This is a genomic window from Microbulbifer sp., assembly GCF_051659245.1.
In the GTDB taxonomy this organism is placed as follows: Bacteria; Pseudomonadota; Gammaproteobacteria; order Pseudomonadales; family Cellvibrionaceae; genus Microbulbifer.
On the sequence record NZ_JBOFOC010000171.1, the window covers coordinates 1 to 55,728 of the forward strand.

The following is a 55,728-nucleotide window of genomic DNA, read 5'->3' on the forward strand; positions in this document are numbered from 1 at the left end:
CTGTGGGCCCTCTCGATTGGTGAAGAGGGGGGGCTCCCTTCGGGCGGGCCGCTAAGCAGCCATCTGCGGCGTTGCACTTGCTTGACGTAGAATGACTACGCCGGCGCAAGTGCGCCTTGCATCTGGCCGCTTAGCGGCCCGCTGGTGTCACTATTTAGTACCATACAGGACACTAGACACAATTGAATCCATCGAGGAACCGGGATGTCCAATAACAATAAAAGACGTGGTTTGATTGCAGCCGCCCTCACCGCCGGTGCCCTGCTGCTGCCATCAATCGTGCCGGCTGTCGAGGACGCGGATAAACCACGGATCCTGGTCTTCTCCAAAACCGAAGGCTGGCGCCACGACTCCATCATCGACGGCAAGCGGGCCATGCTGGAACTCGGGCTGCGGGAGGGCTTCGCCGTGGATATTTCAGAGAATGCCAGTCTCTTCAACAGCGAGACACTGGACAGCTACGACGCGGTGGTCTTTCTGAGTACCACCGGCAAACTCTTCAACACCCGGCAGCGCGGCGCCTTCGAACGCTATATCCGCTCCGGCGGTGGCTTTGTCGGCATTCACTCCGCTGCGGATACGGAGTACGGCTGGCCCTGGTACAACAAACTGGTGGGTGCTTACTTTGCCAGCCATCCGCAACAGCAGGAGGCGGAAAAAGTGGTCGTCGACTTCGAGCACCCGGCTACCAGTTTTTTACAGGCGGAACTGGACGGCAACCGCTGGCGGCGCTTCGACGAGTGGTACAACTTCAGATCCATCAACCCGGATATCCGGGTGCTGATGAACCTGGACGAATCCACCTACGAGGGCGGGGAGAACGGCGAGCAGCACCCGATTGCCTGGTACCACGAGTACGATGGCGGCCGCGCTTTCTACACCGCCGGCGGACACACGAAAGAGAGCTATCGGGATCCGCTGTTTATGCGGCATATTCTGGGCGGGATTCAGTACGCGATAGGAGAAATGGGCGGGCAAGGTCCCATCCAAGACTGAACCGTAGCAGTGAGCGCCTTCCCGGGACCGCGGAGCGGTTGACCTCGGAGCGCTGAAAGTTCCAGCTCCGCAAGCGGGCCGCAGCAGCCTGCGGCCGCTCCTGAAGGGACACGGCTTCATGCCGTGCCCCGGCAGAACTCGCCCACATCAGCCCGGTTGTCCGTAACTGAAATAAAACTGCTCCGCCGTGCGCCCACTGTGATTGGCCCTCAACATCGCAAACTGCTTGGCGGCGCGGTGCAGCTCCTCGCGATCGCCCCGGTAATCGGAAAAATAGCGATCGACAATTTCCAGGTAGGTTTTCCAGTCCGCCGGGTAAAAGCTGAGCCAGAGACCGAAGCGGTCGGCCAGGGACAGCGTCTCCTCGACACTGTCGCCGTGGTGTAGTTCATTGCCCACCACGCGGGTCTGTTCGTTGTCCCGCGTATCCTCCGGCAGCAGGTGGCGGCGGTTGGAGGTGGCGTAGAGCAGGATATTGTCCGGCGGCAGTTCCAGCGAGCCGGCGAGAATCGTCTTCAGGTGCTTGTAGCGCAGGTCCCCCTGCTCGAAGGAAAGGTCGTCGCAGAAAAGAATAAATTTGTAGTCCCGCGCGGAATCCGTATCCAGCAGGTCGACGATTTCCGGCAGGTCGTCCAGGTCCGGCAGATTCACCTCCACACAGCGCAGGCCGGCGGTGCCGAATTCATGGAGCAGCGCCTTGACCAGGCTGGATTTACCGGTGCCACGCGCACCCCACAGCAATGTGTGGTTCGCGGGTTCGCCGCGGAGGAATTTTTCGGTGTTTTCCAGCAGCTGCTGCTTCTGGTGCTCGATGCCCACCAATTGTTCCAGGCGTATGGGGTCCAGGCGGCGCACCGGTTTCAGGCGGGCGTGCTTGGCGCGCCAGATGGCGGCGGGGGTGTTCTTCCAGTCCAGTGTTTGCATGGTTTGTGGGGTGTTTTGTCTCTCACTGTAGGAGCGGCGGGGTCAAAAATCAATGGCACTAAGTTAAGCCTCGAGTTGCTTCTGTTCCTGAGGATTGCGCTGTAGGAGCCTGCTTGCAGGCGAACATTCCCGGTGCCTTGCCGCCACCTCAATTCGCCTGCAAGCAGGCTCCTACAGGGGGATTCCGCTTAACTTAGTACCATTCGGGTCAAAAATTATTTTTTGTTCGGGGACTTTTTACCGTCTTCTTTCACCACCCGCAACATGGGCTCGTCGGAGCGGTAGATCAGGCCGTGAATCTCGGTGGCGGTCTGGCCCTGCAGCAGTTGCTGGAGGAACTGCACTATCTGTGCGGAGATCTCCTGGCCGGGGACCAGTACCGGGATGCCCGGTGGATAGGGCACGATTTCATCGGCGCTGGTGCGGCCGATCAGGTTTTTCGTGGCCGTCACCCCGTTGTCCATCAGCGGCAGTTCCTCGGTGTCGGCGAAGTAGGCATCCGCCGGCAGGCAGGTGAGGCGGGTGAACTCCGGCAGGCGCCGCGGTGTACCGGCCTGGGGGCGTTTGCGGGGGTGGCGCGCCAGCTGCTTGAACGCGTGGATCAGCCGCAGCAGTTTGCTCTCGGTACTGCCCAGGGTCACCAGCACGCTCACGGTGTTGTAGGTGGTCTTTTCTACCTGGATACCGTACTGGTCGAACAGTTTGATCTGCATCTCCTTGCCGGAATAGCCGCTCGCGGAGATATCGATGGTGACCTTGGTGGGGTCCAGGCGGATATTGTCCCCGGCCAGCGGCTCGGGGATCAGGTCCTCGCGGGTGAGCGCGCGGAAGACGCCGGTGGCGTCCACTTCCCGGCGCAGGGTCTCCACCATCTGCAGGCAGCGCTTCAGGCAGGCGTAGCCCTCCATGGCCATCTGTTTGCGCGCCACATCGAGGCTGGCGATCATCGCGTACTGCGGGCTGGTGGAGGCGTGCATATTGAGGTTTTCACGGAAGCGGAACTCGTCGAAATCCGGGTCCTGCACGTGGATCATGCTTGCCTGGGAAAAGGCCGAGAGCATCTTGTGGGTGCTCTGGGTCACGTAGTCGGCGCCGCACTCCAGGGCGGTGGGGCGCAGTTCCGGATGGAAGTAGCCGTGGGCGTACCAGGCCTCGTCCACCAGCACCTTGACGCCGCGCTCGTGGGCGTAGTCGATAATCGGCTTGAGGTCATAACGCAGACCGTCGTAGGTGCAGGAAGTGATCACCAGCAGGCGCGCGTCGCCGTGCTCGTCCACGGCCTGCTCGATATCCTCGCGTTTCACCGGGCCGTAGATGCCGAATTCCGGGTGCAGGACCGATTTGAGATACACCGGCTCGCAGCGGTTCATCACTATCGCGTGGTGTACGGACTTGTGGCAGGCCTGGTCGACGATGATCTTGCCGCCGCCGCCGAGGATCTGCTGGATTACCACCTTGTTGGCGGTGGAGGTGCCGTTGGTGAGGAAGAAAGTGTGGCGCGCGCCGAAGGTTTGCGCCGCCAGGTCCTGGGCCTCCTGGATGACCGAGTGGGGCTCCAGCAGGCTGTCGAGCACCTGCACCGACACCGACAGGTCGGTGTTGAACACATGCTCGCCCATAAAGCGGTAGAAATCCCCCACCCAGGGGCTGTTGCGCAGGCTGTCGCCGCCGGAGTGGCCGGGGGTGTGCCAGGCGTCGCGGGCGGAAAACACGTATTCCTTCAGGGTGTCGGCGAAGGGGGTGGAGGCGCGGCGGGCGATAAACGCCTGCACCAACCGGAACATCTGGTTGAAATTGCCCTCGCGGCGGTCGAAGAGTTCATCGAAACGCTGGCGCACGGAGACGGAAATGGTGCAGCCCTGGGCGTCCGCAGAGGAAGCCTGGGCTACCAGGAAGACGTTCAACTGGGCGCGCAGGGCGTGCAGCCGGTCCACCAGTTCCTCCGCGGCGGCCAACTGGTCGGGGCTGCTGCCGCCGTCCACGATCAGCGCCTGCAGGTTGTCCTCTTCGAGCAACAGTTTTTCCACCGCACCGACCCCGGTGGCCTCGAAATACAGGCCGTAGGGATTTTCGTGCTGCGCGGCGGTGGCGTTGAGGGCATCGACCCAGTCACCGGCGAGCTTCCGGTCAGCGCTCACCAGGGCCACACGGCACTCCAGTGGCTGGCGGCGCTCACTCAGGTTGCCCAGATCAGGCATTGTCAGTTCCAAACCCATAATTCTTATCCATCAGCATAGCCCGGATATTTCCCGGAACTGCTGTCTAATCAATTTAACTCTTTGATTTTATTTGGTTTTTAATATCCAGGTGCGAGCAAACCCATGCGCTCAGGCGCAAAGCCGGGGGGCAAATACTAAAGGAGCCGGACGGGGAATGCCTCAGCCGGATAGTATTTAGCGATATTTGCCAAATGGTAGGGAAAAAACCAAATCCGCTGTCGCCGGAAGCGGTTAAATTAGAACTTTGCGCTTCTCACCCGGCCGTCGAACCGGAGGCAGTCTTCCACGCGTTGCCGCTGTACCGGCGACAGCGCCGACAGCGGGAAGTAGCGCAGTTCCGAGTGCTCGTCGGACAGCGCGATTGCGCCCTCGTCGCTGAAGTGGGCGCGAAAGATAAACACGTGGGAGTTGTAGACCCGGTGGTAATAGATACCACTCAGGTAATCGATGCGCACCGCGCGACCCAGTTCCTCGCGGCACTCGCGCAGCAGCGCCTCGTGGATTGTCTCACCGGGGTCCAGCGCGCCGCCCGGCAGCCCCCAATTCTTGTCCGCGTAAGTGGCGCGCAGTTGGAGCACTTCACCCAGTTCGTTGGTGATTACGGCGTGGGCGCTTAGGCGATAGGTGTCTTCGAAACTCATCTTCGGGCTCGGGACAAAATTGTCGGGAACAATTTTGGACGCCGAAGGCGCCCGCGAAGCGGGTGAGCGCCAGGCCGAAGGCCGAGGCACAAGGATGTGCCGAGCTATCGCGCGAATCACTCCGGATTCATGTAGGGTGCGCCGTGCGCACCGCGGAAGTCAATGGTGCGCGCGGCGCACCCTACAACACCACTCCAGGCGACGGTAGAGAAGAGAAATTGCCGCGTTAGAGACCCGGCGCCCTGTAGGAGCGGGGGGGCGGCCATCCGCCCATGCCCGCGATCTGAGCCCGATCGCGGGCATGGCCCGCTCCTACAGGGAGGTGTAGGCCGGTATCGCTCGCGGGCCGGGATAAATCCGACGACTGTTAAGCCGCGATGCCCGCCAGTTGCGGCGACCACTCCAGGTCCCGCAGGCGAACCTGCCACAGGCGGCCGGTGCTGCTGGGCCAGTCGTAGCCCACCAGCAGGCCGCGACCGTCCACATAGCAGTGAGCATCGCGCTCCGCCTCGTCGCCGTGGTAGACGTAACCGCTCACTTCCGGCCCCAGTTCCTGGGCGCCCTGAGTGGCGGCGTCGCCGGCCATGGGCCTGGCACTCCGGTGGCTGACCCGCGGCGCCAGCAGCTTGCCCCGCTGCGAGGGATCGACAATATCCGGCATGACCACCTCGCAGCCTTCCCGGAATTGCCGCAGTTTCAACAGCAGCGGCCCCATAAAGATCCGCATCAGGGGGAACAGCAAGCGCCCCCGGCCTTCCAGTTGCCCCTGCTGGGGCCCGTTGGGACCTGTCCAGTGCGCCTCTATGGGGTCGCCCATCTCCGGCGCCGCCTTCTCGGCAGAGAGTAATCGGTAGTGAGCCCTCACCTCATCCACCTGGTCGCGCCAGTGGATACGGCACTCGCTCACCAGGCCCGCGCTCAACAGCGCGCGCACCTCGATTCCGAACCCCTCATCACCCACCAGCCGCCGGCTTACCAGCAGGCGCCGGCCCAGCCTGTCGTGTCCCAGTTGCCAACTGTCCTGGACCGGCATCTCGCGTCCATCGCAGCTGTATTGGTAGCGTCCCTGCGCCAACGTTTCGCTCAATTTCATGGCGAACCTCCTTGATTAACTCGCGCAGCAAAAAGTTGCAGTGCGCGGAGACAATCGCTGCACCAAGTATTGCACAGGAGAGGGCTTTACGCCGGGAGCGAGAAGCGGCTGGTTGTCAGTAATCAGTGACCGCTGATCACCAGCCAGGTCGCTAATCACTGTCCCAGGGACGCAGGCCGGCGGCCTCCCATTCCCAGGTCACGGAGGCGAAAGAGCGGCGCTTGCGCGGGCGCGTCTTGGCCCGCTCCGGAGTGCCCACCGATAGTACGCCCACTACGCTGTCCTTCTCCGCCAGACCCAGTTGGCGCCACACCAGCGGATGCTGTTCCACCGTGTGCCAGATGGCCCCGTAGCCCAGGGCGTGAATCGCCAGCAACATCTGCTGGCAGGCGGCAGCGGCGGACATCTGCTGCTCCAGAACCGGTATCCGGTGGCCGGAAACCACTTCGGCGCAGACGAAAATCATCATCGGCGTATCGGCAATTTCCTCGACGAAGGCCCGCAGGTCCGCGTCGCTGATATCGCGGGATGAATAGATTTCCCGCACCACTTCGGAGAGATCCCGCATCCCCTGCCCGCGCACCAAGACAAAACGCCAGGGTTTGAGATTGCCGTGGTCCGGCGCCGACATGGCCGCCTGCAAAATGGTTTCCAGTTCCTCTTCCCCCGGCACCGGATGGCGCAGCAGGCTGCGCACATAGGAACGCCGGGTAAGCAGTGCCTCAATGGCATCCATCGCCGGTCGCCCCCGGCTATCGTCGTTCGATGACATACACTCCCTTAAATTTATTCTTAACGCGTCTCCGGCACACGGCTGCGCGGAATTTCCAGTTGCTGTTCACCCTGTGTGGTCCAGGGCACCAGTTGCCCGCTGTCCAGTTTGTAGACCCGGTCCGCCAGGTGGAAGTAGCGGTCGTCGTGGGTGATGGCGATCACCGTCTTTCCGGCCGCTTTCAGTTCCGGCAGCAGCTCGCGATAAAACACCTCGCGAAACGCCGGGTCCTGGTCCGCCGCCCACTCGTCCAGCAGCAGCACCGGGCGGTCCTCCATATACAGCAGCAGCAGCGCCAGCCGCTTGCGCTGCCCCTGGGACAGGGCGGTGGTGGACAGGCGCCCCGCCTGCACGCGGACCTTGCTTTCCAGCGCCAAACGCTCCAGGTAGTGCTCCACCCGCGCATCCACCCCGCCGTCCAGCTCCCGCCCGTCCAGCACGTCGGCAAACAGGTAGAAGTCGGGGAAGATGGTGGCGAAATAGGCCCGATGGTTCGGAGCGCTGGACTCGTCCAGGGGCACACCGTTGAGGGCCACACTGCCCTCGCCGGGCAGGTAGAGACCGGTGAGCAGCTTGCCCAGGGTGGACTTGCCGCTGCCGTTGCCGCCCACCAGGAAGATGAGTTCGCCGCGCCGGATGCGCAGGTCCAGGGGCCCCAGGTGAAAGCCCGGCTCGCCACCCCCGCCCGGATAGCGGTAGCCGGCCCCCTCCAATGCCAATTCCTGGAAAGGGGGCAGCGGCTCGCTGCTGTCGGAGCCGGAGTAATCTTCCGCCCGCCCCAGTTCAAGGCGGTCGATCGCGCCCAGGGCGACGCGGCCGCGGATCACCGCGGGCACCGCGTCCAGGATGGTGGCGATGGGCGTGCGCAGGAACATGGTCGCCAGCACATAGCCCACCAATACCTCCCGGCTCACCAGACCCAGGGCGGTGCCGGCGAAGAACACCGCCCCCAGCAGTAGGAATACCAGCGCTGTGGTCCAGTTGAGGTTCACCGCCCAGAGCGCCTCGGCGCGGGTGGCGGCGCGCATCGCCTCTTCCGCCGCCGGCTGCAGCCGCTGCAGGTACAGGTGGCGCCGCCGCGGCCGGCTCAGCCCCAGTTCGTTGCGCCCCTCAACGGCGGCCTCGAATTGCTGGAACAGGGTGTCGTCCAGTTGCCGCACCCGGCGCATCAGGCGTTTGACCCGCCCGCCCAGCAGCACATCGCCCCAAATCGCGAAGGCGATCACTACCTGGGTGACCAGGAACAGGGTCAGGTCCAGCCACGCCAGGTAGGCCATGCCCGCGATCAGCAGCAGGCCGTTGTAGACGGCGATGGGCAATTGCTTGAAGGCGGCGGCGACCACGGTGATATCCCGGGTGAGGGCGTTGTAGACCCGGGGCGCGCCCAGGGATTCGAGCCGTTCCAGCGGGGTGCCCAGCACCCGCGCCACCAGTTGCAGGCGCAGCCGGTACACCAGCCCCTGGCCCAGGCGCACCAGCAGCACCTGGGCGCAGACACCGCTGGCAAACACCAGCGCCACCAGGCCCCCGAACAGCCCGAGAGCTGCGCCTGTGTCGGCCATGCCGCTCTCCAGGGTGCGGTTGATCCAGGCGATCAGTCCGATGCCCGCCGCCGCGCTCAGGGCGCTGGCCAGTATTGCGAGCAGGAGTTGCCAGCGCGCGGGGTGCAGTAACGTCGTTATCGATTGCATATTTCCTTGTCCCTTCTGCCGGCGTGTGGCCGGTTCCCGGTGGATGCGCTGCGCTTATCCACCCTACGGCTGTAGCTTGTAGGATGGGCAAAGCGCAGCGTGCCCATCGAGGCCCCAGGCGATGGGCACGTCGCTGCGCTCCTTTGCCCATCCTACGAAACGGTCGACCGGCTTTCCGCCAACCGTTCCAGCAACTGCCGATGCAGCTCCACCGAGGCCGGGATGGAGAAGTGGTCCGACTCCAGGACCCCGCCCCACACCGGCCGGCGGCTGTAGGGCTGCCAGGCCTCCGGATTGCAGGGTCCGCCCCGGCAGGCCCACACCCACAGCGGCACGTCCACCCGGGGCAGCGGCGCAGCATACATCAATTTCTTGAACGCCCAGCGGGCCGCCACCCGCTCGCGAATCCAGTCCGCCGGCACGCCGCCCCCCAGGGCCTCGAGCAGGTCGGGGCGGGACAGCGCCAACTCCGCGCCGACGGCGTAGTCGCAGCCGGCGATCTGCCCGGCCAGCGACCGGCGGCAGCCGTCCGGCAGCGCTATGCCCCGGGTCTCGCAGTAGTGATCCAGGTCCGCCAGCAGTTGCCCCGCCTCGTCGCCGGCCCCCTGCAGGGTGTTGCCGGGGTCGTAGTCGAGCAGCGCCAGCCCCTGCACCCGGAACCCCCTCGCCTGCAGTTTTCCGCTCAGCAGCAGCGCGAGGCGCGCCGCCAGGCTCCAGCCCACCAGCACCAGCGGGGTATCCCGCAGGGACTCCGGTACCGCCGCCATATAGCCCTCCAGCAGCCGCTCCAGGCAGTCGGGATCACTCTCGTCCGGAACCGCGCTGTCCGCCGCCAGACCGTAGAGACTCACCCGACCGCGCAGCGCGTCGATCAGCGGGCGCAGGGGCAGCAGGTGGCCGGAGACGGCGTGCAGCACCACTACCGCCGGGCTCTCCGGCACCTCGCCATAGCATTGCCAACGCCGCGGCTCCGGGTCGCCGACAATAGTCGCGGCCAGCGCGCGCACCGTTTGCGCGTCGAACAGCAGCGTGGTCGGCAGCGCCCGCTGCAGGCGCTCGCGCAGGCGCGCCACTACCTTGATCGCCGCCAGGGAATGGCCGCCGATATCGAAGAAATTGTCGGTGACGCCGATATCCTCCCGGCCCAGCAGTTCCCGCCAGACCGCCAGTATCGTCCGCTCCAGCTCTCCTTCCGGGGGAACCGGGGTGCGGCTGCCGGCCCGCCGCACCAACCCCGCCAGGGCCCCGCGGTCGATCTTGCCGTTGTCCCCCAGGGGCAGTGTGTCCACCGGCAGGATACGGGCCGGAATCATATAGTCCGGCAGCTGCCGCGCCAGGGCGGAGCGCAGCCGTTCGGCGAAACCGTCGTCCGGCGGCGCCGCCAACAGCGCCACCAGTTGCGCGCGGTCGCCCTCCCCGTCCACCAGCGCCGCCGCCCTGTCCGTTCCGGCGGCCGCGCGCAGGGCGCGTTCCACCTCCTCCAGCTCGAAGCGAAAGCCGCGCAGTTTAACCTGATTGTCCCGGCGGCCGAGGATGCGTATGGCGCCATCGGACTCCTGCAGCGCCAGGTCGCCGGTGCGGTACAGACGCCCGGCGCCGAAGGGATTTCCGGTATAGGCCGCGGCGGTGGCCTCGGGGTTGCCGAGGTAGCCGCGGGTGACTCCGGGGCCGCCGACGCAGAGTTCCCCCGCCTGCCCCCGCGGCACCGGCCGCCCGGCGCCGTCCAGCAGGTGAATGCGGTTGCCGCCGATCGCCGAAGTCAGCGCGGTGTCGCCGCCGACGGGGTCCACCTCGGACCAGAGCACCCCCACGGTGGTCTCCGTGGGCCCGTAGTGGTTGAAGATACGGCAGGCGGGAGCGGCGTCCGCCAGCCGTCGCAACAGCGCCGCGCCCACCGGTTCGCCCCCCAGCACCAGCCGCTGGCGCGGCAGCAGAGCGGCGGCGTCCTGCCCCTCGAGCAGCGCCTCCAGGTGCGAGGGCACTATCTTCAGCACGTCCAGGGGCCACTCCGCCTGGTAGGCGGCGAAAGTCCGGCCGTCGGTGGCCGCGGCCCTGTCCAGCAGGTGCAGGCAGCCGCCGCGGACCCAGGCGGGGAAGAGCACCGTATTGCCCAGGTCCGCCACCAGGGACGACACCAGGCCGTAGTGCCCGCCGGCGGGCAGCGCCAGGGCCTGAATCGCCGCCTCGCAGTAGTGATTCAGTTGCGCGTTCTCCACCTGCACCCCTTTGGGCCGGCCGCTGGAACCGGAGGTGTAGAGCACATAGGCGAGATGCTCGGGCAGCCGGCTCGCGGGGCGCAGCATAGCCGACTCCCCTTCGGCGGTGGGCCAGTCCAGTATTTTCCAGGGTCCCGCCGGGCAGTCGTCCTTATCTTCCGCCAGCAACACCGCCGGCTGTGCATCCTCGAGAATCTTCTGCAGGCGCGCGACCGGCTGTTGCGGGTCCAGCGGCAGGTAGGCGGCCCCCGCCTTGAGCGCCGCCAGCATGGCGATCACCGCTTCCGGCCCCCGTGGCAGGCACAGGGCCACAATCCGCTCCGGACCGGCGCCGGCGGCCTGCAGGGCCGCGGCCACCCGGTCGCTGGTCCCGTCCAGTTCGCGGTATGTGTACTCCCGCGAACCGCAGCGCAGCGCAGCCCGCCGCGGATGGCCCGCGGCGGAGGCGCGGAAGCAATCGACAATATCCGCGGCGCGGCCCATCGGCTCGCGGGGCTCCAGCGCCGCGCTGCCCTCGTCGTCGAGCAGGATGTCCAGTTCCATCAGGGGCGCGTCCGGACGCTCCAGCGCCAGTTCCAGCAGCCGCAGCAGGCGCGCCAGCAGCCGGCGCATCTGCCCCTCCCGGTAGAGCCCGCTATCGAACCACAGGGACAACTGCCCGTCCCCGCTGTCGGTGCGGACCGCCTGCAACAGCAACTCGCAACCGCTATCGACAATGTCGGCCTGCAGCGCCCCCCAGTGCGCCTGGCGGCGCCAGCGGAATCCCGCCTGGCGGCTGGGCTGCCACAGGGGCAGCAGATCCGGCAGAGTGGCGTACTCCTGCCAGTCCGCCAGTTCCGCCAGTTGCGCCGACAGCTCCCGGGCCAGGCCGCGCAGTGCAACCCGTTCGGGCAGTTGGCAGGCCAGCGGCAACAGCTGTTCGAAGAGCCCGAGGCTCCCGGCCAGTTCGTCGTAGTCCTCCCGGCAGTCGTGGCAGTGGCCCAGTTGCAGGCCGTCGCGGCCGGTGAGCCGGCCCAGCAGCGCGGTCCAGACCGCGAGCAGCGGCACCGACCCGGCGCAATCCCACTCTCCAGACAGGTCCGCAAGCCGCCGCTGCAATTCGGCGGGAAACGGACACTGCACCAATCCCGGTTCTCCGCCCGGGGAGCCATAGACCTCCGGCAGGCGCCCGCCGGGCAGGCGGTCCAGGCCCTGGTTGCGCCAGAACTGGGCGCCCTCGCCGGTCTCGCTATCCTCCCGCTGCAGCTCGCGTATCCAGGAGACATACTCCCGATACTGCATCGGCGCCTCGCCGGTATCCGCTGCGCCGCGCGCACAGGCGTCCAGCAGTTCATCGCGCAGTCGCAGCAGGCTGGCATCGTCCAGGGAAAGGCCCGGCAGTCCCAGCAGCAGGCGGCTGCCGCCGCGATGGTCGCGGTAGAGCCAGGCCACCAGGTCGGGCCGGTTGTCGGCGGCGGCCGCCTCCGCCCGGCAGCGCCACACCTGGGGTTCCACACCCTCCTCCGCGCCGCCGGCGCGCCAGTCCAGGCGCAGTTCCCCCGGTTCCAGCACCAATTGGCGCAGTCCGCTCCAGCCCTCCGGCTGGCGGTAGCGGGTGCGCAGGGTCTCGTGGCGGGCCACCAGTTGGCACAGGGCAAGCTTCACCGAAACGGCGTCTATTCCCTGCCCCAGGTCGAGCCAGGCCCAGCGCAGGGCCGGCGCCGAATCGGCGAGGGCTTTCTGTTGCGGCGACAGGGGTTCGCCGCCTGTGTCGAGATTCACGATTGCACCTCCTCCTCGATTTCCCGCTCCCGCGCTTCTTCCCCGTCGGGCCGCGGCGCCTCCACCTCGTCGCGGCGGTAGAGGTCGCCCATGGCCACCGCGATGCGCCGCTCTCCCTCGAAGGGGTCCCGGGCGTGGGCCGCGAGCATGTTGTCCAGCATCACCACGTCTCCCCGGCGCCAGTCGAAACGCACCGCGAAGCGCTCGTAGACCTCGCTGATCAGCGCGATCACCTCCGGCTCCAGGGGCTCGCCGTCGCCGTAGCAGACGTGCCGCGGCAGCCGCTGCTCGTCGCCGACGGCGAGCAGTTCCCCGCGCACGTCATCGTCGAGAAAGGCCGGGTGGTAGAGCTGGATCTGGTTGAAGAAGCTCAGTTCGCCGGTGACCGGGTGGCGGATCACTGCCGGCCCCCGCTGGCGGGTGTGCAAACTGCCCCCCTCACCCCATCGAAACTGAATGCCGCCCTCCCGGCAGATGGCCTCCACCGCTTCCCGGCTGTCGGTTTTGAAGAAGTGCTGCCAGCTCACGTCGATGCGTCCGTCGAAATTGCGGATGTACAGCAGCTGCTTGCGCTGCAGCTTGTCGCGCAGCCAGCCGGGCAGCGCCCGGTACAGCTGGCGGCAGTCGACGATCGGGGTGGCGCCGCCCACTGGAGCCGGAAGTTCGCAATAGAACCATTGACGCCGCGGCCAGCGGTGTTGGTGGGCGCTCTCGTTGTGGAACAGGATCATGCGGTCCGCGGGATAGGGAGTGGAGCGGTAGATCCTCTCCCCCACCTCCTTCTTGGGCAGGTCGCCGTACCGGCCATACAGATCCGGGTAGAGCGCCCGGCAGAAGCCCTCGAAATCCACCGGCGTGGGCAGGCGGAAGCCGCGGAACAGCAGGCCGCCGCAATGCCCCAGCCACTGCTCCACCCGCTCCCGGTTGGCGGCGGCCCAGGCGGCCGGGTCCAGGTCCGGGTCGCGGCTCTCCACCAGCAGCGGGAAGGCCTGCCCCTCCCGCAGCGAGCGGCTGCTTACCGGTGCCGGCGGCGCCGCGGGCCGGCGCCGGAGTTTGCCCAGCTTTGACAGTTTGCGCTGCTTCTGCGCGGATGAAGTCATGCTCTCCTCACCTCCGGGGTGCAGATCGAATTCGCTCAGGGGAGTATCCGGCGCGGCCAGGACCTGGCTCAGCAACCCGCACAAGCGGTCGCGCAGGCGCTCGATGGTCTGGCGCCGGAACAGGCTGGGGCGGTAGACCCAGCGCATCTGCAGCGCCTCCTCCGTCTCGCTGGCGAAAAGCGCCATGTCGAATTTGGAGTGGTGCTGGGCGCCGGGCCGCGGGGTCACCTCGATACCCGGCAATTCCCGCCGCTGGCGGGGGGTGTTCTGCATTACCAGCAGCGCCTGCAGCAACGGGTGGGTGTTGCGCTGGCGCGGCAGGCCCACGGCCTCCACCACCCGATCGAAAGGCACCTGCTGGTGGGCGAAGGCGTCCAGGCACACCTGGCGCACTTCCTCCAGGTAACCGGCAAAACCGGCGTCCGGCCGCGGCTTCAACCGCAGCGCTATCAAGTTGACGAAGAAGCCGATCAGGGACTCGGTCTCCGCCGGTTCCCGGTTGGCCACGTCGGTGCCGATCACCAGGTCGCGGCTGCGGGTCTCCCGGTGCAGCACCAGGCCGAGGGCCGCCAGCAGCAGCATAAACAGGGAGACCTGCCGCTCGCGGGCGAAGTCCCGCAGGGCCCGCCACTCGGCGCCACATAGTTGAAAGTCCACCCCGTCGCCGCGGCCGTCGTCCCGCTCCGGCCGCGGGAAGTCGAATGGCAGCGCCAGTTGCGGCGGCATACCGGCGAGGGTCCGGCCCCAGAAGGACAATCCCTCCCCGCACTGCGCCCGGCGCGCCTCCGACTGCTGCCAGGCGGCGTAGTCGGCGTACTGCACCGGTAAGGGCAGCAGTGCCTCGCCGCCGTAGCAGGCGATCACCTCGTCCAGCAGCAGTGCGGTGGACCAGGCGTCCGAGGCGATATGGTGTTGCACGAACTGGCACACGAAATCCCGCTCCCCGCGCCGGTAGAGCCTCACCCGCAACGGCGCCTCCCGCTCCAGGTCGAAGGGGCGGCAGGCCTCCTGCGCCAGCCGGCGCTCCAGCCCGGCCCCGCCCTCCCCGGCGGGCAGCTCGATTTCGGCGAAGTCCACCGGCAGGGCGTCGTGTATGCGCTGCACCGGCTCGCCGTCCGCGGAGTGGTAGGTGGTGCGCAGGATTTCGTGGCGGGCGCTGACCTGTTCCTGTGCGCTGCGCAGCGCGCGGCCGTCAACGGGCCCGCGCAATTCCACCGCGAAGGCCATATTGAAGCTGGTGTCCGCCGGGTCCAGTTGCTGCATAAACCACAGCCGGCGCTGGGCATCGGACAGGGGCATATCCCCGTCCCGCGGTACCGGGGCTATTGCGCCGCTCCCCTGCCCCGCGGAGGCCAATGCCTCCGCCTGGCAGGCCAGTACCGGCCGCTCGAAAAAGGTCTTCAGGGGCAGCTCCAGCCCCCGGGCGCGCAGGCGCGAGCGGACCTGGGCGGCGCTGAGGGAATGGCCGCCCAGGTGGAAGAAGTTGTCGTCCGCGCCCGGTTCAGCCACGCCCAGCACCTCGCGCCAGATCTCCGCGAGCAGTTGCTGGTCCGCGGTAAGCGGCCCCGCGGCGACGCGGCCTGTGATTTCGTCGCCCGTCTCCGGGAGCGCGGCCCGGTCCACCTTGCCATTGCTGTTCAGAGGCAGGGCCTCCAGCGTCCGATAACGGGTGGGCAGCATATACTCGGGCAGATGGGTCGCCAGGTGCGCGCGCAGGGTCCCGGCATCGACGTGGCAACCGTCGCGGTTCACCCAGTAGGCGGCCAGTTCGCCGGACCGCAGCGCCACCGCCGCCTGGCGCACTGCCGGGTGCCGTCGCAGGGCGATCTCTATCTCCCCCAGTTCCACCCGGAAGCCGCGCACCTTGACCTGGCTGTCGGTGCGCCCCAGGTACTCCAGGCGGCCGTCCGGCAGCCAGCGGGCGCGATCGCCGGTGCGGTAGAGGCGGCCGCCGTCGCCGGCGAAGGGGTCCGGCAGGAAGCGCTCCGCGGTCAGCCCCGGGCAGCCGGCATAGCCCCGGGCCAGACCGAGACCGGCGATATACAGTTCGCCCGCCACGCCCGGCGGCACCGGATTGAGCTGGGCGTCCAGCACATGGCAGCGGTTGTTGAGCAGCGGGCGTCCGATGGGCACCGCAGTCTTCTGTTTTTCCGTCACCGGGCAGCAGGTGGACCAGACGGTGGTCTCGGTGGGGCCGTAGACGTTGAACGCCGCCCGCGCCGCCCGGGCCAGGCGTGCGGCCATATCCGCCGGCAGCGCCTCGCCGCCGGCGAGGGCGACCACACCGGAAAGGGCTTCCACGCTCTCTTCCAGCAGCAGGCTCCAGGTGGCCGGCGTGGCCTGCACCAGTTGCACGTTGCTTTCGCGGATCAGCGCCAGCAGCGCCGCCGGATCCCGGCGTTGGTCGTCGCCCGCGATCACCGCGGTGCCGCCGCGGGCCAGGGGCAGGCAGAATTCCAGACCGGCGATATCGAAGGTGATGGTGGTGAGCGCCAGGAAGCGCTCCACCCCCTCCAGCGGCAGCGCCCGCTCCATCGCCAGCAGGAAGTTGGCGAAATTGCCGCGGGATATCTGTACGCCTTTGGGGCGACCGGTGGAGCCGGAGGTGTAGAGGGTGTAGGCCAGTTGATCGGGAGTCGGATCGCGGCCAGCGGCGGATGGCCGCCCCGCCGCTCCTACAGGGTAGGATTGTTCCGCCTCCAGTTCTGACAGGACTACCGTGGGTACCGGCGGGTTAGGATCGCGGCCATGGGCCGCTCCTACAGGAGGCAATTGAGCCTCGAGTTCGGACCAGGTGAGGGTGCGGATGGATGAGAGAGGGGGATTTTCTCCGAGTCCTTCCCAACTCCCCGAGAACCCCACAAACTCATCCGCACACAGCAGCAACGCCGGAGCCGCCTGCTCCAATATGTATCCATTTCGCTCCGCCGGATGCGCCGGGTCGATTGGCAGGTAGGCGGCGCCGGCTTTCTGGATGCCCAGCAGGCAGATTGCCAAACGCTCGTCCCGCGGCAGGCAGAAAGCCACCGGCGCCTCGGGGGCGACGCCCCGGGCCAGCAGCCAGTGGGCCAGTTGATCGGCGCGCTGCGCCAGTTCGCCATAGCTCAGCCGGCGCTCCCCGCTGATCACCGCGGTGCGCTCCGGGTGGCGGCGGGCGGCGGCGTCGAAGCGGGCCACAAAGTCCGCGATTTCACTCTGCGGCGTCGTCTCTCCCGCCGCCGGCTGGGCCGCCGCGGACGGCAGTTCCAGGGCGGCCAGGGGCGACGCGGTGGCCGCGGCGAGGCGGCCGAGGAGTTCGATATAGTCCTCCGCCATCCGCGCCACCGTCTCCTCCCGGAACAGGGCGGTGGGGTATTCAAGCAGCAATGCGGTGCTCCCTTCACCGCCCTCCCCGCGCTGTTCGAAGAGATTGAAGGCCAGGTCGAACTTGGCGCTGACCCGCTCCGGTGCCAGCGGCTCCACCGTGAGCCCGGGCAGTCGGATACGCCGCTCGCCGCGGTGGTCCACCTGGTAGTTGAAGGCCGCCTGAAACAGGGGCGACCGGGAAAGATCCCGCTCCACTTCCAGGGATTCCACCAACTGCTCGAAGGGCAGCCCCTGGTGTTCCAGGTCCTCGCGGTGCCGCTGTCCCACTTCCCGCAGGTAATCGCCCAGGAGCTGGCCGGGGCGCAGCCGGCAGCGGTGCACCAGGGTGTTGAGAAACGGTCCCACTACATCCTGGCTGCGGGGATCGTCCCGCCCCGCCACCGGCACCCCGAGCGTGAAATCCGTCTGGCCGCTGTAGCGCCACAACAGCAGCTGACAGGCCACCAGGCAGACGGTGAAGGGGGACACCCCCAGGCTTCGCGCCAGGGCGTCCACCTCCCGCACCCGCTCCGGCGGCAGAGTTCTTTCCAGCCGCCGGCCCGCGGCCTCCCAGCGCGCCGGCCGGGGCTTGTCCAGGGGCAGGGACAGGTCGAAGCAGGTGCCGTCGAGCCGCGCCCGCCAGTAGTCCAGCGGCGATCCGGTCCCCCGCTCATCCAGGTCTCGGTACTGCCGTACCGCCAGGTCGAGGAATTCCAGTTCCCGCTCGGGGAAAGCGGCCTCCCGCCCTTCGCTGGCGGCGCGGTAGGCCTCGGCGAAGTCCCGCACCAGCAGCCCCATGGACCAGCCGTCCACCGCGATATGGTGCACGTTGACCAGCAACCGGTAGTCGTCTTCGGCCGGCTGGAACAAGTCCACCGCTAGCAGCGGGCCCCGCTCCAGGTCGAAGGGCCGGGCTGCGGCCCGGGCCGCGGCCTCGCGCCAGTCCACCTTCTCCGCGGAGTGGTCGCGGAAGGAGAACTGAGCCTGCTCCGCCACCCGCTGCCACACCTGGCCGCCCTCCTCGAAGAAGCGACAGCGCAGGGACTCGTGGCGCTCCACCAGTTGGCCGAAGGCGCGGCGCAGGGCCTGTGTATCCAGGGCGCCGCGGATCGCCAGCAGTTGGCAGACGTTGTAGGCGGCGCTCTCCGGCTCCAGTTGTTGCAGGAACCAGAGGCGCCGTTGGGCTGGGGGCAGTGGTTGGGGCTGTCTGCGATCGACGCGGGGGATAGACGAGATAGTGGCGGACCCGCTGGCTCCAGTCACTGTCCCGCAAACAGCCTCCGGCGCCGGGCCCTTCGCATCGAGTTCATCGCTCGGCTCAACCGGACGCAGCACCGCAGCCAGCGCCCTCGGTGTCGGGTGTGCCTGCAGCAGCCGCGGGGTCAGTTCTATATCCAGTTCGCGGGCGCGGGCGACCAGTTGCAGACCGAGAATGGAGTCGCCGCCGGCTTTGTAGAAGTCATCGTCGACGCTCAATTCAGGCCGCCTCAATAACTCGCAGAAAAGGTCGCGCAGCTGGCGCAGACACGGGTTGCCGCCCAACTCCACCGCCTCAGCCATCGCCCGCAGGCGGCCATCGGCGGCCACCTGGCGCGGGGTCAGACGCAGCCCGGTGCGGGCCGCCAGGGCGATCAGGCGCAGGCTGAGGATGGAGTCGCCGCCGAGCAGGAAGAAGTCGTCGTCCGGTCCCAGCCGCTCCACCGGCAGCAGTTGGCACCAGATATCCGCCAGTTGCGCCTCGATTCGGCTCAGCGGGCGCTCCTGTCTGTTCTCCCGGGGCTGAGCGGTTTGCGGCAGGGGCAGCGCGCGCCGGTCCAGTTTGCCGTTGGCGTTCAGGGGCAGGCGCTCCAGCGGCATCCAGTGGGCGGGTACCAGATAGTCGGGCAACTGCGCGCGCATGCGCGCCTGCAGCGCTTCCAGATCGAAAACGCCCGTTTTCGACTCCAGGTAGGCCACCAGTTGACGGCCGTGTTCCAGCTCCGGAGCCAGCACCGCGGCGGCAGCCACTTCCGGCTGTTCACCCAGCCAGCGCGCCGCCTCCCCGGGCTCGACCCGGTAGCCGCGGATCTTGACCTGGTCGTCCAGGCGCCCGAGGAATTCCAGCCCGCCGCGCCTGTTGACCCGCACCCGGTCGCCGGTGCGGTAGCCGCGCTCGCCGTCCGCCGCCGGCGGGAAGGCGGCGGCGGTGAGTTCGGGCTGGCGCCAGTAGCCCAGCGCCAGTTGCGGACCCCGGATATGCAATTCACCGGCGGCGCCCCGTGGGACCGGCTTGCCATCGCGGTCCAGCACCAGCAGGCGGCAGCCGGGCAGTGGGATGCCCAGGGGCAGGTAGGGTCCGGCGCACTCTGCAGCCGGGTCGACCGGCTGGCAACAGACTCCCACCGTGGCCTCGGAGGGGCCGTAGTGATTGACGATGCGCAGCTGGGGCGCCAGGGCCCGCAACTGCTTTACCAGCGCCGCCTCCAGGCCCTCGCCGCCGAGCACCAGGGTGTGCCGGGGCAGCAGCCGCCGCGGCTCCGCCACCGCCAGCAGCCCCTTTAAATGGGAGGGCGCTATCTTGAGGCAATCCAGGGGCTCGCGGGCCAGGTAGTCCGCCAGCGCCGGCGGGTCGAAGGCCCAATCCGGGTCCGGCAGCACCAGGGTGCCGCCGCTGTACAAGGCACCGACCACCGAGGTCAGCCCCAGGTCCGCGGCCACCGTGGCCAGGGTGCCCTGGCGGGCGGCCGCGGGCAGTTGCAGCCGCTCGGAGATGGCGGCGGCGTAGTGGGCGAGTCCGCCGTGGCTCGCCAGCACCCCTTTAGGTCGGCCGGTGGAGCCCGAGGTGTAGAGCAGGTAGGCAGGGGCTTCGGCGCGGCTGCGGCTGTCCTCCTCGTCGGGTTCGCCTTTGGGCCAGCGGTCCAGCACCAGCACCGGGCCCCGCAGTTGCAGGTCCGGCGTGGCCTGCACCACCAGAGCGCAGTCGCTGTCCTCCAGCAGTTGTTGCAATCGCCCGGCCGGCTGCGCCGGGTCCAGGAACACCGCCACCGCGCCCAGGCGCCAGCAGGCCAGGGTGGCGGCGATCTGCAGCGGGGTGCGCCGCAGACACAGGGCCACCCGGTCGCCCTCCCCCACGCCTTTGCTTCGCATCCGCCGCGCCAGCGCGGCGGCCGCCCCGGCCAGTTGCCGGTAGCTGTAGCGGCCGTCCGGGGACACCAGGGCGCAGGCGTCCGGCTGCCGCCGGGCCAGTTCCTCCACCCGGCGGTCGAGGGGCTGCGGGGATTCCGCCAGCGCGGGCGCGGCCAGATCGCTGACGGCGTCGGTCCAGCGCAGTTGGGACAGGCGCAGGCCGGGGTTGTCGAGGACCTGTTCGAAGACTTGCTGCAGGTGCGAGAGCATCTGCCCGGCGGTGCTTCGCTCGAACAGTTCGTCGCTGTACTCCAGGTCCAGGCGCAGGCAACCGTCCGCCAGTTCCACCAGACGCAGGGTGAGATCGAAGCGCACGTGCTGCTGCTCCGGCTCCACGATCTCCACTTCCGCGCCGGGCAGCTGGAAACTGCGGCTCTCCGGCAGGCTCAGCTGCACGAACATGGCCCGGAACAGGGGCTCGGTGTCGCCGCCGGCGGCGCGGCCGATCAGGGCGGGCAGTTGTTCGAAGGGGACATCCGGGTGATCGAAGGCGGCCGCGGTGACCTGGCGGGTGCGTTTCAGGGATTCGGCGAAGTCCGGATCGCCATCCAGGTCGTGGCGCAGCACCAGGGTATTGAGCAGCGGGCCGATCAGCGGCGCCAGTTCCGGGCGCTCGCGATTGGCGATGGAAGTGCCCAGGCAGAGTTCGCGGTCGCCGGTGTAGCCGGCCAACAGCCAGGCGAAGGCGGTCTGGCCGTAGATGTACAGGGTGGCGCCGACGTCCTTGGCGGCCCGGCGGATGCGCTCGCTCAGTGCCGGGTCCAGCGGTCGGCTCAGGTTGCCGCCGCTGAAGCGCCGGTCGGCGACTGGGGGGCGCGGCCTGTCCAGGGGCAGGTTGAGGACCTCCGGGGCATCGCTCAGGGCCCCGCGCCAGTGCTCGCACTGGGACCGGTAGTCGTCGCTGTCCATCCACTCCCGCTGCCAGAGGGCGTAGTCCCGGTACTGCACCGGCAACTCCTCCAGCCGGGGCGGCTCGCCGGCCAGCTCCGCCCGGTAGCACTCGGCCACTTCCCGGTTGAGCTGCTGGGCGGACCAGGCGTCGAAGGCGATATGGTGGATAGTGAAGAACAGCCAGTGCTCGCCGTCGCCGGTGTGGAACAGACGGATGCGCAGGGGTGGCTCCCGCTCCAGGTCGAAGCGCTCCGCCAGTTGCCGCCGGTACTCGGCCCGACACCAGGCGGTACTGTCGCCGCCGTCCATCGACGCCGGTTGCGCCGCCAGCGCCGGCGCCCATTCGGGCAACACCTCCTGCCGGGCTTCGCCGTCTCCGCCGGCGATATAGCGGGTGCGCAGTATCTCGTGGCGCCGGATTACCTGCGCGGCGGCCCGCTCCAGGGCGGCCAGATCCAGTTCGCCGCGGAAGCGCAGCACCGAGCAGAGGTTGTAGAGGGCGCGCCCGCTCAGCGCCTCGGCGGCCAGGAAGCGGCGCTGGGCCTGGGACAGCGGGTAGCGCCCCGGCTCCACGGCGGGCTGGGTGGCGATGGGCAGCCGCCAGGCGTCTATGCCCTGGGCGGCCAGGCGGGCGCGGAACTCGCGCCGCTTTTCCGCCGGCAGCGCCGCCAGGCGGCGGGCGATATCCATTGGGTCGGGTCGATTCATCTCTGTCTCTTAACTAATAAGCTGTTTAAGTCTTTTCAGGGTCCGGATATTTCCTGTAGGAGCGGGCCATGCCCGCGATCGGTGTTTGCCTCGCCCTCGATCGCGGGCATGGGCGGATGGCCACCCCCCCGCTCCTACAGGGAGGAATCGGAAACGTTTCATTCCTCGAATTCCGCCAATAGCTGGCTCATCGCATCCAGTTCCTCCCGGGCGCGGCCGCCGGCCGCTTCCACCTGTCGCGCCAGGGCGGCGATGGTGGGGGCTTCGAACAGGGCGCGCAGGTCCGGCCTGACGCCGAATTCCCGCTCCAGCCGGCCGATCAGGCGCATGGCCAGCAGCGAGTGGCCACCCAGTTCGAAAAAGCTGTCCTCGATCCCCACCCGGGGCAGTGCCAGCAGTTCCCGCCAGATTTCCGCCAGCCGCTCCTGCACCGGCGTGGCCGGGGGCACATAGGCGGCGCGGGCCAGGTCCTCTCCCCCGGGGTGCGGCAGCGCGCGGCGGTCAATCTTGTCGTTGCTGTTGAGCGGAAAGCGCTCCACCGGCACCAGGGCGAAGGGCACCATATAGACGGGCAGGCGTTGCTTCAGGTGCTCGCGGATGGCGGCCGTATCCGGCTCCCCGTCCGCCTGTATCCAGGCGATAAGGCGCTGCTGCTCGTCGGCCATCACCACCGCCTCGCGCACGCCGGGCCAGGCCCGCAGTTGGGATTCGATCTCGCCGGGCTCGATGCGGAAACCGCGCACCTTGATCTGGAAATCGCTGCGGCCGATACACACCAGGCTGCCGTCGGCGCGGCGGCGCGCCAGGTCGCCGGTGCGGTACATGCGGCCGCCGGGAACACCCGAGAAAGGGTCCGGGAGGAAAGCGCCGGCGGTCTGCCCGGGGGCGTGCCGATAGCCTCGCGCCACCCCGTCGCCGGCGATATAGAGTTCCCCGGTGGCCCCCGGGGGCACCGGCTGCAGGCAGTCGTCCAGCAGGTAGCAGCGGGTGTTGGCCAGCGCGAAGCCGATGGGCACCACCCCCAATGGCACTAAGTTAAGGACTCGGGCGGTCCTGCTACCGGGGGCTTTTTGCGGGACACGCCGTAAATCCGTCCCTGGAGGCTTGTCCGCGAGGTCCCTCTCGCAGACAGTCCCGCAAAAAGCCCCCGGCATCAGGCCCTTCGCATCAGGGTTATCGCTTAACTTAGCGCCATTCGGCACCGCCCCTTTCTGTTCACCGTCCACCGACTGCGCGGTGGACCAGACGGTGGTCTCCGTGGGGCCGTACATGGCGGTCAGGCTCACGCCCAGTTGGCGCAGGCGGTCGGCCAGTTCGCCGGGCACCGCCTCGCCGCCAATCAGGCCCTGAATCGCCGGCCAGTCGCTGTCCCGGTGCGCCAATAGCAGCTGCCAGCTGGCCGGGGTACCCTGGAAGACCGTGGCCTTTTCCAATTCCCCGAACAGCGCGGCGCCGTCGGCGGCCTGCGCCGGCTCTACCAGGCGCACCCGGGCGCCGCGGATCAGCGGCAGGAACAGTTCCGGCTTGGACATATCGAAGGCGCAGGTGGTGGTGGCCAGCCAGCAGTCCCCCGCATCCAGCGGCAACCGGCGTTCCATGGCGCACAGGAAGTTGGTGAGGTTGGCGCGGGTGATCTGCACGCCCTTGGGGCGGCCGGTGGAGCCGGAGGTGTAGATGGTGTAGGCCAGTTGTTGGGAGTCGGGGTCCGTACCGGGACCCGGGACCATCGGGACCCGGGACCCGGGATCGCGGGCATGGCCCGCTCCTACAAGGGGCTGTTCCGTCTCCAGATCTGACAGGATCGCGGTGGGTACCGGCGGGTTGGGATCGCGGCCAGCGGCCGCTCCTACAGGGGCCCTCTCCCCCAGCCCCTCTCCCAGAGGGAGAGGGGAGTCCGCACACAAAAGCAACGCCGGAGCCGCCTGCTCCAATATGCGCCGATTGCGCTCCGCCGGCTGCGCCGGGTCCAGCGGCACATAGGCGGCTCCGGCCTTCAGCACCGCCAGTAGTGCGGGCAGCAGGTGGGGCCCCCGTTCCAGGTGCACCGCTACCAACTGGTCCCGCCCCACCCCGCGTTCGCGCAGGCAATGGGCCAGGCGGTCGGCCCGGCGGTTCAGTTCGGCGTAGCTGAGGGACCAGTCCCGGGATTCCACGGCGATGGCGTGGGGGGTGGCCGTCGCCTGCTTCTCGAAGCGGGCCACCAGGTCGTCCTCCCGCCAGTCCAGGGGCACCCCGGTGCGGTTCCACTGCGCCGCCGGCGCTTCCCGCTCCAGGGCCAGTTGGCACAGCCGCGCTTCCGGTTCGGCGAGCATGGCTTCCAGCAGGCGTTGATAATGCTCCGCGTAGCGGGCCGCGGTAGCGGGCAGAAACAGGTCGGTGCTGTACTCCAGGGTGCAGTCCCAGCCGTCCCCGGCCCGCTCCACCTGCAGAGCGATATCCGCCAGTACGAAATCGTTCTCCACCGCCAGGCGCCTGGCCGGCAGGCCGGCGAATTCGCCCTCTTCCGTCGCGGGCAGCTGGATCAGGTTGAACAGGGCCTGGAACAGCGGGGCGCGGCTGGGGTCCCGATCCACCCGCAGGGCGTCCACCAGTTCCTCGAAGGGCACGTCCTGGTGCTGCTGGGCGTCCAGCAGTGTCCGCCGCACCTGTTGCCAGAGCTCCTCCACCGACTGCAGCGGCGCCAGGGAGCAGCGCAGCACCTGGGTGGTGGCGAAGTAGCCGATCAACTGCCCGGTGTGACTGTGATGGCGCTGGGCCACCGGCACCCCCAGCCACAAGTCGCGCTGGCCGCTGTAGCGGGACAGCAGCAGCTGCCAGGCCGCCACCAATGGCACGAAGGCGGTCAGCCCCTGCCGGCGGCAAGCCGCGTCGACCTGCTCTACCAGCGCCGATGGCAGCGGAAAACGGTGGCGGCTGCCGCGATGGGTCGGCCGCGCCGGGCGCGGCAAGTCAGTCGGCAGGTCCAGCAGCGGTGGCTCGCCGGCCAGTTGTTTCTTCCAGTATTCCAGTTGCTCTTCGATCCGCGCGCGACCGGCGGGGCCCCGCCACCAGGCCGCCACGTCCGCGAACTGCAGCGACAGTTCCGGCAGCGCCGCCCGCCCGCCGCCACTGTGCTGGCGGTAGAGGGCGCCCAGCTCCCGCACCAGTATTTCAAGGGACCAGGCGTCGGCGGCCATATGGTGCACGGTGAGTTGGAGCACGTCCGACTGCTCCGGCAGCCGGTACACCGCCAGGCGCCAGAGGGGGCCGCGCTCCAGGTCGAACTCTGTCTCCGCCTCGGCGCCCAGCAGTCCGGGCAGCTCGGCTTCCTTGCAGGGCAGCGGCGGGCGCGGGGCGCCGGCGGCCTCCGGTTCCAGCAGGATCTGCAGCAACTGGCCGTCGCGCTCGGCGAAGACACTGCGCAGGCTGTGCTGGCGCTCCGCCAGGTCCATGGTCGCGGCGCGCAGGGCGCGGGGCTCCAGCTCTCCGTCCAGGCGCAGGGCCAGGGACAGGTTGTAGGCGCGGCTCCCGCCCTCGAAGCGGTGGATAAACCACAGCCGCTGCTGGGTGAAGTGCATGGGCGCGGGGCCGCCCTCGCCCCGCGGATGTATCGCCTCCACCGTTCCGCTCTCCGTCGCCACTTCCGCGAGAGACGTCGCCAGTTCCGACAGTACCGGCCGCTCGAACACCCGGCGCAGGGGCAGCTGCAAACCGCAGCGCTCGTTGAGGCGAGCCACCACCCGGGCCGCCAGCAGGGAGTGCCCGCCCAGGGCGAAGAAATCGTCGTCCGGGCCCACGCTGTCGCGCTCCAGCACCTCCCTCCAAATCTCCGCCAGGCGCTGCTCCCAGGGGGTCATGGCGCGGTCGGTATATCTGGATTCGGGGGCCTCCGGCGCGGGCAACGCGCGGCGGTCCACCTTGCCGCTGGCGGTCTGTGGCAGTGTCGCCAGGGGCACCAACTGGGTGGGCACCATATATTCGGGGAGACGCGCGGCCAGGTGCTCAACCAGTTCTGTCTGTTCGCCGGGGCCGCTGTAGTAGGCTATCAGGCGGGCTCGATCGCTTTCGCCAAGCACAATCGCCGCCGCGGCCTCCACTGCCGGATGGCTCTCCAGCAGGGCCTCTATCTCGCCCAACTCGATACGGAATCCGCGCAGCTTGACCTGGAAATCCCGCCGCCCCAGGTATTCGAGGCTGCCGTTGGCCACCCGCACCCGGTCTCCGGTGCGGTACATGCGCGCGCCCGGCAAGGGGCTGTAAGGGTCCGGCAGAAAACCGGCGGCGGTCAGCGCCGGCGCGCCGAAATAGCCGCGGCCCACGCCGGTGCCGGACAGGTAGAGTTCGCCGGCGGCGCCCGGGGGAACCGGACGCAATTGGTCGTCGAGCACGTAGCAGGCGCTGTTGGCCACCGGGGTGCCGATGGGTACCTGCAGTGGCGCCTCCCCGGTTCCGAGCGGCTGGAAAGTGGCGTAGACGGTGGCTTCGGTGGGGCCGTAGCCGTTGGTCAGCGCGGCGCCGCGGCCGGCGATGGCCTCGGCCAGGGCGCCGGGCAGGGCCTCGCCGCCGGCGATGGCGCGAATGCCGTCCCAGGGCTGTCGGCTGTGGCGGACCAGCAGGCGCCAGCTCGCGGGGGTGGCCTGAACCACGGTGATCTTGTGCCGCTCCAGCAGCCGGTCGATCGCCGCCGGGTCGCGGGCCTGGTGGCGGTCCGCCAGCACCGCGGTGGCGCCCGCGGCCAGGGGCGCGAGCAGTTCCACCACGGCGATATCGAAGGTACAGGTGGTGAGCGCCAATACCCGGTCACTGGCGCCCAGGTTCAGGCGGCGGTCCAGTTCCGCGAGCAGGTTGGCGAGGTTGCCGCGGGTGATGGCGACGCCTTTGGGGCGACCGGTGGAGCCGGAGGTGTAGAGGAGGTAGGCCAATTGATCGGGATTCGGGACTCGGGACTCGGGACTCGGGTCGCGGCCATGGGCGGATGGCCGCCCCGCCGCTTCTACAGGGGGGTGTTCCGTTTCCAGTTCTGACAGAGTCAGGGTGGGTACCGGCGAGTTGGGATCGCGGCCATGGGCCGCTCCTACGGAGTCCCTCTCCCCACGCAACAGCAATGCGGGCGCCGCCTGCGCCAGTATCTCCCGATTGCGCTCTGCGGGCTGTACCGGGTCCAACGGCACATAGGCGGCCCCAGCCTTGAGTACCGCCACCATGGCCATGGGCAGGGACAGGTCCCGCTCCAGGAACAGGGCGACGCGGTCCTCCGGGCCTATGCCGCGGCGGCGCAGGACCGCGGCCCAGCGGTCGGTGATCCGGTCGAGTTCGCCGTAGTCCAGCGCCGTATCCCCGGCCACCAGGGCGATCTGTTCGGGGGTCTCGGCGGCTCGGCGGCGGAACAGTTGCAGCCAGTCCTCCGGCTCCGCCTTTTCGCCGCGCAGGATATTGCCGCGGTCCGCGGGCAACGACAGTTCGCCGCAGGGGGTCTCTGGCTGCCGCAGCAGCGCGGCAAGCAGATCGCAATAGTAGCCGGCCATGGTGGCCACGGTGGCCTCGCGGAAGAGGTCGCGGTTGTATTCGAAGTGAAGCTCAAAGCCGACGTCGCTCTCGTGCACGTCCAGCTTGAGGTCGCACATGGCGGTGTCCGGGCGGTTGTCCACCGCTTCCGCCAGCACGTCGCCGAGGTCGAAGCGGTCCAACGCCATGCCCGGGAGGTAGTTGAACATCGCCTGGAACAGCGGGTTGTAGCTGAGTTGGCGCTCCAGGCCCAACTGTTCAACGAGGTAGTCGAAGGGCAGGTCCTGGTTCGCCTGGGCCTCCACGGACTGGTTGTACACCCGCTCCAGCAGCGCTTCCAGAGACTCATCCGGGAGCAGCCGGGTGCGGTAGACCAGGGTGTTGACGAAGCAGCCCACCAGGGGCTGCACCGCCGGGTGGTGGCGGTTGGCCACCGGCACGCCCACGAAGATGTCGTCGCTGCCGCTGAAGCGGTGCAGCAGCAGTTGGAAGGCGGCGAGCAGGGTGGCGAAGCTGCCCCGCCCCTGCCTGCGGCCGAATTCTTTTACCGCTTTTGCCAGTGCCTCCGGCAGCGCGACGGTATGGCGGCCACCGCGCCAGCTGGCGCGCTCGGGACGGGGGAAGTCGGCGGGGAGTTCCAGGGGTTGCCGGTCCCCGTCCAGGCGCTTCCGCCAATAAGCCAGTTGGCGGCGGCAGTCCTCCCCTTCCATCCACCGGCGCTGCCACAGGGCGTAGTCCGCGTACTGCAGTGGCAGGGGTTCACGGATCGGCGCAGTTCCATCGGCAAGGGCGCGGTAGTGGCTGCAGAAGGCCTCGATCATCAGGCGCAGGGACCAGCCGTCGGCGACGATGTGGTGGCAGTTGATGGCCAACGCGTGTTCTTGCGGCCCAAGTCGATATAGACGGGCCCGCAGCAGCGGCCCGCGCTCCAGGTCGAAGGGGTCTTCGGCATCCGCGGCCAGGGCGCCGCGCAGTGCGGCTTCCGGATCGCCTTCCGCGCTCAGGTCCACCAGCGACAGTTCCACTTTCAGTTCCGGTTCGATCACCTGCACCGGTGTGCCGTCACAGTTTGCGAACCGGGTGCGCAGTACTTCGTGGTCGTCCACCAGCAGTTGCAGGGCGCGGCGCAGGCAGCGGCTGTCCACCTCGCCCGTCAGGCGCACGGCGCCGGGCAGGTTGTAGGCGGGGCTCTCCGGTTCCAGTTGTTGCAGGAACCACATGCGCTGCTGGGCGTAGGACAGGGGCAGCTCTTCCGGCCGCGGCCCCGGCTGCGGACCGGGATCGCCGGCGCCCTCTTCTCCCTCCAGCCACTCCGCCATGGCGGCGATGGTGGGGTGTTCGAAGACTGTGCGCAGGGGGATGTCCCGGTCCAGTTGTCGGCTGAGTTGGCCGATCAGTTGGGTGGCGAGCAGGGAGTGGCCGCCCAGTTCGAAGAAGTTGTCGCCGGTGCCGACCCGCTCGAGGCCGAGCACTTCCCGCCAGGTTTCCGCCAGTTGCTCTTCCAGCGGGGTCTGCGGGGCCCGGTAGCGGGCGGCGCTCTGGGCGGAGAAGTCCGGTGCCGGCAGGGCCTTGCGGTCCACTTTGCCGTTGGCGTTCAGGGGCAGGTGCGGCAGGAATATAAAGGCCGCGGGCACCATGTAGTCGGGCAGGGCCTCGGCGGTGAAGTGGCGCAGTTGGTCGATTGCGGGTTGGGGTTCCGCCACCAGGTAGGCGACCAGTACGGCGGCGCGGCGGTCGTCCTGGCGGGCGAGCACCACTGCTTCGCGCACCTGTGGGTGCCGGTCCAGGCGGCTTTCGATTTCGCCGAGCTCGATGCGGTAGCCGCGCACTTTTACCTGGTGGTCCGCGCGGCCGACGTATTCCAGGTCGCCGCTGGGCAGCAGGCGGGCGAGGTCGCCGGTGCGGTAGAGGCGCGAGCCGTCGGCGGCAAAGGGGTCGGGTACGAAGGCGGCGGCGGTGCGCGCGGGTTCCCCGAGGTAGCCGCGCCCCACGCCGGTACCGGCTACGCAGATTTCTCCCACCGCGCCTTCGGGGAGCAGTTCCAGGCGGTCGTTGAGGAGGTGGAGACGGTTGTTGAGGGTGGCGCGGCCGATGGGCACGTTGTGGGCCGAGTCCGGCAGCGGGCTAATCAGCGGGTGGAAGGCCACGTCGTCGGAGCACTCCGCGGGGCCGTAGGCGTTCATCATCGGCACTTGTGGGAAGCGTTCGCTCCAGCGGCGGGCCAGTGCGGGGGGCAGGGCCTCGCCGGTGGGCAGCAGCCAGCGCAGGTTGGAGAGGTCGGCGGTGTCACCGGCGGAGTCCAGGATGCCCTGCATCAGGGAGGGCACTATTTCCAGGATGGTGATGCCGCGGTCCCGCACCGCTTCCACCAGCGCTGCCGGGTCCTGGGCCACGCAGTCCGGCAGTATCACCGTCTGCGCGCCGAGGATGGGACCGGCCAGGCATTGCCAGACGGAAATATCGAAGCATTGGGAGGCGGTTTGGGCGATTACGTCGCCTTCTCCCAGTTCCAGACCGGGGGCTTTTTCCGGCTCAGGGGCGGGCCTGCTGCCGGAGGTTGCTTGCGGGACACGCCGTGAATACGTCCCTGTAGGCTTGTCTGCGAGGTCCCTCTCGCAGACAGTCCCGCAAGCAACCTCCGGCATCAGGCCCTTCGCATCGCGATCATCGCTTTGGCTCACGCCATCAGGGTCCAGCGTCTTGCCCAGCATATTGTTGAGCATTCCTTCCCGGGTCACCATGGCGCCCTTCGGCGTGCCGGTGGAGCCGGAAGTGAAAATCACATAAGCCAGGTTGGTCGGCGATACCGCCACCCGGGGATTGTCGCAGTCGCGCAGGGGCTGGACGTCCATATCGAATACCAGGCGCTCCGGTGCATTGGGTATTTCCAGGGATTCGAATTCCCGGCCGCACAGCAGCAGCGCCGGGCGGCCCTGCTCTAGCACCGCGGCGAGGCGCTGCGGGGGGTGGGTTGGGTCCAGGGGCATCCAGGCGGCCCCGGCCTTTAGCACCGCGATAATCGCCACCACCAGGGCCGGGCCGCGCTCGTCGAGCAAAGCCACCAGGTTGTCCGGTCCCACGCCGCGGTCGATCAGTTGTTTTGCGAGCAGGTTGGCGCGGGTGTTCAGTTCGCCGTAGCTGAGGGTCCGGTCGCGGTAGCGGATCGCCGCGCGTTCCGGGTGGCGCCGGGCGCGTTCCTCCAGTCGGCTTAGGTAATCCGCGCCCACTGGTTTTTGCGGGCCGGGGGCCCAGTCCCGCAGTTGGCGGTCGCGCTCGCTGTCGGTGAGCATCGGGAGTTCGCCGAGGCGGGCGCCCTGCCCCGCTTCCAGGCTTTCGCCCATGCGCAGCAGCAGGGCGATGAAGTGTTCCAGCATCCGCTCCACCGAGGGGCGGGTGAAGCTGTCGGTCTGGTAGGTGATCTGCAGGTGCAGGCGTTCGCCGGGGATCACCACCACGGTGATGGGGTAGTTGGTGTGGGTGCGGTTGGCGGCGTCGCGGACGATAAATTCCAGGTTTTCCTGTTTGAGTCCCGCATCCAGGGGGGCGTTTTCGAAGACGAACAGGCTGTGGAAGAGTTCGCCGTCCACTTCACTCCACTGCTGGATCTGCGCCAGGGATACCGTCTCGTGTTCGCGCAGGGCGAGGTTTTCCCGCTGCAGAGACTGCAGCCAGGGGCCGAGTTGCTCATCGACGCGCAGCCGCCAGCGCAGCGGCAGGGTGTTGATAAACAGGCCGACGATGGATTCCATGCCCGCCAGTTCGGCGGGGCGTCCGGCCACGGTGACGCCGAAGAGTACGTCGCTATTGCCGCTGTAGCGGGACAGCAGCAAGGCCCAGGCGCCCTGCACCAGGGTGTTGAGGGTGATATTGAGTCGGCCGGCGACACGCTGCAGGCGCCCGGTGTGTTCCGCGGACAATTGGTGCACACAGTCCACCACCGGTTCCGGGGCGTCGAGGCCGGGGCGCTCGATGCCCAGGGGCGTTGGCTCGGCGAAGCCGGCCAGCCGGCCCTGCCAGAAGGTCTTGTGGTCCTCCGGATTTTTCTGTTCCAGCCAGCGGATAAAGTCCCGGTAGGGTCGGGGTTTGGGCAGTTGCAGGGATTCTCCGCGGCACAGGGCGCGGTAGTGCTCGAGGAAGTCCATCATGATGATGGAGAAGCACCAGGCGTCCATCAGGATATGGTGATAGCTGCGCACGAACTGGTAGGTGTCCGGGGCCAGCTTGAACAGGCGCACCCGCATCAGCGGCGCGCGGGTGAAGTCGAAGCCGCTCACGCGTTCTTCGCGCAGCAGTTCCTCCAGGCGCTTATCCTGGGTTTCCGGGTCCAGGTGCGACCAGTCCTCGAACTCCACCGGCAGTTCCACCCGCCGGTGCACCACCTGCAGCGGGCGCTTCTGTTTCTGCCAGACGAACGAGGTACGCAGTACTTCGTGGCGCTCCACCACTTTTTCCCAGGCCTGGCGGAAGCGCTCCAGGTCCAGGTCCGCCATTTCCATTACGTGGCGGTATTGCAAGAGGTACATGCCCTTGTCCGGGTGCATCAGGCTGTGGAACAGTAGTCCCTGCTGCATCGGCGCCAGAGGATAGATGCTCTCGATATTTCTGGAGATGGACTTGGCCTTGTCGCTCATGGTGCTTCTCTGCTTACAAATTCGAAAAGAATCTTTTTTGATGGGCACGTCGCTGCGCTCCTTTGCCCATCCTACGGCTCTACAAAGTTCCCACATGTAGGAGCCTGCTTGCTGGCGAAAAATGCAGAACTCCGTAGCCGTTCGCCTGCAAGCAGGCTCCTACAAGGGACGCGTAGGATGGGCAAAGCGAAGCGTGCCCATCATCACGGGTCCAGGGTCTCCAGCAGGCCCTGGAGTTCGTCGTCCGACAGCCCCGCCTCCGGAAAATCGGAGGCCGTAACCCGCCCCGCCACCGGGTCGGCGCAGTGGCGCACCAGGGCCGCGAGTTCGTCGAAGAATTCCCGGGCCAACCTTTGCACTTCCTTTTCCCCGTGCACCGCCGGCACGTAGCGCCACTCCGCCTGCAGGCGGCCGTCCAGGACCAGGGCGTTGACGTCCAGCCAGTGGCTGCGCAGGTTTTCCTCTGCCCGCGCGCCGGGGCAGGACCACTCCTCAATGCGGAACAGTTGTGACTCCCCACCCCACTGGTCGAACTGCCCCAGGTAGTTGAAGGTGATCAGCCCCGCCGGCGGCGGCAGTTCGGCCCCGCGCAGGAAGCGCAGCAGGCCGTAGCCGAGGCCCGATTCCGGAACCGCGCGCAGCGCCTCCTTGACCGCGATCACCGCGTCCTCGTCGGATTCCTTCACCGGCAGGGCCAGGGGATAGCGGCTGGTAAACCAGCCCGGCGAGCGGCTCACGTCCGGCGCCCAGTCGCCGGGGGCGCGGCCGTGGTTTTCAAGCTCGACCGCCACCCGATCCAGGCTCAGCCATCGACCGACGGCCCGCGCCAGGGCAGCGAGCATCAGGTCCTGGGCGTTGGTGTTGTAGGCCTCGTGACATCCCCCGAGTAATTGCGCAGTGGTTTCGGCATCCAGGCTCAGGGTGCAGGTGCGGCTGTCGGCGTAGCGGTTGGATGCTGCGGGCAGTGGCGGCAGGTCTTCCAACTGCCGTTGCCAGTAGGCGAGTTGCTCTTCCAGGTCCGCGCGCGCGGCGCGCTGCGCCAGTGCCTGCGACCACTGGTGGAAACCGGCGGTGGGCGATGACAGTTCCGCTTCCCCTCCCGCCTCGTCCGCGAGATACAACTGCTCCAGTTCGCCCAGCAGTTGGCGCCAGGTCACGGCGTCGACGATCAGGTGGTGGGCGGTGCACAGCAGGCGGCCGGCGGCGGGGAAATAAACCAGCTTGATCAGCGGCGGCCGGTCCAGGGCAAAGCCCTGCTGATGGAATGCCAGGCGCGCCGGATCGGGGGCTTCGCCGTCGATCGCGAAGACCCGCGCGGCCATATCCGATTCCCAGGGTCGGTAGCGCTGCCGCCAATGCCCACTGTCGTTTTCGAAACGCGCCCTGAGAACCGGATGCCGCTCCAGCAGCGCGGCGACGGCACGCTGTAACCGGTCGGTTTCCAGGGCGCGCTGTACGTCCAGCAGCAGGGACTGGTTCCAGTGGCCGGGCTCGGGCTGCTCCAGTCCGAAGAACCAGTGCTGAATCGGGGTCAGCGGGAAATCGGAATCCGCGGCCGCGGAGCCGCCGGATTGCGCCGCCGGACCTCCCGTCCGCTCCACCACCCGGGCCAGGGCGGCCACGGTCTGGTGCTCGAAGATCATCTTGGGGGTCAGCTGCAGGCCCTGCTGCTTGGCGCGGGCGATAATCTGCAGGCTGAGAATGGAGTCGCCCCCCACGGCGAAAAAGTTATCGTCGGCGCCGATACTGTCGTTGCCCAGCAGTTCGCGGGTAATGGCGAGCAGCGCCGCCGCGGCGCCGTCGATATCGGTATCCCCGGCGCCTTCGGTTGCCGCCGGAGCGGGAGCTTCCGGTTCCGGCAGCGCGGCCTCGTCCAGCTTGCCGTTGTTCTTAAGAGGCAGCGCCGGCAGCAGTACCCAGGCGGCGGGCAGCATATAGTCGGGCAGCTCCGCCGCCAGCGCTTCCCGCACTGCGTCCAGCTGGCCCTCCTCGCATACCAGGTAGGCCACCAGGCGGTTCTGCCCGCGGCTGTCCGGACTGTTGACCACCGCCGCGTCGCGCACCTGGGGCCGGGCCTGCAGGCACCGGGCCACTTCGTCCGGCTCTACCCGGTAGCCGCGGATCTTCACCTGGCGGTCGATGCGGCCGAGGAAGTGCAGCAGCCCCTCCCCGCTTATCTTTGCGCGGTCGCCCGTGCAATAAAGGCGCTCGCCGTCCCGCTCGGCGAAGGCGGTGGCGGTGAGTTCGGGACTGTCCAGGTAGCCCTGGGCCAGGGCGGGTCCGCCCAGGCAGAGTTCGCCGGCGACGCCCCGGGGCAGCAGTTGCCCGGCGGCGTTGCGCACGCTGGCGGTCACGTTCGCCAACGGGTGGCCGATGGGGATTTCCGCCGGCGCCGGGTCCGCCACTTCGCCGGTGACGGCGCCGACGGTGGCCTCGGTGGGGCCGTAGTGGTTGAGAATGCGCAGATCTGGCGACAGGGCCCGCACCTGTTCCACCAGTTCCGGGGCCAGGGCTTCGCCGCCGCACACCAGGCACAGGCGCGGCAGCAGCCGGGCCGGTCGGGAGGCCACCAGCAGCGCCTTAAGATGGGAAGGCACCAGCTTCAGGCAGTCCACCGGGTCCCGCTCCAGCTGCGCGGCCAGTTCCTCGGCGTCGAACGCCAGGGACTCGTCCAGCAGCCGCAGGCTGCGCCCGGTAAGCAGGGCGCCGAACAGGGCGGTGTAGCCGAGGTCGGTGGCGGTGCTGGCCAGGCTGGCGAGGCTGGCGCCTGTCGGCAGTTCCAGGCGCTCCGCCACCGCCTGGGCGTAGTGTTGCAGGGCTCCCTGGCCGATCACGACGCCCTTGGGGCGGCCGGTGGAGCCGGAGGTGTAGATCAGGTAGGCCGGTGCCTGCGGGTCTGTTTCCTCCGCCAGGGGTCCGGGCAGCGCCGGCCAGCCGGCGCCCGCGTCCAGCCAGGCGGTGGCGGTTGGCAGCCAGTCCGGCCGCTCGCCCAGGCCCACCGCCAGCCGCGGTGCGGCGTCCTCGCAGACCCAGGCCAGCCGCGACGGCGGCCACTGGGGGTCCAGGGCCACATAGGCGGCGCCCCGCTGCCAGCCGGCGAGCATCGCGGTCACCAGTTCGGCGCCGCGGGGCAGACACAGGGCGAGGCGGTCGCCGGCGCCCAGTCCCTGTTCTCCCAGGGCAGAAGCGCAGCCGTTGACCCGCTCCGCCAGTTCTCCGTAACTCAGCGATTGCCTATTGCAATGGATGGCCGCGGCCTGCGGCCGCTCCCGCACCTGCCGGGCGAAGGCGCCCCGGGCGCTGGCATCGGGCCAGCTGCGGGCCTCCCCGGCCAGCCGCGCGGCCATTTCCCGCGGCGGCCACTCGAGGTCCGCCAGGCGCCGTCCGAGCCAGTCCGGCGAGCGGTGCACCAGTTCCAGGAACAGGTCCCGCAGCCGCGCCACCGTGGCCCGGGCGTAGAGGGCGCGGTTGTAACGCCACTTGCCCAGGAAGCCGTCCTCCCGATCCACCACCACCAGGTTGAGTTCGTGGGCCGCGCCGCGCTGTTCCGCCAGCAGTTGCCGCTCGATCACCCGCTCGCCGACAGTCAGCGACTGCTCCCGGTTGAGGGTGAACATATGCTGGAATAGGGGTGCGCGGCCCGCCTCGCGCTCCGGCCGAAGTTTTTCCACCAGGGTGGCGAAGGGGTAGCGCTGGTGTTCCAGGGCCTCGTTGACCTGCTGCCGCACCCGCCGCATCCAGTCCGCCAGGGTGAGCTCTTCGTCCGGGCGGCAGGCCAGCACCAGCGGGTTGACCAGGTAGCCCACCAGTTCCCGGTGCTCCGGCGCCAGGCGCCCGCCGCTGGGCGTGCCGATGGTGAATGCACGCTGGCCCGACAGGCGCGCCAGGAACCACTGGAACAGGGCCAGCCAGTAGATATAGGGGGTGACGCCCAGCTGCCGCGCCGCCTCCCGCAACTGGCAGCTGTCCACGGCGGTCAGCGCAAAGCCGATTTCCTCGCCGTCGAAGGTCTGTTCCGCCGGGCGCGGGAAGTCCAGGGGCAGCTCCAGGCCGGGCACGCCGTTCAATTGGCGGCGCCAGTATTCCAGGTGATCGGCGCCCCGCTCGCGCACCGCGCGGGCCTGTTCCGCCATCCAGGCGCGGTAGCCGCCGGTGTCCGCTTCGCCCGGCTCGCCGCCGAGAATCAGTTCGGCGAAATCGCGCAGCAATATCTCGAAGGCGGCGAAATCGGCGGCGATATGGTGCACCACCAGCAGCAGGTGGGGACCCGTCTCCTCGTTATCGCTCTCCAGCAGCAGGGCACGGCAAGCCTGCCCCGCCGCCAGGTCCAGGGGACGGTCTGCCTCCCGGGCCAGTTGATCCCGAAGTTCACCGCCAGAGAGGCCCGCCAGTTCCAGTGGCCGCGGCGCCCTCTTTCCATCCAGCCACTGCACCGGCTCGCCGTCCCGCTCACCGTAGGGACTGCAGAGGATGGGGTAGCGTTTCTGCAATCCGGCGAAGGCGCGTGCCACTGCGTCGGTGGAGATATCTGCGTGCAGGCGGGCGGCAAAGGCCAGGTTGTAGGCGCTGCTCTGCGGCGCCATGCGGTTGAGGAACCAGAGGGAACGCTCGTTGGCGCCCAGGGGCCGCGCGTCGAAGTAGTCGGGATCCTCCCGCAGGGCGGCCAGCAGTTCCGCTTTGTTTTCCCGAAGGCGCTCGCGCAGGGCTTCGTCCAGGGCGCCCGGGGGCGCGCGGAAGGCCAGATTGCCGCCGTCAACGGAGAGGGTGATACCCCGGGACCAGCATTCGTACAGTAGTGGCTGGGCTGTCACAGCACGCCCTCCTGCCAGGTCTCGACTTCCCGGGCCTCGTCGGGGGAAGCCAGATAGCCGGCCAGCGCCTCCACCGTGGGGTAGCGCCAGAGGATATCCGGCTCCAAGCGCACCCCCAGGCGGGTGGACAGCTCGTGATTCAGGGTCATGCCGGCGACGGAATCGAGTCCGCTGGCTTCCAGGGCCAGGTCCGGGGTTACCCGTTCCACCGGCCTCCGGGTCTGGGCGGCGATCCAGTGGCAGATCCAGCGGGCGATACCGGCGGCGTCCCCCGCCGGAAGCTCCGGGGCCTCGCCCCCGGTGTCACCCTTCGCATTCCACTGCTCGACCAGCTTGAGTTCGCCCAGGGAGTAGGCGCGGCGTGCGGCAGTGCGCTGGATTTTGCCGCTGGTGGTGCGCGGCAGGGACGCCGGTGCGATCAGCGCCACGGCGTGCAGTTGGAGGTCGTGCTCCGCGGCCACCGCCGCGCAGATGTCGCGGATCAGCGCGACCGTGTCCACGGCGCCGGACTTGCCGGCGGCGCGGCGATCCACTTCCTGCACCAGCACAGCGGCTTCAGCCTCCCCGGTGTCCAGGGCAAAGGCGGCGCCGCCGTGGGCGATCAGGTGCGGGCTCACCGCCTGGGCGGTGGCCTCGATATCCTGCGGGTAGTGGTTGCGGCCGCGAACCGGGATCAACTCCTTGATGCGGCCGCAGACGAAGAGCCGTCCGTCGTGCAGGAAGCCCAGGTCGCCGGTGCGCAGGTAGGGCCCCTCATCCTCGAGGCGCGCGCCCAGGGCCTCGGCACTGAGTCCTGTCTGACGCCAGTAGCTGCCGGCCACGCTGGCGCCGCGTACCCAGATCTCCCCCACCTCCCCTTCGGGAAGCTGGTACTGCTCCGCCGGCTCGACGATCCGCACCTGCATCTCGCCGTTGAGTTGGCCGGAACTCACCAGGGTGCGGCCACTGCCGGCGGGACATACCCTGCCTCGGGCCAGTTCGGATTCGTCGACGGTCAGGGTGCTGTAGCCGCCGCTGGACGTACCGGTGACCATCAGGGTGGCCTCGGCCAGCCCGTAGCAGGGCGCCAGCGACTCCGGTACCAGGCCGGCGGGGGCGAAGTGTTCCGCGAAGCGTTCCAGGGTGGCCGCACGCACCGGCTCCGCGCCGTTGAAGGCGATGCGCCATTTCGACAGGCCCAATTCCGCCACCTGCTCCGGGGCGATCCGCTCCACGCAGTGGTCATAGATAAAATTGGGCCCGCCGCTCACGGTGGCGCCGCTACGGGTCATCAGTTCCAGCCAGCGCAGTGGCTGCTGCACCACCAGCGGCGGCAGGGTCAACAGGGTGCGGCAGCCGCTGAACAGGGGAGTGAGCATCTGGCCCACCAATCCCATATCGTGAAACAGCGGCAGCCAGGAGACGAAAATATCTTCCGGGGCGATGGCCATCTCCCGCTGCATCAGCGCCACATTGTGCAGCAGGTTGGCGTGGCTGATCGCCACGCCCTTGGGCGTGCCGGTGGAACCGGAACTGTATTGCAACAGGGCGATGTCGCCGGCTTCGATTCCGGGCTCGCGCCAGTGTCCGGCCCGCTCGCCGTCCTCCGCCGAAACGGCCACCACCGGGCAGGACAGCGACTGTTCGCGCGCCCATTCGGATACCGCCTCCCGGCCCTCGCCGTCCGTGAGCAGCAGGCCGGCGTCGCAATCGCCGGCAATCGCCAGTATCCGCTGCCAGCCCCGCCGCTTGTGTGGGGGCCGGTAGGCGGTGACCGCGATCATGCCCGCGTAGAGCGCGGCGAAGAAGCCGACGATATAGTCGATGCCGTTGGGCATGGGTATCAGCACGCGGGTGCCGGGGCCGGCCAGCGCCTGCAGCCGCGACGCCAAACCGCGGGCACGGCGGTCCAGCTCACCGCAGGTGAGCCGCTCGCTCACCTCGCGGGCGTCGGCAAGGAATTCGAAGACCACTCTGTCGGGTTGCTGCGCGGCGCTCTGGCGCAATTGCGCAACCCAGTGTTCCGCGTGGGAGGGATTTTCTCGCTGCATCCTGTAGCTTTCCTGAATTGTTTTTGATTTTTGCCTGAGCTATTCCGGCTGCGGACAGGGCTCCGCCATGGCGACAATCACCTTGCGTTCCCCGCGATAGGTACTTCGCCCGTGGGCCACCAGCATGTTGTCGAGCATCATCACGTCGCCCTGCCGCCAGGGGAAAACCACCTGGCAGTCGTCGAGCACTCCGCGAATTTCGTCGAGGGCCGTCTCCTCGATGGGAGCGCCGTCGCCGTAGTAGACATTGCGCGGCACCTCCGCCTCGCCCACCACGGACAGCAGGGTTTCGCGCAACTGGGGCGCCAGGTTGGAAAGGTGAAAAAGATGCGCCTGGTTGAACCACACCGGCTCCCGGGTGGCTGGGTGCACGGCGACCGCCTGGCAGCGCTGCCGGGTGCGCAGTTCGCCGTCGGGCTTCCACTCGAAATCGATGCGATTGGCGCGGCAGAAACGCTCCACCGCGGAGCGCTCTTCGGTGTTGAAAGCCTGCTGCCAGGGCAGGTCGAGACCGTTGCCGTAATTGCGCACGTACATCAGGCCGCGGTCGGCAAAGCGCGTGCGCAGTCCGGCGTCCAGGCGGCGGTATACTTCCCGGCTGTCGGCGATGGGCGTCTCACCGCCGGACTCCGCCACGCGCACACTGTGAAACCAGATTTTCATCGGCCACTGCAGGGTGTAGGACTGCTCGTTGTGCAGCGGAATCACCTGGTGGGCGGGATATTCGGTGGAGGTGTAGACCCCCTTATTGAGCCGGGTGCGGGGGGTGGAGGCGTAATCGTAGCTGAGCAGGTCGTGGCCGAAGGCGCGGGCGAAGGCCTCGAAGCCCTCCTCCCCGGAGAAATCGAAATCCCGCAGCAACAGGCCGCCCACGCGGTAGAGATGTCTGTCCACCAGCAGGCGGATATCCTCGATACAGCTTCGCCAGTCTGCTCCCGGTTCCGTCGGGGTCAGCACCAGAGGCAATTCTCCCCCGCTCGAATCCCTGCCCTGCTCCCCTGCCGTGGAGAGCGCTCCTGTTGTCACGCTGGTCATACGACTCCTCGATCTGTGTTCGGTTATTCCATACCCCGGCGACGCAGTGAATTTACAGAAGGGTCAGCCAAATTACAATTGATAATCGTTCGCGTTTATCTTCTAATGTGAATTCGTTCTTAAAAATCAGGGTTCGGGGTTGGGACAGGGCCTCCCGCTGTGGCACAAAGTGTGTCCTGCCCGGCTAAACGGCCAATCGGGCCCGATCAGTAGAGTGCGTCACGCCCCAAAAACAAAACGAATGAGGAGATGAATCCATGAGCATGGACGACCCGGATACCCGATTCACCGTGGTGATCAACGAGGAAGAGCAGTACTCCATCTGGCCGGACTACAAGCCGGTGCCGGACGGCTGGCGCGAAGCCGGCAAGAGCGGCACCAAGGAAGAGTGTCTAATCTTTATCGAGGAAGTGTGGACGGACATGCGCCCCAAGAGCCTGCGCGAGGCCATGACCAGGGAACATTGATCACAGCGAGGGAGCGCCATTCATGGACGCTATCGTATCGGGGCAACCGGCCCCGGACTCCGCCGGACTGCCCGGCTTTGACCTGGCCAGCTTTGCCGGCCAGCCGCTTCGCCAATTGGACGGCAATGAAATCCTCGAGCGCCAGGCGCAGCGGGAATCCAATGCCCGCAGCTACCCGCGGCGCCTGCCGCTGGCCCTCGCCGAGGGCCGCGGCATCTACCTGCGCGACACCGCCGGACAGCTGTATATCGACTGCCTGGCGGCCGCCGGCACCCTGGCCCTGGGCCATCACCACCCGGCCACCACCAGCGCCATCCAAAGGGCGCTGGCCGATGGCCTGCCACTGCAGACCCTGGATCTCGCCACGCCGCTCAAGGACCGCTTCGTCTCCACCCTGTTCGAGCTGCTGCCCGGCACCATCGCCGGGCGCGCGAAGATCCAGTTTTGCGGCACTTCCGGCGCCGATGCGGTGGAAGCGGCGATCAAGCTGGCGAAGACCGCCACCGGCCGGCACACGGTGGTCGCCTTCAGCGGCGCCTACCACGGCATGACCCAGGGCACCCTCAGCCTGATGGGCAACCTGGGCCCCAAGCAGCCCCTGGGACCGCTGCTGCCCGGGGTGCAGTTCCTGCCCTTTCCGCAGCTCAAGCGCTGCCCCCTGGGGCTGGGTGGCGAGGCCGGCATCGACGCCAACCTGCAACTGCTGGACACCCTGCTCACCGATCCGGAATCCGGCGTGGTGAAACCGGCGGCGGTGATCGTGGAAGCCGTGCAGGGCGAAGCCGGCGCCCTGCCCGCCCCACCCCGCTGGCTGCGCGGCCTGCGGGAGCTGACGCGGCGCCACGGCATAGTGCTGATCCTGGACGAGGTGCAGGCGGGTATGGGGCGCACCGGCAGGCCCTTCGCCTTCGAGCACGCCGGCATAGAGCCGGACGTTATCGTCCTGTCCAAGGCCATCGGCGGCGGCCTGCCGCTCTCCGTGCTGGTCTATGACGAGGCCCTGGACACCTGGCAACCCGGCGCCCACGCCGGCACCTTCCGCGGCAACCAACTGGCCATGGCCGCCGGCACCGCGGTGATGGAAACCCTGCGCAGCGAGCAACTGGACGCACAGGCGGAAGCCGTGGGAAACCGCCTGCACGCGGCACTGGCCAATCTTGACAGCCCAATGATCGGCGAGGTGCGGGGGCTTGGCTTAATGCAGGGCGTGGAGATAGTGGCCCCGGAGGGCGAACCCGATGCGCTGGGCAACCGACCTCTCGATGGCAACCGCGCCCGCGCGCTGCAGCGCGCCTGCCTGCAACGGGGCTTGATCCTGGAAGTGGGCGGGCGCCATTCGGCGACGCTGCGCTTCCTGCCGCCGTTGATTATTCAGGCCGAAGAAATAGAGGTTGTTGTCGAGCGGTTTGCCGGGGCTGTTGCCGAAGTGGCAGGCTGTACGGATTTCCCCGGAGCGGCGTAGGCTGGTGCCCCGCATAGGCTGCCCGGTACTAAGTTAAGCGGAATCCCCCTGTAGGAGCCTGCTTGCAGGCGAATTGGGTGCGGCAAGGCACCGGGAATGCTCGCCTGCAAGCAGGCTCCTACAGCGCAATCCTCAGGGGCAGGAGCAGCTCGGGGGCTTAACAAAGTGTCATTCATCTCTCACCCGACTTCAAAAGACGTAATACCGAAAATCCGATTGACCGGCATATCGGGTTCCGGCCCTTTGTACATTCGCGCTGTCTCGAATACGACGTTCATGTTGTAGCGCTTCGCCAAATCCACAGCTGCTGGATTGACTTCCGGTACGTCGAGATAAACGGACTCCGAGGGCTGAACTGTCGATCTCAGTGCCTGAAAGAGTGATTCGGCCAGTTCCGGATCGTCCGCAAAAAGCGGACCGATTTTGTACCCGGAGCGGCACTTGCGAAGCACGCCGTAACCTGCAAGCTTCCCCCCATCCCTGATCCCGAGAGCAGTACATTCAGGCTGCTCAATCCAGGCCTTGATAAAATGCGAGCGGTCTGCGGGGAAGAAGGGGCGGTCATAGGCAGTGATGGTTTCAACGGGCAGGGATGACAACTTTACGATTTCAGCGTTTGTCGGGAAATCGCCGCCACCAACTCCTTCATAGCGACGATTGCGAAAAGCGAGCCTGAAACCGGACTTTTTGTAGCTGTCCTGCTGGGCAACGACCCCGTCCAGGCCGACATTGCACCCCTGCAGATACTGTAAACCTGCATTCCAGATCTGGAGGCCGTATCCATGTCCCCGATACTCAGGTTTGACAATATAGAAACCGAGAAAACCAAAAGTATCGCTGTATTTCACTGCCGATATCGTGGCGATTGGCTCTTCGCCGAGGTAGCCGACAAGAAAACCCTGTGGATCGGCGGTGTAATAGCAATCTGCGTCGTATATGCCTGGGTTCCAGCCTTCTGCTGCGGCCCAGGAAATGGCGATATCTACTTCCTTTCGGGTTGCGGTTTTGATGGAGTAGTTTTTGTTTTTCATAGTTTCCCTTACCATTCTTTTTGCTTGGCAACCAGAACAGCTATAGACCAAATATTACAACACCAAATATAGAAATATAACCACACAAACAGGAACAAAAAATAAGACTGAGAAAAATTTACAAACACAAATTTTTCATCTGCTTTTTTATTAATCAACACCTTTTCTTTCCGCGTGTAAACTGCCTCACATACTGGGTATAACATTTCATCATGATTAACAACATGAGAACAATATAGGTATGTTACCGTCCGCTGCACGAGTAGCTCCCACATCCCCTCAATCATCCTTTCTCCATCTTAAACGGTTAACGTCGGAGCAATATCAACCCAGCAGAAGACCATCTTTAATTGGAATGAATTCACTGGCTGCATTCATCAGAGATCTCGATGTTAATTCAGGGACACCGTAAACTTCTACAAACTTTCCCTTGCCTACTCGAAGCTTATTTACAAGCAAATCAAAATCACCATCTCCAGATACGAGAACAGCGACATCTGCTCTATCGGAGTATTCCATTGCATCAATGGTTATGCCGACATCCCAATCACCTTTTGCAGAACCATCCGATCTTTGAATAAATGGCTTTAGCTTAACCTCGAACCCGATAGCCCTCAATATATTTTGGAACTCTGCCTGTTTGCTATCCCCTCGATCGACCGCATAAGCAATAGCTTTTACCACTCGCCTATCGAAGGTAGCTCGTGACCAGAACTTATTGTAATCAAAGTTTCGACTATACGCCTGTCTCGTCGTGTAATATACATTTTGTACATCAACAAATAATACGACGTCTCTCATTACAAAGTTTCCAATTCAATTTCTGATATTGACTACAAGTCATAGTGGCGCACCGACATTTATATCGTGGCCCTGATGATATACAGTTGGATAAACACATGCCTTCATCTGTTCGGCCTGTGGGCGAATTCATTTCGCAAGTGCTTTTGGTGAATGCGCTGCGCTTATTCGCCCTACAAACTGTGGAGCTTGCTTGCTGGTGCTGATTCGCACCCATCCTTGACGCTCACCCTACGGGCGCCTTCGGCGTCCAAATTTGTTCCAGACAAATTTGTCGCGGCCAGCGGCCGCTCCTACAATCTGCGGGCCTGCGGCCCGTTGCCGAGCTGGAGCTCGGCGTTCCCAGGGTTTCTCCTACAGGTTGGAACCTGGCTCAGTTGGTTTTGGCCTTCGCCCGGATCTCCTCGGCCAGGGAAATCCTATCCCGCTCGGCAATATGGGAAAGCAACAGCGAGGCGGTACCCAGCAGTCCGCCCATGGATTCGCCGTAGCGGCTGCGGTTGAAGTAGAGGAACTGGCCGTGGCGGACGGCGAAGAGTTGGCGCCATTGGGCGGATTCCCGGAAAGATGCGGTCTGCCGGCGGGTGTTGAGGAGAGGTTCGTAGGTGTCGATGATAAAGTCCGCATCGAAATCCCCCACCCGCTCCAGGCTGTAGGGCACGTGGAAGCGGGCCTTTTTGTAGGCCTTGGGGTGCCCCAGGCCCAGGTCGCGGATGGCTTCGTCCATGCCGCCGCGGCCGATCAGTTGGAAATTGTCTTCGTAGATTTCCAGTGTGGTCACGGTGATGGCGCCGGGGTTTGGCACCAGGCGGCGAAATTCTTCCAGCGTCCAGTGATACTGCTTGAGCTGGTCCTCGTAGCTGTCCCGGCGGCCGACCAGGTCGGCCAGTTGTCCGGCGTATTTCTTGATGCCCTCTTCCTGCACCGGGAGTATCACCACCGGCGCTATGGCCGAGAGTATTGGCTTCAGTTCCCGATGGTAGGAAAGGCCGAGAATCAGGTCCGGCTTGAGTGCGGCGATGGCCTCAAGGTCCGGCGACTTGTGGCCACCCACGTACTGAATACCCGAAACGTCGAAGCGGTGCTGCACGCCGCGGAACAGCGGCTCGGACATCAGCTTTTTGCGGCCGGTGGAGCCGCAGGGTTTGACGCCCAGTTCCATCAGCTGCACGGTGAGGCTGAAGTCGTGCAGGGATACCACGCAGCGGGGGTTTTTCGGCACTTTTACTTCGCCGAAACGATTTTTGAACACACGGGTCTCCGCCGCCTGGGCAACGACGCCGAAGGCCATTACCAGCAGCAGCAACAGGGTTTTATTCCAGGACATCGCTTTCTCCTACTTCTTATTCAGTTCGCAAATTCCCGGCGGCGGGCTATCAGAAAAATAAAATAGGGAGCGCCCACTATCGCGACCACCAGCCCCGCGGGCAATTGCAGCGGCGCGAATACCCAGCGCCCCAGGGTATCCCCGGTCAGCACCAGCAGCGCGCCGCTGAGCGCAGCCAGCGGCAGCAGTATGCCGTGGCGGTCCCCACAGCACTGCCGGGCCAGGTGCGGCCCGATCAGGCCCACGAACACCATGGTACCCGCGGTGGCCACAGCGCTGGAGGTGAGCATCACGCTGGCCAGCAACAGAACAGCCAAAGTGCGGCGCTGGGAGAGGCCGCGGCTGGAGGCCACCGCCGGCCCCAGCTGCAACAGGTTAAGCTGGCGGAAGGCGAACATCGCCGGCACCCCTGCGAGCAGGAACCAAAGCGCCAGCACCTGCACCTCGGTCCAGGTGACCTTGTGCAGGCTCCCCCCGAGCCACATCAATGCCGATTCCACCCGGTCGATATCCCCGTAGGTAAGCAGCAACTCGGAGACGGCCTGCAACATGGCGGTCGTACCAATTCCCACCAGGATGAGACGCAGCGGCGAGAAATCCCCCCGCAGGGCCAGCATCAGGATGAATACCGCCACCACCAGGCCACCGGCCAGTGCGGTCAGCGGCAGTAGATAGACGGGCACCAAGCCGGGAAACAGCACCAGGGATATCAGCATGGTGACACTGCCCCCGGCCTCCACGCCGATCAGGCCGGGGGCCGCCAGGGCGTTGCGGGTGAGCGACTGCAGTATCACCCCCGCCAGCGAAAGGCAGGCCCCCACCAGCATCGCGGCGAGGATGCGCGGCATGCGCAGTTGCCAGAGCACCTGGTGTGCCATCGCACCTTCACCGGAACCGGACGGTTGCCACAGGCCCGCCCAGACCTGCTGCCATCCCAGGGGAAAGCTGCCCAAGGTCGACGCGGCCAACACAGCAGCGAAGAGCCCCAAGGTAATAAGCAAAATCCAGCCCAGGTCCAGGGGACGGAAGCGCAGGGAAAATCCCCCGAGGCGCAGCGCCGCCGGCGCGGCCCACCTCATTTCACCCTCCGGATCACCAGGGCGATAAATATGGGCCCGCCGATCATCGCGGTGACTATGCCGGTGTTGATCTCGTAGGGCCGCACCACAACCCGCGCCAGCAGGTCGGCCAGTACCACCAGCAGGGCCCCCACTATTACCGAGTAACCGAGTATCCAGCGGTAGTCGGCGCTCACCACCAGGCGCACCGCGTGGGGTACCACCAGCCCCACGAAACCGATGGGGCCGGCCACGGCCACCACACTGCCGGACAGCAACACCACCGCCACCAGCCCCACCACTTTCAGCCGCAGGATATTGACCCCCAGCCCGGCGGCCGCCCGCGCCCCGAGGCGGTGAGCGTCCAGTGAGCGCACCTGGGACAGGGCCAGCAGCAGGCCGATCACCAGGTAGGGGGTTACCTGCAACAGTTTGCTGACGTCGGCGGCGCCGATGGCGCCGGTGAGCCAGTGACGCAGTTTGTCCAACCCCTGCTGGTCCAGCAGCAGGACGGTGGCGGTCGTCGCCGAGAAGAGCGCGGCCACCGCGGCCCCGGCGAGGGTGAGCCGCACCGGGTTGTGGGCGCGGCCGCCCAGCAGCGCCACCATGACCGCGGCGGAGACCGCGCCGAGGAAGGCGTACCAGGGGAGATGGGCGAAATCGGTTCCGGGCACCATCAGCAGGCCCGCCACCACAAAAAAGGCGGCGCCGCCGTTGATGCCGAGTATGCCGGGGTCCGCCAGGGGGTTGTCGGTGATCGCCTGAATCAACACGCCAGCGACCGCCAGCGCCGCCCCCACCACCACGGCCACCAGCAGCCGCGCCAGGCGGCTGTCGCGCACCACGGCGTGGTCCAGGTCGGTTGGATCGTATTGGAACAGGGCCTGCCAGGTAGTAGCCCAGTCCAGGGCCTTGGCCCCCAGCCCCAGGTGCAGGAAGGCGGTGAACAGCAGCAGGCCGAGCAGGCCCAGGCCGGCAAGCGGCAGCCCGGGCCGGCGCGCCGGAGACAGCCCGGCCGCGTCACTCACAGGCTGACCTCCCGCGACACCAGCTCCAGCTCGGCGGACTCCGTGCGCGGCACGCAGAGGGGGTTGCCGGAGTGCGGGTCGCGGATGATATGCGCCCTGAAGCCGAACACGGCTTCCAGGTTGTCGGCAGTGAAAACCGCGGCCGGTTCGCCCTCGGCGTGGATGCCGCCGTCCCGGAGCATGATCAGGTGGTCGGCGTAGCAGGCGGCCTGGTTCAGGTCGTGCAACACCGCCACAACCGTTTTGCCGCCGGCGGCCAGGTCCGCCGCCAGTTGCAGCAGTTCCACCTGGTGGGCGATATCCAGATAGGTGGTGGGTTCATCCAGCAGTAGCACCGGGGTGTCCTGGGCCAGGGTCATGGCAATCCAGCAGCGCTGGCGCTGACCGCCGGAGAGTTCCGTCAGGGGCCGTTGCAGCAGGGGTTCGATGTCGGTCAGGGCCACCGCGGCGTCCACCGCTCGCTGGTCTTCGTCCGACCACTGCCGCCACCAGTTCTGCCAGGGGTAACGCCCCTGCATTACCAACTCCCCGGCGGTGAGGCCGACGGGGGTACCGGTGATCTGCGGCAGCAGGCCGATGCGGCGGGCGATATCCCGGCGGGAGAGGCCGGCGAGGGAGTCGCTGCCGAGGGAGACGCTGCCGCTGTCGGGTTTCACCAGTTGCGCCAGCACGTTGAGCAGGGTCGTCTTGCCGCAGCCGTTGGCGCCGACCAGCGCGGAGAAGCGGCCGGCGGGTATCGACAGGTCAATGCCGTCGAGTACACGCTGGGTTCCAAAGCGGACACTGATACCTCTGGCGTTTAGCAAATTGGCTGGCTCCCCTGATAAAACTGCCGCGCCACCCGAAGGTGGCGCAGCTTTTTCCAGCGGCAGGTTATACCACAGGGGCGACGCTGAGTGGCACTGGATATTCCCCGCCCTGTAGGAGCGGCGGGGTGGCCATCCGCCGCTGGCCGCGATCGATATCACTTCGTAGCGAATGCCGATCGCGGCCATGGGCCGCTCCTACAGGGCATTTCCCAATTCAGTGTCACAGCTCGTAACGCACGCTGGCGTATACCGTCCTCGGCTCGCCGACATTGATACGGAAGGCGTTGAGGTTTGCCGGGTAGTATTCCTTGTCGGTGAGATTCTTGATCCCCGCCTGCAGTTTGACCTGCGAGTTATTCGAAACCGGCAGGTAGTACCACGCGGCCAGGTCGAAAACCGTGTAGGAGGGCAGCGTCCAGGTGTTGGCGTCGTCCCCCTGGCGGCTGCCGGTGTAGACCGCGCCGGCACCCAGGCCGAGGCCGCGCAGGCGGCCGTCGACAAATTCATAGGTGCCCCACACCCGCGCGGAATCCTCGGGAACGCCGTAGGGAGTGTTGCCCTCGTTATCCCGGCTCTCTTCGCCGTCGTCGATGATTTCGGCATCCACGCGGGCGTAGCTGAAGATCAGGTTCATACCGTCGACGACCTGTACCGAACCCTCCAGTTCGATACCGCGGCTGTCCTCCTCGCCGTTCAGGCGCAGCTGCAGGTTTTCCGCCTTGGCCACATTGCGCCGGTTGAGGTCGTACCAGGCCAGCGACAGGCGCACGCGGTCGTCGAACAACTGGCTCTTGATACCCAGCTCCACCTGCTTGGCCTTTTCCGGATCGAGGTTGTCCGGGGAGGTCACGCCGGCGGTAATGTCGGTGTAGTTGGGCTGAAAGGATTCGCTGTAGGCGCCGTAGGTGGATACGCCCGGTATCACTTCGTAGAGGACACCGACCTGGCCGCTGAGATTGTGGTTGTGGTCGGATTCCTCGCGTTTTCCCGGCGTCGCATTTTCCACGAAAGCGACAGCGCTCAGCGCGGTGTAGTAGGCGGTCTGCTCGGCCTCGCGCTCGAAGTAGTCATAGCGCAGGCCGGCGAGCAAATTGAGGCGCTCGGTGAGCTGCGACAGGTTCTGTACCGACAGGCCGGCCTCATGGGTCACTTCGTCGTTGCGGCTTATGGCGGTCTGGGTTTTCGGCGCCGTCAGTGCGGGCTGCTCGTCCGCGTAGATATCGATGGTGTCCACGTCGTAGGTGTAAATGCCGGGGATGCCGGCACCGGTGAGTGCGAAAGCGTCGGTGTGGTCGACGCCGCGGCGGTAGTAGTTGGCGCCCACGTAGAGATTGTTGTCCACGCCGCCGAGTTCGAAGGTGCCGCTGAGGCTGTTGGAGAAAAAGAAATCTTTTTCGGCAACGTCCAGGTTGCCGTCGTGGGTACGCGCCAGCAGGCCGTTGCTCTTCTGCACCGCGCGGGTGGTCAGCCCGGGGTTCAGCCCCGCCGCCGGGCGGGCCTGGTAGTCGTCGAATTCTTTCTCGAAGGCGCCGATCTTGAAGCGATTGGTCCAGCCGTTATTGAAGTAGTGGTCGTAATCCATCTGCACCAGCAGGTCCCGGCTGTCGCGGATATCGAATTCGCTGCCCAGGCGCCGCTCCCGCGGGATGTCGGCGATTTCCAGCCCGCCGTTTTCGTTTTCCACCGCGACGGTGCCGCGATCGATGGGCACTTCCTGGTCGTTCAGGCTGATGCGGAAGGTGACTTCGTCCCGCTCCGTGGGCATCCAGGTGAGCGACGGGGAAATGCTCAGCCGCTCGATACCGGTCGCCTCTGTACCGTCGGTGGTATTGACTTCGCGGAAGGTCTCCGAGTCTTCGACGGCGACCACGGTTCTGTAGAGAAGCTTGTCGGAGCCGAGCCGGCCACTGCTGTCCAGTGTCAGCTCCCGGCCGCCGTGCTCGTTCATATCGAGCTGCACGGACGTGGCATCCCGGGCCCGGGGCTTTTTGGTGACCACATTGATAATACCACCGGGGCTGACCTGGCCGTGAAGGATGGAGGCGGGGCCCTTGACCACTTCCACCTGCGCGATGTTGGAGACGTCGATCTGATAGCGGGCGCTGACCGGGTTGCCATCCACGAACAGGTGGTTGTTGGCGATGCCTCGAATCAGGAACTCGTCTTCCGCGCCGCCGAAGCCGTGAGCGCGGGTTACACCGGCGACGTTGCGCAGCACGTCGCTCAGGGTCCTGGCGTTCTGGTCCAGGATCACCTGTTCCGGGATCACCTGCACCGAGCGCGGCAGTTCGTCGGTGTCCGCATCGAAACCGGTGGCGGCCTCGGATTTGTCGAACACGTAGTTGCTCATATCGGTGCCGTACACCGCCACCATCTCTATTCTTTCGGAGGATTTCCCGGCTTCTGCGGCGAGGGCTGGCAACTGAGCCGCCATGGCGATACCGGCGCAAAGCATCCGGGTTCCGCCCCCAATCCGCCGCCAGCTCCTGTTCGTATGATCCATAGCACCTGGGTCCTTAGTGGGTTCTTTTTCTGAGGTGCGAAATATTACCATTTGATACGCTTAATGATAATACTTATCATTAAGAAATGACGCATTCCCCTCTGACTCTCTTCTGCCTCCCCTGCGCCGGCGCCTCCTCCGCCATGTACCGCCCCTGGCGAACACTGCTCGGCGGGGGAATCGAACTGGTTCCGCTGGAATATCCCGGCCGCGGCACCCGGTTTGGCGATCCCTTTGCGGCGACGGTGGATGGGCTGGCGGCGGAGATGGCCCGGCGGGTGCGCGCGCAGGGCACTTCGCACTACGCACTGTTTGGGCACAGCCTCGGCGCCGTTATCGCGTTTGAAACGGCGTGCCAGCTCCGGGAGCTGGGCCATCCACCGGCCCGGGCGCTGATTGTCTCCGCGCGCCGCGCGCCGGAACTCCCCGTCCCTCCCCGCCGCCTGCACGACGCACCGGATGGGGAGTTGATCGAATTTCTCCGCGAACTCGGGGGCACTCCCGAGGCCGCGCTGCAAATGCCGGAAATGCTGGAACTGCTGCTGCCGGTGCTGCGCGCCGATCTCCGCCTCTACGAAAACTACCGCTTCCGGCAGGGGCTGCCGCTGGACTGCCCGATCCACGCGTTGGCGGGCCGGGAGGACAGCGGCACTTCGGTGGAGAATATGCGGGCCTGGCGCGCCCACACCCGCGGCGACTTCAGCCTGGAGTTATTCGCGGGGGGACACTTCTATCTTCAGGAACACCAGTCCGCGGTGCTGGCATACCTCAACAGGCTGCTCACCGATGGATCGGAGGTTTCGGCGGCGGGAACCGGGGAGACCGCCGGCTCCCCGTGCACCTGAAAATAGCGCACGCCGCAACGGGGCTCTAGAGGGGCGGCAACGCTCAGGTGAAAATCGCCCCCCTGGCGGCTCCAGCAGTGCCAGCGACTTCCATTGACTGTGGCGGATGCGGATTCATCCGACAGTATCTCGCAACAGAAACTGGCCGGAGGAGTGGAAAACCCGGTACCCAACGCCTTGAGAACGGCCTCCTTGACGGTCCACAAGCGAAAGAAGGCGGTGTAAAAACAGCCCTGCCCCGCCAGCCACTCCCGCTCCCGCGGGTGAAAAACCTCCGCGGCCAGGGCTTCGCCATCGTTCAGCTCCCGCTGTCGCTCGATATCCACACCCACCGGAAAATCCGCCAGCGCCACCGCCAGGAAGGGCCCGCTGTGACTGAGGTTGAATTGATACCGGTGGGCGGGATCTATACTGGGTTTTCCGTGCGGCGAGCGGTCAAATCGCCAGTTCCCGGGGGCGGTGGTGGAATCGTAATGACTGATCAGCAGGCGCTTGAAAGTGTGCGCCTGCACGAAGGTGCGCCGGTCCACCTCCCGCAGGAACCGCTCGCTGCGCTCGCGCTCCTCGCGGCTCAGGCAGGGGGGAAGGTCGGGGAATTCGCGGGTGAACCAGACATCCAGCACGAGTGGGAATCCTTCTAAAGCTGATTTGATGGGCACGCTTCGCTTTGCCCATCCTACAGGAGGCGCCGAAGATCGTAGGATGGGCAAAGGAGCGCAGCGACGTGCCCATCTCCGGAGTTACGGTAAAAACTCCGAACAATCCTCTACAAATACCGCTGCCAGAACTGCGCCGTGCCCCACTCCTCATCCAGCGCGTAGGGCTTGAAGCCGGACCTGCGGTACGCGGTCTGCGCGGGCAGGTTTTTTTCCAGCACCTCCAGGGTCAGCTTGCAGCAGCCGCGGTTTTTCGCCTCCCGGGCGACAAAATCCAGCATCGCGGTGCAGACTCCCGCTCCCCGCGCCGCGGCACTTACCACCACATCGTGAATATTCACCAATGGCCGGCAGGTAAAGGTGGAAAATCCCATAAAGCAGTTCACCAGGCCCAGCGCCCGGTCGCCGTCGCCATCACCATCATAGGCGAGCACACTGAAAGCGCCGGGGAATTCCGCCAACCGTTCCAGCAAGTGCTCGCGGCAAAAATCGGACATGGGCTCGCCACCGCCGAAAGGGTCCCGGGCGTATTCGTCCATCAGTGCCAGGATATCCTCCCCCTGCCGGGAGTCGCGGTAGTCCGCCATCACCACCTGCACCCGCGCCGCCACTTCACTCATTGTTGTTCTCCCGCTCTCCACATCCCGCCATTGCATCGCTTCTCCCCGGAAAAAACCGCCGGTAACTGCCCACCCGCACCCGCTGTGCCAACAACCAGCGCACCCGCTTCCGGAACCGGAACAGCGGACCCGACCGGTAAAAGCGGCGGCGGTGTCGGTGAAAACGGCTCTGTCTCCTTGCCATCGATCAACCCTCCCTTGTTGTTCGTGGCAGATTAACAAAACCGGGACGGATTCGCTTGGCCGGGGACCACAAACTGGCTATCCTGCCGCACTGGCAGTCATTGTTGGGGAACCGCGTTGCGCCCGCTCAAGCACCTGATCGAGAACAATTTGCAGTGGTCTCTCGCCACCCGGCAGGAAAAACCGGATTTCTTCTTCAAACTGTCGAAACAGCAATCGCCGGAATACCTGTGGATCGGCTGCGCCGACAGCCGTGTGCCCGCCAATGAAATCGTCGGCCTGCTACCCGGCGAACTCTTCGTGCACCGCAACGTGGCCAACGTGGTGGTGCACACGGATCTCAACTGTCTCTCGGTAGTGCAGTACGCGGTGGAGATTCTCAAGGTCAAGCACATTATCGTCTGCGGTCACTACGGCTGCGGCGGCGTGCAGGCGGCGCTGGATAACCAGCAACTGGGGCTGATCGACAACTGGCTGCGCCATATCCAGGACGTGCGGGACAAGCACCACACCTTGATCGACCTCTTCCAGCAGAGGGAACGGATGGACCTGCTGTGCGAGCTCAACGTGCTGGAGCAGGTGATCCACGTGTGCCAGACCACCATCGTGCGCGACGCCTGGAAGGCCAAACAGCCGCTCACGGTCAACGGCTGGGTCTACGGCCTCGAGGACGGCCTGGTACACGACCTGGGTATCTCCATCACCCATCCCGGTGAAATCGCCGAGATCTACCACAGCGCACTGACCAATATCGCCCAGCGCGACAGCGAATAGAGCCGCATCGAGAGCCGGGAGAGTGCCGGGAGAGTGCCGGGAGAGTGCCGCCAGGCACAGGCGCAACAACTATTGCGACGTGACGATTTTTCCGCTTATTTTTCCTAATATGCCCAGCCGATTTATTGGTAATCTGGCTCTGCCAGATTTAATTGGAGGGATACATGTCTGATTACCGCGTTTGGGAATGCCAGATTTGCGGCTGGATCTACGACGAAGCCAAGGGCTGGCCGGAGGACGGCATAGCGCCCGGCACCCGCTGGGAGGATATTCCCGACGACTGGTACTGCCCGGAATGCGGCGCCGCCAAGGCGGAATTCGAGATGCTGCCGGTGGCCTCCGAGCCCCGCCGGGAAGAACCTGAAATCAACGCCCCCGTCCTGCAAACCGGAACCGCCGAAGCCCCCGCGACTGCCGCCGCCGGCTACCGCGTCTGGGAGTGCATGGTGTGCGGCTGGGTTTACGACGAATCCAAGGGCTGGCCGGAAGACGGCATAGCACCCGGCACCCGCTGGGAGGATATTCCCGATGACTGGTGCTGCCCCCAGTGCGGTGTCAGCAAGGAAGAATTCGATATGGTGCTGGTGAGCGAGGCCGAGCCGCAGCCGGCGGCCAGCCCCGAAAGCGCCACCGGAGAGGGAGAACCCCTGGTGATCATCGGCACCGGCCTCGCCGGCTACCACCTGGCAAAGGAACTCCGCAAACTGGACAGCCACACACCGCTGGTGATGATCACTGGCGACGACGGCACCTCCTACTCCAAGCCCCTGCTCTCCGCCTCCCTGGCCCACGGCAAGACCCCGCAGCAACTGGCCGCCGCCTCCGCCGAGGAAATGGCGCGGGAATTAAACGCGGAAATCCTGGTGCACACCCGGGTCACCGGCATCGACGCGGAATCCAGGATTATCACCCTGGTACCTGAAGGCGACAGCCACAGCGCGGAACTGCGCTACGGCAAACTGGTGCTGGCCACCGGCGCCGGCTGCCGTCCCCTGCCCCCCATCGACGGCGACGGCCGCGCGCACCTGTTCCGCATCAACAGCCTGGCGGACTACCACCGCTTCCGCACCGCCCTGGTGGGGCGCCGGCGGGTGCTGCTGCTGGGCGCCGGGCTGATCGGCTGCGAATTTGCCAACGACCTGACCCAGGCCGGCTACGAGGTGGAGATGGTGGATCCGCTGGACTGGCCCCTGGCCACGCTGCTGCCGGAGGCCGCCGGGCGCGACCTGCAGCGCACCCTGGAGGCCGCCGGGGTGCGCTTTCACGGCAACACCCGCGTCGCCGATCTTTCCCGCGACGGCGGGGGCCTTCGCGCGCGGCTGGACAACGGCGAAACCCTGCACGCCGACCTGGCCCTCGCCGCCCTGGGCCTGCAGGCCAATACCGGCCTGGCCGAGGCCGCCGGCCTGGCGGTGGACCGCGGCATCCTGGTGGACCGCCACCTACAGACCAGCAACCCCGATATCTACGCCCTCGGAGACTGTGCCGAGGTGGACGGCCACCTGCTCTACTTCGTCGCCCCCCTGGCCAGTTGCGCCCGCGCCCTGGCCGCAACCCTCAGCGGCAGGCGGAGCAAAGTGCACTACGGCGCCATTCCCGTGGCCGTGAAAACCACCCTGCGCCCCACCGTGGTCTGCCCCCCGCGCCGGGGCGCCGAGGGCGATTGGCAGATCGACGCCGGCGAGGACGGCGTGCGCGCGGAGTTCCGCGACGCCGGCAACCGCCTGCTGGGCTTCGCCCTGACCGGCAGCGCCATCGCCGCCCGGGACGCGCTGACCGCCGAGTGCGCGCCGTTGATGGAGTAGCGCCAATACCATTGAGTCAGGTCACTTTGTAGGAGCGGGGGGGGCGGCCATCCGCCCATGCCCGCGATCAGCCTGGGGAATTAGCCACCCAAATCGCGGTCATGGCTCCTACAGGTGCCGAGTTGAGGCCGAGTTGAGCTCCAACTCGATGTATTGGACTTAGCGGGCCGAATTGCAGGCACACATGTGCTGAACAATGCAATACGCGCAAACGGGCCGCTTTTCCCGTAGAATGGCCGTCACGACAAACTTTGCACAAGAATTGACCAGAAGTATGACGGCAGACAGCAATCGAGCCCTCTCTCCCGCCTTCTCCCGGAGCCGCGCCCTGCGCGACACCCTGGGCCAGTTCGCCACCGGCGTGACCGTGGTCACCACACGGGATGCCGACGGCCAGCCGGTGGGCATGACCGTCAACAGCTTCAATTCCGTCTCCCTGGAACCGCCGTTGGTGCTCTGGAGCATCGACAAGCAGGCCCTGGGCTACAACGCCTTTACCGCCAACGACCACTTTGCCGTGCACGTACTCAAGGCGGACCAGCAGCATATCTCCAACCTCTTCGCCGGCCGCGGCAGCGACAAATTCGGCCAGGTCCACTGGCATTCCGGCCCGGCGCAACTGCCGCTGCTGGACGACTGCGCTGCCCACTTCCTCTGCCGCCGGGTGCAGTGCATTGACGGCGGCGACCACACCATCCTGCTCGGGGAAGTGCTGGAGTTCACCGCCAGCGGCGGTGAACCGCTGGTTTTCCACCGGGGCCGCTATCGCGCCCTGGCTGGGGACTGACTTCCGGATTGCCAGTCAGGCCCATTTCAGTGCCAAATCGTAACTAGTTCACCCCGACA

At 66.7% G+C, this 55,728-nt stretch carries 28 protein-coding genes; 7 read left to right on the plus strand and 21 right to left on the minus strand.

Annotated features, from left to right (window positions below):
* Positions 1-204 precede the first annotated feature (204 nt).
* Positions 205-996: a ThuA domain-containing protein gene (locus ACRC0P_RS16405; protein WP_438632379.1), complete on the plus strand. Its 792-nt coding sequence runs from the start codon at positions 205-207 to the stop codon at positions 994-996.
* 147 nt (positions 997-1,143) lie between these two features.
* Here ACRC0P_RS16405 and ACRC0P_RS16410 read toward each other — a convergent pair whose 3' ends face one another.
* The 12 genes from ACRC0P_RS16410 to ACRC0P_RS16465 form a co-directional block, all read right to left on the minus strand.
* Positions 1,144-1,920, minus strand: coding sequence for an ATP-binding protein (locus ACRC0P_RS16410; protein ID WP_438632380.1), 777 nt, complete (start codon positions 1,918-1,920; stop codon positions 1,144-1,146).
* A gap of 215 nt (positions 1,921-2,135) precedes the next feature.
* Positions 2,136-4,118 (minus strand): aminotransferase class I/II-fold pyridoxal phosphate-dependent enzyme, encoded by a 1,983-nt coding sequence (locus tag ACRC0P_RS16415; protein ID WP_438632381.1) that lies wholly within the window; start codon positions 4,116-4,118, stop codon positions 2,136-2,138.
* A 257-nt stretch (positions 4,119-4,375) separates the two neighbouring features.
* On the minus strand, positions 4,376-4,780 hold the full coding sequence (locus tag ACRC0P_RS16420) for an NUDIX hydrolase (RefSeq protein ID WP_438632382.1): 405 nt from the start codon (positions 4,778-4,780) through the stop codon (positions 4,376-4,378).
* 367 nt (positions 4,781-5,147) lie between these two features.
* On the minus strand, positions 5,148-5,873 hold the full coding sequence (locus ACRC0P_RS16425; RefSeq protein ID WP_438632383.1) for a hypothetical protein: 726 nt from the start codon (positions 5,871-5,873) through the stop codon (positions 5,148-5,150).
* A gap of 151 nt (positions 5,874-6,024) precedes the next feature.
* A complete protein-coding gene (locus ACRC0P_RS16430; protein WP_438632384.1) occupies positions 6,025-6,645 on the minus strand; it encodes a nitroreductase family protein in 621 nt (206 codons plus the stop codon).
* A gap of 20 nt (positions 6,646-6,665) precedes the next feature.
* The gene (locus tag ACRC0P_RS16435) at positions 6,666-8,336 is read right to left on the minus strand and encodes a cyclic peptide export ABC transporter (RefSeq protein WP_438632385.1); all 1,671 of its coding nucleotides are present in this window, start codon (positions 8,334-8,336) and stop codon (positions 6,666-6,668) included.
* A 152-nt stretch (positions 8,337-8,488) separates the two neighbouring features.
* Positions 8,489-12,313, minus strand: coding sequence for a non-ribosomal peptide synthetase (locus ACRC0P_RS16440; protein ID WP_438632386.1), 3,825 nt, complete (start codon positions 12,311-12,313; stop codon positions 8,489-8,491).
* Positions 12,310-21,522 (minus strand): amino acid adenylation domain-containing protein, encoded by a 9,213-nt coding sequence (locus ACRC0P_RS16445; protein ID WP_438632387.1) that lies wholly within the window; start codon positions 21,520-21,522, stop codon positions 12,310-12,312. Before ACRC0P_RS16445 ends, ACRC0P_RS16440 begins: the two co-directional genes overlap by 4 nt.
* Positions 21,523-21,680: 158 nt before the next feature.
* The gene (locus ACRC0P_RS16450) at positions 21,681-31,637 is read right to left on the minus strand and encodes an amino acid adenylation domain-containing protein (RefSeq protein ID WP_438632388.1); all 9,957 of its coding nucleotides are present in this window, start codon (positions 31,635-31,637) and stop codon (positions 21,681-21,683) included.
* A 203-nt stretch (positions 31,638-31,840) separates the two neighbouring features.
* Complete coding sequence (locus tag ACRC0P_RS16455; protein ID WP_438632389.1) at positions 31,841-36,448, minus strand: amino acid adenylation domain-containing protein; 4,608 nt, start codon at positions 36,446-36,448, stop codon at positions 31,841-31,843.
* Positions 36,445-38,478, minus strand: coding sequence for an AMP-binding protein (locus ACRC0P_RS16460; RefSeq protein ID WP_438632390.1), 2,034 nt, complete (start codon positions 38,476-38,478; stop codon positions 36,445-36,447). Before ACRC0P_RS16460 ends, ACRC0P_RS16455 begins: the two co-directional genes overlap by 4 nt.
* Before the next feature lie 39 nt (positions 38,479-38,517).
* Entirely contained in the window at positions 38,518-39,513 is a 996-nt protein-coding gene (locus tag ACRC0P_RS16465) for a TauD/TfdA family dioxygenase (RefSeq protein WP_438632391.1), read from the minus strand.
* Between the two features lie 257 nt (positions 39,514-39,770).
* Here ACRC0P_RS16465 and ACRC0P_RS16470 point away from each other — a divergent pair, with 257 nt between their 5' ends.
* Both ACRC0P_RS16470 and ACRC0P_RS16475 read left to right on the plus strand, forming a co-directional pair.
* A complete protein-coding gene (locus ACRC0P_RS16470) occupies positions 39,771-39,980 on the plus strand; it encodes an MbtH family protein (protein WP_438632392.1) in 210 nt (69 codons plus the stop codon).
* Positions 39,981-40,002: 22 nt separating this feature from the next.
* On the plus strand, positions 40,003-41,442 hold the full coding sequence (locus ACRC0P_RS16475; RefSeq protein WP_438632393.1) for a diaminobutyrate--2-oxoglutarate transaminase: 1,440 nt from the start codon (positions 40,003-40,005) through the stop codon (positions 41,440-41,442).
* A 179-nt stretch (positions 41,443-41,621) separates the two neighbouring features.
* Here the strand turns inward: ACRC0P_RS16475 and ACRC0P_RS16480 are convergent, their stop codons facing one another.
* The 7 genes from ACRC0P_RS16480 to ACRC0P_RS16510 all read right to left on the minus strand — a co-directional run bounded on the left by ACRC0P_RS16480 (position 41,622) and on the right by ACRC0P_RS16510 (position 49,951).
* A complete protein-coding gene (locus ACRC0P_RS16480; RefSeq protein WP_438632394.1) occupies positions 41,622-42,473 on the minus strand; it encodes a GNAT family N-acetyltransferase in 852 nt (283 codons plus the stop codon).
* Positions 42,474-42,797: 324 nt separating this feature from the next.
* Positions 42,798-43,274, minus strand: a complete 477-nt coding sequence (locus ACRC0P_RS16485) for an NYN domain-containing protein (protein WP_438632395.1) — start codon at positions 43,272-43,274, stop codon at positions 42,798-42,800.
* 373 nt (positions 43,275-43,647) lie between these two features.
* Positions 43,648-44,601, minus strand: coding sequence for an ABC transporter substrate-binding protein (locus ACRC0P_RS16490; protein ID WP_438632396.1), 954 nt, complete (start codon positions 44,599-44,601; stop codon positions 43,648-43,650).
* 20 nt (positions 44,602-44,621) lie between these two features.
* Complete coding sequence (locus ACRC0P_RS16495; RefSeq protein ID WP_438632397.1) at positions 44,622-45,680, minus strand: FecCD family ABC transporter permease; 1,059 nt, start codon at positions 45,678-45,680, stop codon at positions 44,622-44,624.
* Positions 45,677-46,687, minus strand: a complete 1,011-nt coding sequence (locus ACRC0P_RS16500) for a FecCD family ABC transporter permease (protein ID WP_438632398.1) — start codon at positions 46,685-46,687, stop codon at positions 45,677-45,679. Before ACRC0P_RS16500 ends, ACRC0P_RS16495 begins: the two co-directional genes overlap by 4 nt.
* The gene (locus tag ACRC0P_RS16505) at positions 46,684-47,493 is read right to left on the minus strand and encodes an ABC transporter ATP-binding protein (protein WP_438632399.1); all 810 of its coding nucleotides are present in this window, start codon (positions 47,491-47,493) and stop codon (positions 46,684-46,686) included. The genes ACRC0P_RS16500 and ACRC0P_RS16505 overlap by 4 nt, the downstream gene beginning before the upstream one ends.
* Positions 47,494-47,716: 223 nt before the next feature.
* Positions 47,717-49,951: a TonB-dependent siderophore receptor gene (locus ACRC0P_RS16510; RefSeq protein ID WP_438632400.1), complete on the minus strand. Its 2,235-nt coding sequence runs from the start codon at positions 49,949-49,951 to the stop codon at positions 47,717-47,719.
* A gap of 134 nt (positions 49,952-50,085) precedes the next feature.
* Here ACRC0P_RS16510 and ACRC0P_RS16515 point away from each other — a divergent pair, with 134 nt between their 5' ends.
* A complete protein-coding gene (locus ACRC0P_RS16515) occupies positions 50,086-50,844 on the plus strand; it encodes a thioesterase II family protein (protein WP_438632401.1) in 759 nt (252 codons plus the stop codon).
* Here the strand turns inward: ACRC0P_RS16515 and ACRC0P_RS16520 are convergent.
* Both ACRC0P_RS16520 and ACRC0P_RS16525 read right to left on the minus strand, forming a co-directional pair.
* Positions 50,736-51,467: a 4'-phosphopantetheinyl transferase family protein gene (locus ACRC0P_RS16520; RefSeq protein ID WP_438632402.1), complete on the minus strand. Its 732-nt coding sequence runs from the start codon at positions 51,465-51,467 to the stop codon at positions 50,736-50,738. The genes ACRC0P_RS16515 and ACRC0P_RS16520 overlap by 109 nt on opposite strands.
* A 143-nt stretch (positions 51,468-51,610) precedes the next feature.
* Positions 51,611-52,120, minus strand: coding sequence for a GNAT family N-acetyltransferase (locus ACRC0P_RS16525; protein ID WP_438632403.1), 510 nt, complete (start codon positions 52,118-52,120; stop codon positions 51,611-51,613).
* A gap of 300 nt (positions 52,121-52,420) precedes the next feature.
* Between ACRC0P_RS16525 and can the strand changes: the two genes are divergently transcribed.
* The 3 genes from can (at position 52,421) to ACRC0P_RS16540 (ending at position 55,669) form a co-directional block, all read left to right on the plus strand.
* A complete protein-coding gene (gene can, locus ACRC0P_RS16530) occupies positions 52,421-53,077 on the plus strand; it encodes a carbonate dehydratase (RefSeq protein ID WP_438632404.1) in 657 nt (218 codons plus the stop codon).
* A 164-nt stretch (positions 53,078-53,241) separates the two neighbouring features.
* Positions 53,242-54,882 (plus strand): FAD-dependent oxidoreductase, encoded by a 1,641-nt coding sequence (locus tag ACRC0P_RS16535; protein ID WP_438632405.1) that lies wholly within the window; start codon positions 53,242-53,244, stop codon positions 54,880-54,882.
* 274 nt (positions 54,883-55,156) lie between these two features.
* Positions 55,157-55,669, plus strand: coding sequence for a flavin reductase family protein (locus ACRC0P_RS16540; RefSeq protein ID WP_438632406.1), 513 nt, complete (start codon positions 55,157-55,159; stop codon positions 55,667-55,669).
* Positions 55,670-55,728: the final 59 nt, after the last annotated feature.

Excerpts from the sequence above, each read along its gene's own strand:
- ACRC0P_RS16475 (WP_438632393.1), top strand. The coding sequence starts at position 40,003 with ATGGACGCTATCGTATCGGGGCAACCGGCCCCGGACTCCGCCGGACTG.
- ACRC0P_RS16405 (WP_438632379.1), top strand. The coding sequence starts at position 205 with ATGTCCAATAACAATAAAAGACGTGGTTTGATTGCAGCCGCCCTCACC.
- ACRC0P_RS16445 (WP_438632387.1), bottom strand. The coding sequence starts at position 21,522 with ATGAATCGACCCGACCCAATGGATATCGCCCGCCGCCTGGCGGCGCTG.
- ACRC0P_RS16485 (WP_438632395.1), bottom strand. The coding sequence starts at position 43,274 with ATGAGAGACGTCGTATTATTTGTTGATGTACAAAATGTATATTACACG.
- ACRC0P_RS16460 (WP_438632390.1), bottom strand. The coding sequence starts at position 38,478 with ATGCAGCGAGAAAATCCCTCCCACGCGGAACACTGGGTTGCGCAATTG.
- ACRC0P_RS16425 (WP_438632383.1), bottom strand. The coding sequence starts at position 5,873 with ATGAAATTGAGCGAAACGTTGGCGCAGGGACGCTACCAATACAGCTGC.
- ACRC0P_RS16435 (WP_438632385.1), bottom strand. The coding sequence starts at position 8,336 with ATGCAATCGATAACGACGTTACTGCACCCCGCGCGCTGGCAACTCCTG.
- ACRC0P_RS16540 (WP_438632406.1), top strand. The coding sequence starts at position 55,157 with ATGACGGCAGACAGCAATCGAGCCCTCTCTCCCGCCTTCTCCCGGAGC.
- ACRC0P_RS16410 (WP_438632380.1), bottom strand. The coding sequence starts at position 1,920 with ATGCAAACACTGGACTGGAAGAACACCCCCGCCGCCATCTGGCGCGCC.
- ACRC0P_RS16515 (WP_438632401.1), top strand. The coding sequence starts at position 50,086 with ATGACGCATTCCCCTCTGACTCTCTTCTGCCTCCCCTGCGCCGGCGCC.
- ACRC0P_RS16535 (WP_438632405.1), top strand. The coding sequence starts at position 53,242 with ATGTCTGATTACCGCGTTTGGGAATGCCAGATTTGCGGCTGGATCTAC.
- ACRC0P_RS16430 (WP_438632384.1), bottom strand. The coding sequence starts at position 6,645 with ATGTCATCGAACGACGATAGCCGGGGGCGACCGGCGATGGATGCCATT.
- ACRC0P_RS16465 (WP_438632391.1), bottom strand. The coding sequence starts at position 39,513 with ATGACCAGCGTGACAACAGGAGCGCTCTCCACGGCAGGGGAGCAGGGC.
- ACRC0P_RS16470 (WP_438632392.1), top strand. The coding sequence starts at position 39,771 with ATGAGCATGGACGACCCGGATACCCGATTCACCGTGGTGATCAACGAG.
- ACRC0P_RS16525 (WP_438632403.1), bottom strand. The coding sequence starts at position 52,120 with ATGAGTGAAGTGGCGGCGCGGGTGCAGGTGGTGATGGCGGACTACCGC.
- ACRC0P_RS16420 (WP_438632382.1), bottom strand. The coding sequence starts at position 4,780 with ATGAGTTTCGAAGACACCTATCGCCTAAGCGCCCACGCCGTAATCACC.
- ACRC0P_RS16490 (WP_438632396.1), bottom strand. The coding sequence starts at position 44,601 with ATGTCCTGGAATAAAACCCTGTTGCTGCTGCTGGTAATGGCCTTCGGC.
- ACRC0P_RS16480 (WP_438632394.1), bottom strand. The coding sequence starts at position 42,473 with ATGAAAAACAAAAACTACTCCATCAAAACCGCAACCCGAAAGGAAGTA.
- ACRC0P_RS16510 (WP_438632400.1), bottom strand. The coding sequence starts at position 49,951 with ATGCTTTGCGCCGGTATCGCCATGGCGGCTCAGTTGCCAGCCCTCGCC.
- ACRC0P_RS16495 (WP_438632397.1), bottom strand. The coding sequence starts at position 45,680 with ATGAGGTGGGCCGCGCCGGCGGCGCTGCGCCTCGGGGGATTTTCCCTG.
- ACRC0P_RS16450 (WP_438632388.1), bottom strand. The coding sequence starts at position 31,637 with ATGAGCGACAAGGCCAAGTCCATCTCCAGAAATATCGAGAGCATCTAT.
- ACRC0P_RS16415 (WP_438632381.1), bottom strand. The coding sequence starts at position 4,118 with ATGCCTGATCTGGGCAACCTGAGTGAGCGCCGCCAGCCACTGGAGTGC.